The organism is Algivirga pacifica, assembly GCF_039543525.1.
Taxonomy (GTDB): Bacteria; Bacteroidota; Bacteroidia; order Cytophagales; family Flammeovirgaceae; genus Algivirga; species Algivirga pacifica.
Genome location: NZ_BAABJX010000010.1, coordinates 57,672 through 99,607, shown reverse-complemented (window position 1 = coordinate 99,607; position 41,936 = coordinate 57,672). Strand labels below are relative to the sequence as shown.

At 40.9% G+C, this 41,936-nt stretch carries 31 protein-coding genes and 1 riboswitch; of the genes, 18 read left to right on the top strand and 13 right to left on the bottom strand.

The window, feature by feature from the left end:
- Nucleotides 1-81 precede the first annotated feature (81 nt).
- The 3 genes from ABD985_RS02835 (at nucleotide 82) to ABD985_RS02825 (ending at nucleotide 6,094) form a co-directional block, all read left to right on the top strand.
- Nucleotides 82-960 carry a DUF4249 domain-containing protein gene (locus tag ABD985_RS02835; protein WP_345369025.1) on the top strand — a complete coding sequence of 293 codons (879 nt, stop codon included), beginning with the start codon at nucleotides 82-84 and terminating at the stop codon, nucleotides 958-960.
- A gap of 339 nt (nucleotides 961-1,299) precedes the next feature.
- Nucleotides 1,300-4,290, top strand: coding sequence for a glycosyl hydrolase family 18 protein (locus ABD985_RS02830; protein ID WP_345369024.1), 2,991 nt, complete (start codon nucleotides 1,300-1,302; stop codon nucleotides 4,288-4,290).
- A gap of 247 nt (nucleotides 4,291-4,537) precedes the next feature.
- Nucleotides 4,538-6,094 (top strand): arylsulfatase, encoded by a 1,557-nt coding sequence (locus tag ABD985_RS02825; RefSeq protein ID WP_345369022.1) that lies wholly within the window; start codon nucleotides 4,538-4,540, stop codon nucleotides 6,092-6,094.
- 155 nt (nucleotides 6,095-6,249) lie between these two features.
- Here the strand turns inward: ABD985_RS02825 and ABD985_RS02820 are convergent, their stop codons facing one another.
- Entirely contained in the window at nucleotides 6,250-7,218 is a 969-nt protein-coding gene (locus ABD985_RS02820) for a Gfo/Idh/MocA family protein (RefSeq protein WP_345369020.1), read from the bottom strand.
- Nucleotides 7,219-7,841: 623 nt separating this feature from the next.
- Here ABD985_RS02820 and ABD985_RS02815 point away from each other — a divergent pair.
- Nucleotides 7,842-11,300 carry a starch-binding protein gene (locus tag ABD985_RS02815; RefSeq protein WP_345369019.1) on the top strand — a complete coding sequence of 1,153 codons (3,459 nt, stop codon included), beginning with the start codon at nucleotides 7,842-7,844 and terminating at the stop codon, nucleotides 11,298-11,300.
- A gap of 145 nt (nucleotides 11,301-11,445) precedes the next feature.
- A complete protein-coding gene (locus tag ABD985_RS02810) occupies nucleotides 11,446-13,089 on the top strand; it encodes a caspase family protein (RefSeq protein WP_345369018.1) in 1,644 nt (547 codons plus the stop codon).
- Between the two features lie 302 nt (nucleotides 13,090-13,391).
- On the opposite strand, the gene ABD985_RS02805 is transcribed toward ABD985_RS02810, so the two are convergent.
- On the bottom strand, nucleotides 13,392-13,694 hold the full coding sequence (locus ABD985_RS02805; RefSeq protein WP_345369016.1) for a hypothetical protein: 303 nt from the start codon (nucleotides 13,692-13,694) through the stop codon (nucleotides 13,392-13,394).
- A gap of 232 nt (nucleotides 13,695-13,926) precedes the next feature.
- On the opposite strand from ABD985_RS02805, the gene ABD985_RS02800 reads away from it, so the two are divergent.
- Nucleotides 13,927-14,307, top strand: coding sequence for a hypothetical protein (locus ABD985_RS02800; RefSeq protein ID WP_345369014.1), 381 nt, complete (start codon nucleotides 13,927-13,929; stop codon nucleotides 14,305-14,307).
- 248 nt (nucleotides 14,308-14,555) lie between these two features.
- Entirely contained in the window at nucleotides 14,556-17,462 is a 2,907-nt protein-coding gene (gene secDF / locus ABD985_RS02795; RefSeq protein WP_345369012.1) for a protein translocase subunit SecDF, read from the top strand.
- A gap of 178 nt (nucleotides 17,463-17,640) precedes the next feature.
- On the opposite strand, the gene ABD985_RS02790 is transcribed toward secDF, so the two are convergent.
- On the bottom strand, nucleotides 17,641-18,528 hold the full coding sequence (locus tag ABD985_RS02790; RefSeq protein ID WP_345369010.1) for a diacylglycerol/lipid kinase family protein: 888 nt from the start codon (nucleotides 18,526-18,528) through the stop codon (nucleotides 17,641-17,643).
- Between the two features lie 211 nt (nucleotides 18,529-18,739).
- Between ABD985_RS02790 and ABD985_RS02785 the strand changes: the two genes are divergently transcribed.
- A complete protein-coding gene (locus ABD985_RS02785; RefSeq protein ID WP_345369009.1) occupies nucleotides 18,740-19,732 on the top strand; it encodes a phosphatase domain-containing protein in 993 nt (330 codons plus the stop codon).
- A 258-nt stretch (nucleotides 19,733-19,990) separates the two neighbouring features.
- On the opposite strand, the gene gcvT is transcribed toward ABD985_RS02785, so the two are convergent.
- On the bottom strand, nucleotides 19,991-21,073 hold the full coding sequence (gene gcvT / locus ABD985_RS02780) for a glycine cleavage system aminomethyltransferase GcvT (protein ID WP_345369007.1): 1,083 nt from the start codon (nucleotides 21,071-21,073) through the stop codon (nucleotides 19,991-19,993).
- 249 nt (nucleotides 21,074-21,322) lie between these two features.
- Between gcvT and ABD985_RS02775 the strand changes: the two genes are divergently transcribed.
- Nucleotides 21,323-21,673, top strand: coding sequence for a response regulator (locus ABD985_RS02775; protein ID WP_345369006.1), 351 nt, complete (start codon nucleotides 21,323-21,325; stop codon nucleotides 21,671-21,673).
- A 1-nt stretch (nucleotide 21,674) separates the two neighbouring features.
- Here the strand turns inward: ABD985_RS02775 and ABD985_RS02770 are convergent, their stop codons facing one another.
- Nucleotides 21,675-22,214 carry a hypothetical protein gene (locus tag ABD985_RS02770; protein WP_345369005.1) on the bottom strand — a complete coding sequence of 180 codons (540 nt, stop codon included), beginning with the start codon at nucleotides 22,212-22,214 and terminating at the stop codon, nucleotides 21,675-21,677.
- Nucleotides 22,215-22,292: 78 nt separating this feature from the next.
- On the opposite strand from ABD985_RS02770, the gene pafA reads away from it, so the two are divergent.
- Nucleotides 22,293-23,930 (top strand): alkaline phosphatase PafA, encoded by a 1,638-nt coding sequence (gene pafA, locus ABD985_RS02765; RefSeq protein ID WP_345369003.1) that lies wholly within the window; start codon nucleotides 22,293-22,295, stop codon nucleotides 23,928-23,930.
- 101 nt (nucleotides 23,931-24,031) lie between these two features.
- Here the strand turns inward: pafA and ABD985_RS02760 are convergent, their stop codons facing one another.
- The 3 genes from ABD985_RS02760 to ABD985_RS02750 form a co-directional block, all read right to left on the bottom strand.
- A complete protein-coding gene (locus ABD985_RS02760) occupies nucleotides 24,032-24,913 on the bottom strand; it encodes an RluA family pseudouridine synthase (protein ID WP_345369001.1) in 882 nt (293 codons plus the stop codon).
- A gap of 157 nt (nucleotides 24,914-25,070) precedes the next feature.
- The gene (locus tag ABD985_RS02755; protein WP_345368999.1) at nucleotides 25,071-26,015 is read right to left on the bottom strand and encodes a phosphodiester glycosidase family protein; all 945 of its coding nucleotides are present in this window, start codon (nucleotides 26,013-26,015) and stop codon (nucleotides 25,071-25,073) included.
- Between the two features lie 129 nt (nucleotides 26,016-26,144).
- A complete protein-coding gene (locus ABD985_RS02750) occupies nucleotides 26,145-27,734 on the bottom strand; it encodes a DUF748 domain-containing protein (protein ID WP_345368998.1) in 1,590 nt (529 codons plus the stop codon).
- A 154-nt stretch (nucleotides 27,735-27,888) separates the two neighbouring features.
- On the opposite strand from ABD985_RS02750, the gene ABD985_RS02745 reads away from it, so the two are divergent.
- Entirely contained in the window at nucleotides 27,889-28,464 is a 576-nt protein-coding gene (locus ABD985_RS02745) for a 3'-5' exonuclease (protein WP_345368996.1), read from the top strand.
- A gap of 290 nt (nucleotides 28,465-28,754) precedes the next feature.
- Here ABD985_RS02745 and ABD985_RS02740 read toward each other — a convergent pair whose 3' ends face one another.
- On the bottom strand, nucleotides 28,755-29,087 hold the full coding sequence (locus ABD985_RS02740) for a putative quinol monooxygenase (protein WP_425550430.1): 333 nt from the start codon (nucleotides 29,085-29,087) through the stop codon (nucleotides 28,755-28,757).
- A 111-nt stretch (nucleotides 29,088-29,198) separates the two neighbouring features.
- Here ABD985_RS02740 and gldC point away from each other — a divergent pair, with 111 nt between their 5' ends.
- The 3 genes from gldC to ABD985_RS02725 all read left to right on the top strand — a co-directional run bounded on the left by gldC (nucleotide 29,199) and on the right by ABD985_RS02725 (nucleotide 33,350).
- On the top strand, nucleotides 29,199-29,552 hold the full coding sequence (gene gldC / locus ABD985_RS02735; RefSeq protein ID WP_345368995.1) for a gliding motility protein GldC: 354 nt from the start codon (nucleotides 29,199-29,201) through the stop codon (nucleotides 29,550-29,552).
- A 557-nt stretch (nucleotides 29,553-30,109) separates the two neighbouring features.
- A riboswitch (cobalamin riboswitch) is annotated at nucleotides 30,110-30,308 on the top strand.
- 70 nt (nucleotides 30,309-30,378) lie between these two features.
- Complete coding sequence (locus ABD985_RS02730; RefSeq protein WP_345368994.1) at nucleotides 30,379-31,356, top strand: ribonucleotide-diphosphate reductase subunit beta; 978 nt, start codon at nucleotides 30,379-30,381, stop codon at nucleotides 31,354-31,356.
- 308 nt (nucleotides 31,357-31,664) lie between these two features.
- Nucleotides 31,665-33,350 (top strand): ribonucleoside-diphosphate reductase subunit alpha, encoded by a 1,686-nt coding sequence (locus tag ABD985_RS02725; protein WP_345368993.1) that lies wholly within the window; start codon nucleotides 31,665-31,667, stop codon nucleotides 33,348-33,350.
- 42 nt (nucleotides 33,351-33,392) lie between these two features.
- Here the strand turns inward: ABD985_RS02725 and ABD985_RS02720 are convergent, their stop codons facing one another.
- On the bottom strand, nucleotides 33,393-34,574 hold the full coding sequence (locus ABD985_RS02720; protein ID WP_345368991.1) for a serine hydrolase domain-containing protein: 1,182 nt from the start codon (nucleotides 34,572-34,574) through the stop codon (nucleotides 33,393-33,395).
- A 228-nt stretch (nucleotides 34,575-34,802) separates the two neighbouring features.
- Here ABD985_RS02720 and ABD985_RS02715 point away from each other — a divergent pair, with 228 nt between their 5' ends.
- The 3 genes from ABD985_RS02715 (at nucleotide 34,803) to ABD985_RS02705 (ending at nucleotide 36,879) form a co-directional block, all read left to right on the top strand.
- On the top strand, nucleotides 34,803-35,345 hold the full coding sequence (locus ABD985_RS02715) for a TlpA family protein disulfide reductase (RefSeq protein ID WP_345368989.1): 543 nt from the start codon (nucleotides 34,803-34,805) through the stop codon (nucleotides 35,343-35,345).
- 72 nt (nucleotides 35,346-35,417) lie between these two features.
- On the top strand, nucleotides 35,418-36,092 hold the full coding sequence (locus ABD985_RS02710) for a thioredoxin family protein (RefSeq protein ID WP_345368987.1): 675 nt from the start codon (nucleotides 35,418-35,420) through the stop codon (nucleotides 36,090-36,092).
- A gap of 208 nt (nucleotides 36,093-36,300) precedes the next feature.
- Entirely contained in the window at nucleotides 36,301-36,879 is a 579-nt protein-coding gene (locus ABD985_RS02705; protein WP_345368985.1) for an SLATT domain-containing protein, read from the top strand.
- Nucleotides 36,880-37,017: 138 nt separating this feature from the next.
- Here the strand turns inward: ABD985_RS02705 and ABD985_RS02700 are convergent, their stop codons facing one another.
- On the bottom strand, nucleotides 37,018-37,506 hold the full coding sequence (locus ABD985_RS02700; RefSeq protein WP_345368983.1) for an Mpo1 family 2-hydroxy fatty acid dioxygenase: 489 nt from the start codon (nucleotides 37,504-37,506) through the stop codon (nucleotides 37,018-37,020).
- 471 nt (nucleotides 37,507-37,977) lie between these two features.
- Between ABD985_RS02700 and ABD985_RS02695 the strand changes: the two genes are divergently transcribed.
- Nucleotides 37,978-39,357: a serine hydrolase domain-containing protein gene (locus ABD985_RS02695; protein ID WP_345368981.1), complete on the top strand. Its 1,380-nt coding sequence runs from the start codon at nucleotides 37,978-37,980 to the stop codon at nucleotides 39,355-39,357.
- Between the two features lie 61 nt (nucleotides 39,358-39,418).
- On the opposite strand, the gene ABD985_RS02690 is transcribed toward ABD985_RS02695, so the two are convergent.
- Entirely contained in the window at nucleotides 39,419-39,853 is a 435-nt protein-coding gene (locus ABD985_RS02690; protein WP_345368979.1) for a (4Fe-4S)-binding protein, read from the bottom strand.
- A 484-nt stretch (nucleotides 39,854-40,337) separates the two neighbouring features.
- Entirely contained in the window at nucleotides 40,338-41,765 is a 1,428-nt protein-coding gene (locus ABD985_RS02685; RefSeq protein ID WP_345368977.1) for an alpha-amylase, read from the bottom strand.
- Nucleotides 41,766-41,936: the final 171 nt, after the last annotated feature.

The following is a 41,936-nucleotide window of genomic DNA, read 5'->3' as shown; positions in this document are numbered from 1 at the left end:
ATAACCGATAACCGATAACCGATAACCGATAACCGATAACCGATAACCGATAACCGATAATTAAAAATTAAACACGTCAGCATGAGGAGAAAGCAGTTCCAAAATAGCGTAATAAAAAAATACCGTAAGTCTCTATCCTTCATAGGAGGGATACTTTTGCTATGCTGGAATAGTAGCTGTGAAGAGTTAATTAGTCCAGAGCTACTAACAGCACCCCCCACGATTGTGGTAGAAGGAACGTTGCGTCCTGATTCTTCCTTTGTACAATTGACACAGACGACGTCTTTTCAGGAAAATATGCCTGTTCCAAAGTTGACTGGAGCACAGATTCAGGTATTTGATTTTGAGGATTTTCCTAAGCAGTTTGAAGAGGTGGACTCTGGAGTATACTTTCCAATAAGGGATATGGAGTTGATTCCTGGAAGGCGCTATCGATTAGAGGTAATATATGACAGTGTGGCCGTAACGGCTGAGAATATTTATCCAAGCAAGCCTATACTGGATTCCATTGCGGTAGATTTTCTAAATGATCGAGAGCTTACGACAGCTCAGGAGTCGGGGTATTATCTGACCTTATACATTAATGATCGTGCTTTTGTTAGAAACTACTACCGCATAGATGTTTTTCGGAACGGAAAATCAATTAGTGATGACCCCGAAGTAGGTTTATTAATACAGACGGATGAAGGACGGGATGGCAAGGTATTGCAATATCAAGTGCCTTTTGCCTTTCGTGAGCAAGACAGCTTAAAGGTAGAGCTAAATGGACTATCTTCTATGACTTACGATTACTATAGAGGTGTGAAGCTGTTAACAGATGCCGGAAGTCCCTCTCAATCAGTTCCCGAAAATCCACCTTCCAATCTTGTACCTTCCTCAGAGGTAGCTGTTTTTGGCTTTTTTGCTTTGGAGCACCCTGTAAGTGACTCTGTTTGGGTGACGCCCTCAGTCATAGATTAATCAGTATAATACTTATTAAGTAAGCTCTTATGATGTCAGAAATAAAGAGATAATATAATCTCCTTGTTTCTGACTTTCTGTATCCCCTCTTTTCTATAAAAATAAGCGAATACCCCTTCTTTTATACGACTTCTGTATCCCTTTTGAATTATCTGTACCCCTAAATGTACCCCATTGATTTTTTTAAATGACTGTTAATATCCTTTATATTGAACTCAATTCGATACAAAAGTATCTCCCTTTGATCCAACTATTTCCATTCAGGTAATGACATGTTTTGATCGACTTTTACTGGAGAAGAGGAGGGGTACTATAACTCCAAAACAACAACAGATAAATATGAAAATGATTACTAGACATTTCTTTATGCTATTGTGCCTTATTGGTTTGACTGCTACAAGCGCAATGGCACAGATTGATTCAGGAAACCCTTATTCTACAGCGAACCACGACAAGGTGGTCATTGGGTACGTTCCCAACTGGGATGCCTGGAAAGGATTAGACTTTAATATTCCAAAAGGCTCATTGAACCACTACAACATTGATTATTCTCAGTATACCTTATTGAACTTTTCTTTCTTTGGTGTAGCGGTAGATGGTTCTTTACACAGTGGAGATTTAAGGGCTAACAATATCTATCAAGAAGGAGTGATACAGCAGCCCGATGACTTATTACATCCTGATGCTTATAGTAGCCACGATCAAGCAATGGTGCTGGGAGTACCTCAGGAGTTTTGGGGTTGGGATGAAGCCCTACGTCCGTTGGGCTATGAGCCAAATCCTGATGGAGCTTATCTGGGTTGGGTGAAGACAGAGACAGGAGAAACAGGAGAGTGGCCTTTGATAGAATACCCAACACCAGGAATGATCTCTATCGCTCATGATAATGGCGTGAAAGTAATGGCTTCCATTGGAGGTTGGTCAATGTGTAAGCATTTCCCTGAGGTTGCCGCAGACCCGGTAAAAAGAGCACGTTTTATTCAGGATTGTGTGACGTTGATTGAGGATTATAATTTTGATGGGATTGATATTGATTGGGAGTTCCCAGGTCCGTTTGCAGGAATGAACTTTACAGGTTCTGAGGCTGACTACCATAACTTTACTGTCCTGATGGAAGATATCCGTGAGGCAATTGGTCCAGATAAATTGGTGACAGCAGCATTTAACATGAGCCCTACAAAACTAAGAGGATTGGAATGGCAAGCCTTGGATCAAGTGATGGACTATTACAATATTATGAGCTATGACTTAAATGGTGGTTGGTCTGCCAAGGCAGGGCATAACTCTCCGTTATATGCTTATCCTGATCAGGAGTGGGGTGCGTTTTCATGGCATGATACGTTTATCTTCTTGAGAGACTCTATGAATGTGAGCCCATCCAAAATCAATATGGGAGTGGCTTTTTATGGAAGAGGAGTGACGACAGAAACGACAGCAGCACTGCATGCACCAACATTAAAGAAATCACAAACATTTTCTGTAGATGGCCCGGTAGTTTCTGCTGCTGATACAGAAAATTGGACGGTGACGGAAGGTTCTCCTTACTTTTTCCAGATTCAAGAGGCAATAGCTTCAGGTACATGGACGAAGCATTGGGATGATGATGCAAAGGTACCTTACTTGACGAAGGATGTAAATGGAAAGCATTATTTCCTGAGCTATGATGATGAGGAGTCTATTGCACTAAAATCTCAGTATGTGGTTGACAATGATATCGCAGGGGTGATTATCTGGCAGATCTTCTCGGACTGGAAAGTAGGTGCGGAGACCAGTAGTATTGCAAGTCGTTACCCTATTTGTCCAGACACTAAACCAGAGTTGGCTCATGTAGTGAATAAAGTATTTGCAGAAGGATCGGGTCCAGTAAATCCTGCGCCACAAGTGACACTTAATATCCCGGCTTCTGTGTCTCAAGAAACTTTTGCTCCAGTAGCATTACAAGCAACAGTGACAGACGATAAGGCAGGGGTATCTGTTACAGTCTCTGTGGATGGTACTGCATTGTCAGTAAGCAATACAGGAGATGTTTATGAAGCAAGCTGGACACCTTCCGCTTATGGAAGTGTAGTGGTTCGTGTAGAAGCTACAGATGCAGAAGGGAAACAAACCGTACGTTCGTCGACAGTGGAAGTACTAGACCCTTCACAGCCGAATGTTGCTCCAACGGTAGGATTTGTTTCTCCTCAGGATAATGCTGTGATTCAGCAGGAAACACTTTCAGCAGTTGCGGTAGAGGTGTTAGGTGAAGATACGGATGGAACCGTAGAAAGTGTTGAGATCAGCGTTGACGGACAAGTATTTACTACTTCATCGGCAAGCTGGACACCATCAGCCTTTGGCGTATATACATTGACTGCCAAGGTAACGGACAATGAAGGAGCAGAAGGACAGAGCAGCATCACGGTAACAATTGAGGAAATTGTAGAAGATACGACAACAACAGGAACGTGTGAGTTGCCAGAATATGCACCTTACCCAACCATTTACCAGTCAGGGGATCAGGTAGTATATGAAGGCATTAAATATGAGGCTAAGGTGGATAACCTGTACAATGTAGTACCGGGTACTGCAGCACATTACTGGGAAGACCTTGGAGCGTGTGGTGATGTAGTTGTTGTGCCTCCATGCCCCAATGGTTGTGACCCTGTGGTTACTTTGACAACCACAACAGGTACAGTGAAGTCGGAGTTGCCTTATACAATTAACTTGTCAGCGACTTCAAGTGATGAGGATGGAACGGTAAGCAGTACAGTATATACGGTAAATGGAACAACAGTAAGTGGTTCATCTTATGCGGTGACGGCTTATGGAACTTACACGGTAGTAGTGACGGTAACCGATAATGACGGAAGAACAGCTTCTGATCAAGGAGTCGTTACGGTAGAAGAGCCTGCAGATACCTCTGACTGTACTGCAGCGGCGTGGGATGCAAACGCTACTTATACAGGAGGTGAGATTGTTGTGTATGAAGGAATCTTATACAAGGCGAAGTGGTGGTCAGAAGATGATGTGCCATCAGAAAATAATGGTTCAGGAAAAGAGTGGGAAGTGTTAGGCCCATGTGGTAGTGCAAGATTTGCGACTAAAGCAATTGATGCTACATCCCTAACGGCTTATCCTAATCCATTTACACAAGCCTTGAAGGTGACATTGGGAGGAAAGACAATTAATAGCCTTAAAGTAATGAATGCGACAGGGCAGTTGATCGAAAGTGCTACTCCTGCCAATGGTACATATACCCTCAATACGGGACAATGGAATACAGGAATCTATATTCTATTGGTAGAAGCAGAAGGTACGCTATTCACTACGAGAGTGCTGAAAAAATAAAGAATCGTTTCTCGGTTAATGTGTTCATACTGTAATCTAAAAGCAGTCCGGAATTAATTTTCTGGATTGCTTTTTTTGTGTAAGAACTTACTTGGAATCTGTACTAAATAGGCAGGAAAGGTACAAGGAGGAGCTCTTTGTTTAAAGATATTTAAAGTTGGGTTATTTTAGATAGGTAGTAGACTATTAGGATAATCAATAGTCTGAGCTTTAAAAAAATGAGTAATAACCTAACCCTTTTATTTACATGAGAGTACTATCCACGCTAGTCTTATTATTGCTAGGACTGCAAGTTTTTGCACAAGACAAACCCAATATTTTGGTGATTATGGTCGATGATGTCGCCCCCAATGCCTTAAGCTGTTATACGATGGGAATGCAGTACCCGACTCCTAATATCGATCGAATAGCGAAAGAGGGAGCGCTTTTTACCGACCATTATTCTCAACCAAGCTGTACGGCTGGAAGAGCAGCTTTTATTACAGGTCAAAAGCCTGTAAGAACAGGGCTTACGACGGTAGGACAACCCGGAAATCCGTTAGGGTTGAAAAAGGAAGATCCGACATTGGCAGACCTTTTAAAGCCTTTAGGATATATGACAGCTCAATACGGTAAGAACCATTTGGGAGATCGTAATGAGCATCTGCCAACAGTGCATGGATTTGACGAGTTTTATGGCAACTTATATCACTTGAACGTATCGGAGGAGCCAGAGCAGGCAGATTACCCTAAGTCCAAGGAGTTTGACAACAAATATGGTCCGAGGGGAGTGATTGAGTCTTATGCTAGTGATAGTTTTGATAAAACGGAGGATCCTCGATTTGGAGTGATAGGAAAACAGAGAGTGAAGGATACAGGGCCTTTGACCGTAGAGCGTATGAAAACTTTTGATGAGGAGTTGGTTAAAAGATCCAAGGATTTTATGAAGCGGGCCAAAAATGACAAAAAGCCGTTCTTTATTTGGCATGCCACTAGTAGAATGCACGTTTATACACACCTTAAAGAAGAGTCAAAAAACCTAGCGACAAAGATCAGTACAGATGGGGATTTATTTGGACATGGGTTAATAGAACATGACCAGCATGTGGGAGAACTACTAGACTACCTTAAAGAACTAGGCGTTGATGATAACACTATTGTGATTTATACCACTGACAACGGCCCCGAGCAAAGTACATGGCCACATGCAGGGGTAACCATGTTTAGAGGAGAGAAAATGACTACGTATGAGGGAGGTTTGAGAGCACCATTTATGGTGAGATGGCCTAAGAAGATCCCTGCAGGGTTGGTGAGGAATGGTATCTCAGCACACGAAGATGTCGTTCCTACCTTGATGGCCGCTGTTGGAAATGAGAATATTAAAGAAGAGTTGAAGAAAGGGAAAAAAGCGGGGGAAATGAACTACAAAGTCTATATCGATGGGTTTAATAACCTGGATTATTGGACAGGGAAAGCAGAGGAGTCAGCCAGAAACTACTTTTTCTATTACTATGAAACCAGTATGACGGCTATGCGTGTAGGCCCGTGGAAAATGCACTTTGCCACAAAAGAAAGGTATTTTGACGATATGGTATTTCATACCATGCCACAGCTCTTCAACCTAAGAAAAGATCCTTTTGAAAAGTATGATGATATTACAGGCTTTCATCAAATCATGCAGAAGTCATGGGTGATGCAGCCAGCGATAGGCTTGCTAACAGAGCACCTGAAAACGTTTAAGGAGTTTCCTCCAAGACAAGAAGCCGCTTCCTTGGATATCAATAAAGCAATTGACCAAATCCTGAAGTCAGATACCAGACAATAAAGGTTGTTCATGTTGTTTAATTGTCATTGCTTTGCAATGACGTTCATGATGTTTAGTTGTTGAATTATTGGTTCAATCTAACAACTAAACATCATGAACGAGCGAAGCTCAATTAACATACACCGTGTAGCGGTATCAACAAAGGCTTTAGATGTCTAATAATTTTTTGCCACTCTTCTCACCTCATCCATATAAGTCTGTAGTTTGAGACTAAAGGCTTGAGGCATCACAGAAGACTCTTTTCTCCCCTCCAGCAACTCTTGAGATACCGCTTCAATTTCATAGTTATATCCAAAGGTGGTGCGCTGATCTTGGAAGTGCTCCACAAGTGATTCCCCTTGATATAGAAATGCCTCTCTTACATTCCAGACATCCGGCAGGGCGATATACCCTTTCTCACCTATGATATACGTATAGTTGGGTAATTTGCAGAGAAAGGAAGTGTGCAGTGAGGCTGTGGCTTTTCCATAATGAAAGGTCATAAGTAAATCCTGATCGACACCTGAAGGTGCAAGGAGTTGCTTGGCTTCAATAAGATCTGGGTCACGACGAAAAAACCACCAAGCCATGGCTATATTGTATACTCCTAGATCCAGAAGGGCTCCCCCTCCCAATTCCGGATTATACATCCTTCCATTAGGCTCAAAAGGAACATGAAAACCAAACTCGGATTTGAGGTGAATAACTTCTCCGATATGTCCTTCATCTACCCACTGTTGCGCTTTTTGAAAAGCCGGCAAAAGGTAAGTCCACATTCCTTCCATAAGGTATTGTCCTGTTTCTTGGGCTACTTTGGTAACCTCTTGGCAGTCTCCTAAATTGGTGGTGATGGGCTTTTCACATAGTACGGCTTTTCCCGATTGCAATGCTTTGATCGATTGCTCTTTGTGAAACACATGAGGGGTGGCAATATAGATGATGTCTACATCCTCTGCCTGGTACAGTGCTTCATAGGAATTATAGACTTTGGGAATGTCATACTCCTGAGCAAATGCATGTGCTCTTTGTGGGTCCGAAGAAGCAACAGCATGTAGTACAGCATTGTCGACTGCTTTGAAATCCGCAGCAAAATCACGGGCAATTTTTCCGGGTCCCAAGATGCCCCAGCGTATTTTCTTTTTCATCGTTTAGTGGAATGTTTGGTCAGCATTGGTTTGTAAAGCTATGACTAGCATAGTTTGTTTGTGCCTTAAAAGCTAGAAAATTCTGATGGTATTTTTTTGTGAATGTTTCCATATTACAAGATGCTACTAATGGACTGAACACCAAGTAAACTTATAGTTAAGTGCTACTGTTAAGGGGTTTAAGGAAGAAGGATAAAGGAATAGGAACCTATGGATAGTAATCCTTTATCCTTCCTCCTTTATCCATTTGGAAGTAGCACCTTTATTTCTATCAGAAGACTTAGTGTTTAGACCACTAGTATAAATAATTATAGATTTTTTCTATTGAAACCGGTTGTGATTTGTTTGCTCATAACATGCTATTGTATGCTGTTTTAAATCTTCCTTTATTACGTGTAAGATGAACAAATAAAACAAATGATGCGCACATTTTTTCTATTATGAAATCCATAATAATATGGTTAATAGTTATTTATTGCTAGTGTGATAGGTGGTGTTGTAAGGTGATATTTGACACTTATTGTTTTGGCTTTCAAAAGACATCTTGATGAACACCTGCAAGAGGGTGCCTTGTTGAAGGGCTCCATGAGCAGGAATGTCTTATAAAATAACCACTACACTTCATGAGAAAACTACTGTTACTGATGCTTTTGTCAACGCTACTGGGACTTAAGCCAGTATTTGCGCAAGTTGACTTTAGAGAAGAATCGATTTATTTCTTGTTGACGACTAGATTCTTTGACGGTGACCCTTCCAATAACGTTCCTAATGAATGGAGCTCCTATCACCCTGATCCTGATGTCAATCCGGAAATTACAGATCCTCAGGATGTGACCTGGAGAGGTGACTTTAAAGGGTTGATAGAAAAACTAGATTATATACAAGACTTGGGTTTTACAGCTATTTGGATTACGCCAATTGTACAAAACTGGTCGCCATTGGATTACCATGGGTATCATGCTTATGATTTTACCAAGGTAGATCCTCGTTTAGAATCTCCGGGCGCTACATTTCAAGATTTGATTGATGAGGTACATGCTAGAGATATGAAAATTGTGTTGGATATTGTAACCAACCATGCTGGTCGCTTTGGAATTAAGGGATTGGCAGAGATCAAGTATAATACAGACCCTACACAACCTTGGGGGCAGGATAGTGAGGGGAATCCTTTGCAGCCAAACCCAAACTGGGAGTATGATGGGATGACTCCTAACCCTGCGGATGGGAAAATATGGAGCCGTGCCAACCTGCCAACCATGCCTGCACCATATAATGAGGATTTGGCGGCTTATAACTGGCCGAGTACAGAATCTTATGTGTATACTTCTGATCCGGACTGGTATCATCATTCGGGGAATGGTTTTGCTCAGGGATGGGATGATACGGAAAACCTTTATAACCGTGCTCTAGCAGGAGATACCCCTGACCTGAATACGAGTAGTCAAGTGGTTAGGGATTATCTGGTAAATGCTTACAAAACCTTTATTGATATGGGAGTGGACGCCTTTCGCTGGGATACCATTAAGCATATGAGTAAAGAGGATGTCTTATATTTCCTGGATGCCTTTAAAGCGATTAACCCAGATCTGTTTGTATTTGGTGAAGTAGCACAAAAGCGTCATGAGCTGCATCAGGTAGAGGAGATTAACCCTCATTGGTATACTTGGAGAGGAGCGGTAAATGCTTCGGAACCTTCAGGGATGGCCGTATTGGATTTTTATGCAGAGGCATCTTTTCATAATCCTTTCGAATATGGAGGAGGATTCTCAGAGGTGAAGGCATCCGATCGCTATGATCATTTGTATGCTGATCCTTCTACAAACTTACTATGGTTGGATAATCATGATTTTGGTCCGAATAATGACTGGAATAAAAGATACGGAGGAACGGATGAGAACCTGGCGGCTTGTTTGAACTTTATGTTTACGTGGAGGGGGATACCAGTTGTATATTATGGTACGGAGATGCGTTTTAAATCTGGAGCATATGCGGATATCCATGATGCAACAGGAATCGAGAAATCCATTGACGAGACAGGGCGTGCTTATTATGGGGATGTGATGGATCAGGCGCCAAGCCATGTAATTTATAAACATCTGAAAAAGCTGAATGCGATTCGAAAAGCCGTACCTGCCTTGCAGAAAGGAACATGGCGATGGGATGGAAATGCTCCGGGTAACGGGGTTGGCTTTGTTCGTCAACACGGAAGCAGTGAAGTGGCCGTAGGTTTAGCCAAAGATGGATCAGCTTCCTTCAACTTCTCAGGATTGACGAATGGCGTATACAGAGATGCCGTTACAGGAAAAGAAGTAATGGTCAATAATGGCTCATTGAGTATGAATGTAGCTTCTGGTAGTGCAGGGATCTATGTGTTGAATGGGCCGGGTATGATTGGTGCCAATGGCGTAGGCTTCTTTGAAGCAGGTGTAGGCGGGCCGTCTAAGCCTATGGTTTCTGCAGATAAGGAAGCAGGACAGTATATTGAGGCAATAGATGTGACCTTGACAGCTGCTTTGGGTGATGGTGGGCCTTATACGATTTATTATACAATGGATGGTAGTACACCGACTACTGCATCTACCGTATATACTGGAAGCATCAATGTAGCTGAGAGCATGACGATCAAGGCAATGGCCTATGATAACAGTGGACAAGCATCAGATGTGTTGACACTGAGCTATATTATAGATCCAAACTTGCCACAGACCAAAGTTTATTGGAAAGCCCCTTGCGGGAACCCAAGAGTCTATTTCTGGGCCGTAGAAAATCCTGGCGCCAATGCTTCAACTACTTGGCCAGGAGAAGTGATGACAGATACCGATGGAGACGGTTGGGTGGAGTTTACCATTGATGGGACTTGTACCAATGTGATTTTCTCTTGTGATGGTAATAATCAAACGGCAGACTTATCTGTTTGTGGCGAGGGCTGGTATGACAATGGTTGGGTAAGTGCGCCTACGCCAGATACAGAAGCTCCAACACTTTCTATCTCTCCAGCTGGAGGTGATTTCTCAACGAGTGTAGCTGTAACGATCACAGCAACAGATAATAGAACATCTTCTCCAACGATTTATTATACGACAGATGGGAGTACGCCAACGACAGCTTCCACTTCTGGAAGTGGTACAGTTTCTTTCTCATTGACAGATACAACTACGCTTAAAGCGATTGCTGTAGATGAGGCGGCGAATGTTTCAGATGTAGTGACCACATTGTTTAATGTGGAGGAACCAGAGGTGTCCAATGGATTTACGGTATACTTTAAGGGATACAATAATCCTAGGGTTTACCATTGGGCTGCTCAGCCAGCAGGAAGTTTAGCAGATGCTTCTTGGCCTGGAGTAAATATGGTGACACAACAGGACGGTTGGTATAGCTATACTTTCCCTGAGGGAGTGATGTCGACTAATTTGATATTTAATGATGGCGGTGGGCAACAGACTGCTGATTTGACTCGAGATAAAACGGGTTGGTATACTGATGGCGTATGGACGGATACTAAACCAGGTGGTACGGTAGTGACCGGAGGGTTTACAGTGCATTTCAAGAAGCCGACAGCTTGGAATTCGACGATCAAGGTGTATCATTGGGCTGCTCAGCCAGCAGGAAGTTTAGCAGATGCTTCTTGGCCTGGAGTAAATATGACGGATGACGGCAATGGTTGGTATAGTTATACTTTCCCTGAGGAAGTTACGTCTACAAACCTGATCTTTAATGATGGTAGCGGAAACCAAACTACAGACCTTTCTCGTGGTACGGATGGCTGGTATGATAATGGATGGAGTGATACGGCTTCCTCTAGTCGTTTGATGGTAGATGAAGTGTTGAAGCCAGTATTGTATATTGCTCCTAACCCGATAGCAACTCACTTTAGAATGAGTCTGACAACATTGCAGACGCAATCCATCCAATGGCAACTAGTGGACGTTAGTGGAAAGGTTGTGAAAGAGGCTACTCCTGAATTATTAGAAAAGGGAAGACACCTTTGGACAGTGGATATGACGAAAGAGTCCGCAGGGTTATACCTATTGCGTATGACCACTGAGAAAGGGACTTATCATAAGCGACTCATCAAGCAGTAATTAGCAGATGATATAATCAAAGGCTTTCAGGAGTACTCCTGAAAGCCTTTGATGTTTTAAGAGAAATTTCTCCTCTTACTTTTATACCTCTTCTTGAAAGCCTTATATTGATCGCGCATCAATATTTTACTAAAATCATAAGAGAATGAGACTATTTTTTATTGCAATGGCGTTATGGGGCTTCATCATCCCTGTATCGGCACAGCAGTCTTACCGTGACTATGTGTCGGCTGCTGAAGATATTCTATTTGTGGAAGATTTCTCTACAAACCAATATGGATGGTATGAGGGAGAGCAGGAAAACTGTAGGGGGTACGATGTGACGAATGGTTACTATGAAATTCGTTCCATGTGTACGGGGTCATTTTCTTCAGCTTTTTACAACCTGAATAATGGTTTTTTCATTGATCAATCCAAGGATTTTCAAATAGAAGCGGAGTTGATGTATGTGTCGGGTGAAGACAATAACTCCATCACGATGACTTGGGGACAATCCGACAATAAGAGTGACCGTATGCGTTTTGGAATTTCAGGTAATGCACAATATAAGATTGATAAGTACTATAAAAAGGTTTGGTATGACTTTAAGAACTGGACGAAATCTAGTCTGATTAATCCTAATGGATATAATAAGTTGACCGTAAGAAAAGTTGGGAGTTCTTATTTTTTCTTTATCAACGAATCTTTTGTTCATAGCTGTCCTTTTGAGTATTTCTTTGGACAAGAGCTAGCCTTCCAGACCAATCAGAATACAACGATTCGAATTGATAACATCAAGATAGGCTATATACAACGTTTTAGAGCATTAAATGCTCCTCCTGTAGTACAGATTACATCTCCAGCGACTGAGAGTAGAGGATTTGTCGTGGTGGATGAAAAGCTGGTAACCGTAGAAGGCGTGGCTAAAGATAATGATGGAATCTTTGAGGTTTTGGTCAATGGAGTAGAAGCTAAGCTAGGGCAGGGAGGACAATTTCAGGCGGAAGTGCCTTTGGCAGTAGGAAGTAACAAAGTGACAGTGAAGGCTACGGATACTAAGATGCTCTCTACGACACAGACATTTACCATTAATAGAAATGATGAGCTTGCAGTTGCCGAAAAGAAGAAAAGAGTTGCGCTGATTATTGGAAATGCTAATTATACAGGAGTAGCTCACCTTGGAGAGAACCCAATCAATGATGCTAACGATATGGCCGCAGCATTACGTTCCATTGATTTTGAGGTGATTTTGGAAACAAATGCAGACCTGAATGGAATGAATGAAGCAGTTCGCACTTTTGCCCGTAAAAGCAGGGAAGCGGATGTCGCTCTCTTTTATTTTGCGGGACATGGAATGCAAATAGATCAGGTTAATTATCTACTTCCAATAGGAGTGAATATTAAGGATAAGCACGATGTCGCTTTTGAATGTATCAGCGTCGAAAAAGTGCAAAAGGTGATTGAGAACACAAAACCAGATCGTATGAACTTAATCGTTTTGGATGCATGCCGTAACAATCCATTCCGTTCTTGGCAAAGGGGAGGAGAAACAGGGCTGGCAGGAATGACACCACCTAGTGGTACCTTGATTGCTTTTTCTACTTCTCCAGGTTCTACGGCAGCCAATGGTGTGGGAAGAAACGGATTGTACACTGGTGAGTTGATCAAGCAGCTGAGGGTTCCGCAGCGTATCGAAGATGTTTTTATCAATACACGTATTAAGGTAGAAGAAAAGTCAGGAGGCAAACAAAGTCCTTGGGAGTTAGCCAGGTTGAGAGGTAAGTTTTTCTTGGTGACACAAGAGAATTAATGATTTCCTCGTAGAGATGCCCTAAATAGAAAGCCTATAACGTTACATTAAGCTTGAATAAATAACCGACAGTTGAGGCGGCTTACGCCGCTGGTTGAGTGGGACTACGTGCCGTTGAGTGGAGCTTCGCTCCGTTGAGTAGAGTCCTACGGACTGTTCAGATTTTAAAGTACTGCTTTTTCTCAACAGCCCAGAGGGCTACTCAACGGAGCGAAGCTCCACTCAACCAGCGGCGTAAGCCGCCTCAACTGTCGGTTAATTATTCAACCTTAAATTTAACGATGTAGGTCTTCTTTTATGTATTAAATCTTAATCTTCTTATCATTTCCTACTACCTCAATATCAATACTAGAATGAATTTTTAGCGTATTGTCGCTGCCTTCCATTTCTTCAAAGAACTTTTTAAGGGCCTCCTTTGTCTTTTTCAGTTGCTTCAACCTTTCGATGGAACGCTCGTCAGCTTTTCCAAAACGTAGTTCATCGTTGAAGTTTTTAACGTTATGGAAGCGAATTTTATAATCTACCAGATGAAGAACAATCTCTTTGGCTTCTTCGAAATTAAAATCCCCTTCTATGAGTGAAAAGCTGTGTGTATTGGTCGGCATGGGAAATGGCGTTTTTAATGGAAGTTTTATTAAACTCTAACACAAAGGTCTATAATTCAATTATTGTTATCTGTAATGATAATATAGTCAATAAATAATAATAATATCACCCCAGGCACCGCAAGAGTAAAGTTCCCTAGCCCCGGGCACCGCCCGGGGTGTAAATGATTGTAAATAAAAAACTATAAAAAAAACATGGAGATTTAGGATTATATCCTATATTTGTGCCCCAATGAGAACCACCAGAATATACATATCGACTTTTTACAAGCAGATGATGCTTGCGATGCTGATGCTGTTTGCAGCGTCATCTGATGTGGTGCTCTATGCATGGACTTCTACTCCAGTGGTAGAGGTTGAGGAAACTCAGCAATCTACGCAAGGAGAAGAAGAGAGTCCGGAAGATGAGGCAGTTTATAAGACACTGCAAACACAGGCTTGTACGCATCAGGCGTTGGAGTTGGATTTTGTGAAAATCAATGCTGTGGTTGCTGTCAATGAGTTTGCTGACGTACCGGTATTGGGAGTAATCAAGAAAACCTTGATTCACCCTACAACATTGAACTATTATCAGTGTCTCTTCCGATACTATATTGCAACCAACGCCCCATAATTACCCCCTTTCTGTAAAGTATGGAATCCTTCCATTACTTTCATATCCCTATTGATTTCAATTCATATACTTGTGTTGACTATACTTATAGTCTTTTAACACAATACTTATGCTGAAATAAATCGTACCGTTTTGGTATGAGACAACAGCGGAAAGAGCCAAAGATACTTTAGATAGGTATGTTTTGTTTTTCCACTTCAATTTATCGTAAAAATCAAATTTTTTAATACAAATAAACCTTACAAATCATGAAGAACAGAGGTGAGATTGTCTTGTTGGCAGTCGTATTGGCTGTGATTTGTTTGTTTGACCTTTCTTTCTCTTGGAAATCACAAGAGATCGAGGCAGCAGCAGATCAGTATGCAATGGACGATAAAGGCAACGTAAACTACTTTAAGAAGCAGGATTACAAAGATTCTCTTTGGAATGAGGAAGTATACTTCAACTATACTCTTAAAGAAGTAAAAGAGAAGGAGCTAGCGTTAGGTCTTGACCTTCAAGGAGGTATGCACGTGATCTTGGAGGTTTCTCCAGCGGAGATCGTGAAGTCTTTGGCAGGATCTTCAGTAGATGCGACTTTCGAGGAAGCATTGAAAGCAGCTGAGTTGGCGCAGAGAGAAAGCCAAGAGACATTTGCAGCACTTTTCTTTGACGCTTTGGTAGAAGCAAAAGATGGCGCTAATGTAGCATACTACTTTGCAAAATCATCTAACAAAGATCGTTTGAGCTACAACACGGCTAACGGTGAGGTAGAGAAATATATCGAAGAAGAAGTTGCTGATGCAGTAGACAGAGCTTATGAGATTGTAAGAACTCGTATTGACCAGTTCGGTGTTACTCAACCAAACGTTCAGAAGATCCAGGGTACTAGCCGTATCCAAATCGAACTTCCAGGGGTTGATAACCCTGAGCGTGTGAGAGGCCTTCTACAAGGTGTTGCGAAGTTGGAGTTCTACGAAGTATGGGACGAGAACGAAGCGGCTCCAGTATTGGCGCAGTTGAACAGCATCTGGGTAGAGAAAAATAAAACAGCAGAAGAAGAAGTTGCTACTCCAGCAGAGGAGGAGTCATTGTTCGAAGGTGATTCAGCAGCAACAGATTCAGCGAAAGTAGAGGAGACAGTAGTTTCTCCACTATACAAAATGCAAGCGAGAGGTTTCTTCTATGCATTGGAAGATACTGCAGCGATCAACGATATGTTGAGAGATGCTGACGTAAAAGCAGCAACTCCAGCGAAATTGATGTTTGCTTGGGATAACCAACCAACTAACTTCTCTCAAGGTACTGATGCGATGTACCTAATCAAGTTGAACTTGTTGAGAAAAGAAAGAGAGCCTAAGCTTTCAGGTGAAGTAATCTCTGACGCTCGTCAGTCATATGACCAAAATGGTCGTCCTTCTATCTCTATGTCAATGGACGTAACAGGAGCTAGAAAGTGGAAGAAACTTACAGCAGACAACATCGGTAGACCAATCGCTATCGTATTGGACAACAGAGTTTACTCTGCACCAACAGTACAAGTAGAGATCGCTAACGGTAACTCTGAGATCTCAGGTAACTTCTCAGTAGACGAGGCAAAAGACCTTGCAAACATCTTGAAAGCAGGTAAACTTCCTGCACCTACAAGAATCGTAGAGGAAGTAGTAGTAGGTCCTTCTTTGGGTAAAGTAGCTCAGGGACAAGGGGTGACTTCAGTAGTAGTAGGTATCGTATTGGTAATCCTATTCATGATCGTTTACTACGGTAAAGGTGGTGGAACAGCGGTAGCTGCATTGGTAGCGAACGTATTCTTCATCTTCGGTGTATTGGCAAACTTGGGTGCTGCATTGACATTGCCTGGTATTGCGGGTATCGTATTGACAATCGGTATGTCCATTGACGCCAACGTATTGATCTTCGAAAGAATCAGAGAGGAGCGCAGAAATGGTTTGCTTCTATTGGATGCGATCAAGACAGGTTACCAGAAAGCATTCTGGACCATCTTCGATGCCAACTTGACAACTTTGTTGACTGCATTGATGCTATTCGTATTCGGTACAGGACCAATCAAAGGTTTCGCCATCACATTGATCTGGGGTATTATCTTCTCATTCTTCACTGCAGTATTCTTGACAAGAGAAATCATCGTTGCGATCGTGAAGAAGAAAGGAAACGACTCAAGCTTCTCGTTCGAGACTGCGTTGTCTTCGAAAATGACAGGTGGTTCTACATTTGACTTCATCGGAAAGAGAAAGATCGCTTACGGTATCTCTGCAGTGATGATCATCGTAGGTTTGGGTGCATTGTTCACAAACAACCTGAAATTCGGTGTAGACTTCAAGGGTGGACGTTCTTACGTAGTAGAGTTCGCTAAAGACGTAGTGCCATCTAAATTGGAGGCTGACTTGGTGAAAACACTAGAGACTGCTGACGTTAAGACTTACGGTTCTGACAATGTATTGAAAATTACTACAGCTTACTTGGTAGACGAGGAGTCTGCAGAGGCGGATGCGGAAGTATTGGCGAAAGTAAAAGAAGTAGTAGCTTCTCATACAGGAACTAGCTTCGCTACAGATGATGCAGCTTCTGAAGGTACATTTATCATTGCTTCTAGCTCGAAGGTAGGTGCGACAATTGCTGATGATATCAAGAAGAACGCTTGGGAAGCAGTAGGTTTCTCAATCCTTGTAATCTTCGCTTATATCTGGTTACGATTCAGAAAGGCACAGTTCGGTTTGGGTGCGATCATCGCTTTGATCCACGATACATTGATCGTATTGTCTGCTTTCGCTATCGCAACTATGCTAGGGGTATCTCTAGAGGTTGACCAGGTATTCGTAGCGGCAATCCTGACAATTGTAGGTTACTCGATTAACGATACGGTGGTAGTATTTGACCACGTTCGTGAGCGTTTCAGAGAGAACGCTGGAATCTCTGCAAAAGAGACATTCAACCAAGCGATCAATAACACATTGAATCGTACGGTAATCACTTCCATCACGACGTTGTTGGTAATCATTATTCTATTGGTATTCGGTGGTGAGGTATTGAGAGGATTCTCATTCTCAATGTTGGTAGGTATCTTGATCGGTACATACTCTTCGATCTTCATCGCTTCTCCAATCGTTTACGATACAACTCCTAAGACAGAGAAGGAAACAGCAGAGATCGTTTAAGCATAAACGTTTTGCTATAAATAAAAAGCGACATCTTCTTCGGAAGGTGTCGCTTTTTTAATTTTCAATGAACAGTAGTGAAGAGGGGTGGTGGATAATTAAAAATTGATCATTGAAAATTACAATACCATTACGCTAGCAATTCACCCACAAAACCTTCCATCCTCACTGTCTACCTTCAGCTCCTAAGGTGTGGCACAAAGACCTCAATAGCATTATGAACTGGTTCAGCCGTAATATGATCCACTTCCCCAATAACTTCCCCATCAATCTGAAACATATACTTCTCTTTTAGCTTGATGCTGGCTTTTTCACAGCTGATGACCTCCATGGATTCATTTCTAAAGAGTTCCGGACTGAAGATCGTTAGACCGGCAGACATAATAGTATTGATGGACTTGTCTTTTAAAATACAAAGTTCGAATTTTCCATCAGAGAACTTCCCCTTAGGGTTGATAATAACTCCTGTACCATATTTCTGGGCGTTTGCAATCGCGAGCATATAGCCTTGTCGATGGTATTCTATCCCATCTGCCAATATCTCAAAGTGGAGTAAAGGAGCGTTTTCCAGTACGGGCAATAAGTACTTTGCATAAGTCATTAGTCCTCTGCCGGGGTCTTTGTCGTAAGCTTCTACAAGCTTAGCATTCATGCCCACATCAGCAATATGCATTCCATAAAGATGGCTATTGAATAAGATCAGGTCCAAAGGGACTTTTTTGAGAGAGTCGAGGGCAACTGACAGCGCCTCAATAGGATTTTTCGGAATACCCAGTTCCTCAGCCATACCGTTGGCAGAGCCTAAAGGGACAATACCTATTGGAATTGCTTTATGTAGTAGCGTTTGACAAACAAGCAATAAAGTACCATCACCTCCTACACTGATAATTCGGTGAGGTTTTACTTCCTGAACTTTTCTGAGTAGTCTTTGTTCATCATCTTCTCCTGTAGTGTAAAGGGTATACAAGGGAAGTTCTCGTTCAATCATTTCACTTTTGATAAAACGGATAAATTCATCTTTTGGAATGTCGCCAGCAATAGGATTGATGATAAATAAAACTCTCATAGTTGATGAACAATTAAAAGTACCTTAAGATTGTGGTTATACTTAAGGTTAGATGTTAGTTTTTCATAAAATACCAAAATACTAATTTTATGGGTATTGTAGGATGATATGACTGACTCTATTTCAAAAAAAGAAGAATACAGTCGCCACTCTTTGCTTAGGTAATGATGAATGTCGATATTTTTATAGGGAAAAGTAAAACGGAATAGCTGTGAAGTATACAATCGCACCACAAATAGGAATATATTCAGACCATAGTTTTTGGTTAGAAGGACAATTGTTGCCTTTAAGAGAAAAGCACTTACATGTAAAATCCAAAGAATCTGTGTGGAAGCATATGCGGAGAATGTATAGGGTATATACTGCACACAAAACAGGTAAGCAGCAACTTCGTATTCGTTGTGGAGAGAATGAGTGGCAGGTGACAACGAATAATTATGGCTTTTTTCAATTAAATGGAAAGCAGATTAAAGAAGGAGAGCGAATTACATACTATATGAATGGAGGAGAACAGCCTGTTTCTATTTTCTCGTTTGAAGATGAATTTTACTATGCAGATCCCAAAAAATTGGGTGTTATCTCAGATATTGATGATACGATCTTGCACACCAACGCCACAAACGTGGTGAAGAAACTAAGACAAACTGTAGGGAAAACAGTCCATAAGCGGAAGAACGTCATTCATATGAATGACCTGTACCAACAGCTACAGTATTTAGGAGCTGAGTTTTATTATGTATCCAATAGTGAGATGAATCTTTACTACCTCATTCATCACTTTTTGGAAAATAAGAACTTCCCCTTAGGGCCTATTTATCTCAAACCATTAAGGCGTTTGAATCACTTGCTGTACAAACGGAGCAAAAAAGTAGCAAAGTACCTTCACAAGATTGAGAAAATTAGAAAGCTATTGGACCTTTACCCTGACAAACCTTACTTGTTTATAGGCGATAGTGGACAACAGGATGCTTATGTGTATACGCACTTGGCACGGGAATATCCTGAGCAGGTGAAAGGAGTATATATAAGAGATATTGGTAAGCGTATCGATTTTAAGGAATATGAGCGCTATAGAAAACAACTAGAACAGCTAGGAATACCTTTTGAAGTATTTGATAGTGCTCGTGATATTATTGGAACCTTGACCAAATGTGCCTCGGTTTGGCAGCAGGATTTATTGGATGAGGGGAAGGGAAATGACTAGATTTTGTTCATAATGTTTAGTTGAATAATGGAAGCCAGTAATTAAGTTTGAATAAATAACTGTCATACTATCAACCCGCTTTGTTGAACCGTTGAATCGTTGAATTGAGCTTCGCTCGTTGATGCGAGTTGAACGGTTGATTGATAGTATATGTACTCATACAACATATCAACTCGAATCAACGAGCGAAGCTCAATTCAACTCAATGCAAAGTATTGAAATTCAACGATTCAACAACTAAACATTATGAACATAGCCTTAGCCTTTATAGAAAGGGAACTTCACTACCTTAGCTTTCAGTCTTCTCTTACGAACGGCAATGATGACTTCTGTATCTACTTTAGCAAAAGCTTTTTGAATATACCCCATGGCAATTCCTTTCTCTAGCATAGGAGATTGTGTTCCGGAAGTAATTCGACCAATTACATTTTCATCAGCATCCATGATCTCATATCCTGCTCTAGGAATACCTTTGTCGATCATTTCCAAGCCAATTAATTTTTGTGTTACGCCCTCTTCTTTTTGCTTTTTAAGTGCTTCAGAATTGGTGAACTCTTTGGTGAACTTAGTGATCCATCCAAGGCCAGCTTCCAAAGGAGAAGTTGTGTCATCGATGTCATTACCGTATAGGCAGTAGCCCATTTCCAGACGAAGGGTATCTCTTGCTGCAAGTCCAATCGGTTTGATATCCCAATCTTTTCCTGCTTCAAAGATCTTGTCCCATACCTCTTTAGCGACGTTGTTTGGAACATATAGCTCAAAACCTCCCGCTCCTGTATAGCCTGTAGCAGAAATTACTACGTTGTCTACACCAGCAAATTGACCGATTTCAAAGGTATAAAAGCCCATCTCTGCCAAGTTAACATCTGTCAGTGACTGTAGTGCTTCAAATGCTTTAGGCCCCTGTACGGCAAAAAGGGATAGCTCGTCAGAAATGTTTTCCATTTCTACTCCCTCTGTATTGAACTGGCTGATCCAGTTCCAGTCTTTCTCGATGTTAGAAGCGTTCACTACTAGCATATATTCCTCTTCCTTGATACGGTAAACGATCAGGTCGTCTACAATACCACCTTCCTGATTGGGTAGGCAAGAGTATTGTGCTTTACCGTCTACTAGCTTGGACGCATCATTGGAAGTGACACGCTGAATCAGGTCAAGGGCTTTAGGGCCTCTCAACATAAATTCTCCCATGTGGGATACATCAAAGACACCAACACCAGTTCTGACTGTTTTGTGCTCTTCGATATCAGAAGTGTAACGTACAGGCATGTTGTATCCTGCAAATTCCACCATCTTAGCGCCTAGTGCTTCATGGGTGTCGTTTAAGGCAATTGTCTTCATCTCTAATTTATAATTTGTTGCGATATATATGGTTTGGGCGGTTAAGTTAGTGGGTTCTTTAAAGGTGAACAAACATTGCTAGAAATAAATCAGCAGGAGAGTTTTCTGTATTATTTTATCTTAAAATTTAAGTGTTTGATTAGAAGGTACATATGTTGTTTTTTCCTTTTAGGAGTACTGAATTACTGTATCAAAATGACGGAGGTTTACGTTTATTAACCGTATAACATCAACCACGACTAACCACCTATGAATTATGTTTATGTAATCGACGATGATTTACAGTTTTGTAAACATTTATCCAGTGTATTATCCCATGAAGGGTTGGAAGTGAAAATTAGTGACAATGTGATTGAGATGGCCTCCAAGGTAAATCAGGATAAGCCGTTGGTCATTTTGTGTAATGTGAATGTGGGAGAACAATCAGGGAGTAAGCTATTGCGGTCTATTCAGGCCAATCCACAAACGAACCATATTCCGTTTATATTTATGTTGAATGACGAAAAACACTCCAGGGAAGGGTTATTGGCATTGGGAGCTGATAATGTATTGGTAAAGCCATTTGGGTTCGAAGAATTATTGCATGGGATTCTCACCTAACCTAAAGGATTTGCTGGTATTCTGCTCTTTTGATAAGAGGAACCCACCGTGTTTTACTGATGCGACGGTTGGGTTTAGTAGGAAAGCACCATTTAATCAGGAGATTAGTGGCAAGGCTGAGCCCCACTCCTGTCAAAATGGCTTGTGTAGTGTTTAATTGGTATTGTTTTTCGATGTGTGTGGTGAATACCCAATTGCCCGCTGCTGCCCCTAGGTGTAGCGCGGGCAATACCCATTTTCGGGCAGGAGAATATTTACGTACCGCTGTCAGGTCTGTAATTTGTACTTGACGAATGCTTTCTTGATTATTTTTTTTTGATTGAATCCAAATGTCTTGTGTCGTGATTGCACTGACCTTTCCTTCTATAAAGTCCGTTTGCCCCAAATATCCTCTATACATAAAATGTACGTCGGTACCTTTCTGAATACTGATGGTATCCTTGGTAGTACTGTGTACAAGGATTAATTCATCAGGAATTTGAGCGGTAACACTGTATAAGAGAATGAACTGAAAAAAAAGGGTGCTCAAAAAAAACTTCATGTTTGGAAATCAATTATCTTATAGCCGGTAAAAGTTGGATTTTGTAAAGATACATTGATTATTAAGACATTTCAATTCATGAAGAAATTAACACTATTACTAATTACACTGCTTTCATTTTTTTCATTGACAACAATTGCTCAGCAACGTCCCAAATTGGTGGTAGGCATTGTTGTAGACCAGATGCGCTATGATTATCTACAACGCTACTGGTACAATTTTGAAGAGGGAGGCTTTAAGCGATTGGTAGATGAAGGATATATCTGCCGTAACGCAAGCTTTGATTATGCAGCAACACAAACGGGCCCCGGACATGCTTCAATCTATACAGGGACTTATCCAGCCCATCACGGTATTGTAGGGAATCATTTTTATGATCGCGCCCTAGGTAAAACGATCTATTGTGTGGAAGATACTACTGAGCGTACTGTAGGGATAGCAGGAAAAGCGGGAGCCCGCTCTCCTCGTCGTTTGCAAGTATCGACTTTAGCAGATGAAATAAAGCTAGCTTCCAATATGCGCTCTAAGGTAGTGGCAGTTTCCTTGAAGGATCGTTCCTCTATTTTACCAGCAGGACATGCTGCGAATGGAGCTTATTGGATGGATGATGCGACAGGAAGTTGGGTAAGTAGCACTTTTTATATGGAGGAGTTGCCAAAGTGGGTTAAAAAACTAAATAAAGAGAGAGATATTGAAAAGTATGCAAAGTCCGTTTGGAAGCCTTTGTTATCCATGAAGTCTTATACAGCTTCTCATGAAGATGACACTCCTTATGAAGGACCTTTTAAAGGAAGAGAAAAGGCGACCTTCCCTTATCCTATGAAGGAGATTATTAGCCAGGAATCGGATAGCTATCGTTATGGCCCGATTAAGGCCACTCCTTTTGGAAATACCTTGGTCAAGGATTTCGCAAAAGAAGCATTACAAGCAGAGGAGTTGGGACAAGATGACTTTACGGATTTGTTGGCGATCAGTTTTTCTTCAACGGATTATGTAGGACATCAGTTTGGTCCAATGGCTATAGAAACAGAAGATACTTACCTGCGTTTGGATAGAGATCTAAAAGATCTGATTGAATATATCGACGAGAAGGTAGGCTTAGAAAATACCTTATTCTTTTTGACCGCAGATCATGGGGGAGCACACGTGCCTTCATTCACCACTTCTATTAAAATGCCGGGAGGGTATTATAAGAGTAAGGAAATCACTGAGCGTCTGGAAGCACACTTAGATGAGCTGTATGGAGAAGGAGATTGGATTGACAGCCATTCGAGTGGACAGGTATACCTGAATAGATCATTGATCAAAGAGAAGAAGTTGGCACTTTCAGAAGTACAGGAAAAAGTTGCAGAACGATTGGTGGAAGAGGAAGTGATGAAAGATGCCTTGACGGCCTCCCAATTGAATACCTATAATTATACCGAAGGGTATAAAGAGTTGGTACAGCATAGCTACAACCGTCAAAACTCTCCGGATGTTTACGGGGTGCCTCATGCCCATTATTTATCGTATCGCAAGCATGGTACATCCCATGGAATGCCTCACGCCTATGATACGCAAGTACCTATGCTTTTCTTTGGCTGGAAAGTTACGGCAGGGGAAACATTTGACCGACACTATATTACAGAGATCACTCCAACGGTGACGTCTCTTCTTAACCTCTCAAATCCTAGTGGGGTATATAGTGATCCTGTTACGTTACCTTTGAAGAAGTAAAAGGTAAAAGGTAAAAGGTAAAAGGTAAAAGGTAGGGGCGACCCTTGTGGTCGCCCAGACCAAATAAAAAGGTAGGAGCGCCCCCTTGTGGTCGTCCCCCTTTACAATATTCTACGCTGCTCCCTTTCCAGTAAACTATTAAATTTTGCTGGCGCTTCCACACTAATATTCATAAGTTCTCCCGTAATAGGGTGGGGTAATTCCAAAGCTACCGCCGAAAGGAACAGCCCTTTATGGGTAAGCATATTGGGAGATGCGCCATATTGCTTATCTCCTACGATAGGATGTCCTATACTAGCCATATGAATTCTTAGTTGGTGCGTCCTTCCTGTATAAGGCCAAAGCTTCACTAAAGACAAGGAGCCATTTCTAATCGAGGGAACAGTCCTTAAGGTTTCAAAACGGGAGTGGGCATTTTTTTCCTCCATAGGAGTATGTAATTCTCCTTCCGCAGGAGGAGTTCCAATGACTACTGCTTGATAGATTTTCTGAATCTTTTTTTCTTCCAATTGCTGTCCCAGGGCAATCATGGCACGACTGTTTTTAGCGACCATCAACAACCCTGTGGTAGGGGCATCCAATCGATGGACAGGACGAAATGTTCTTAGAGCATCCGTTTCCTTGGAAGGAGTAAGGGAATAGGGTAAGGCATTGACAATAGTCTTGAATTGATTGCCGCTTACCGGAATGCCTGCAGGCTTGTAAACAATCGCCATATGCTCATCTTCATATATGATCTCTAAAGAGAGTTGAAAGACTTTAGGAGTTGCCGAAGCGTCTTCCAGCAATGTAATGATTTGCCCTTCTTGTAGTGGGGTGTCCCATTGAGCAATTTCTCCATCCAGTAAGATGCGTTTTTGAGCAATGACTTTCTTAATTCCCTGATTGGAAGAAGGGAGCATAGGAAAGGCTGTTGAAAGATATTTTTTTAGAATAACTCCAGTGTAGGCCTTGGGCACAGTATGTTGTGCAATACTTTTCATAGCGGTAAAGATAATGGTCAGTTTGTTGAATCGTTGAGAGGAGCTTCGCTCCGTTGAGTAGTCCTTCGGGCTGTTGAGTATTGCAAAATCTCAACGTGCGAAGCACATCTCAACGGAGCGAAGCTCCTCTCAACCAGCAGCGTAAGCTGCCTCAACATTATTTAACACCTATGTAGACAGAAGGACATTCAGCAAAACCGTCGGGAAGCCAATTTTTATTGAGTGGACTATAGCCAAAAGTAGTACCATTCACTTCTCCGTAAGCAGTGAGTGCTTTGCCTCCATCTAGCATAGTGGCATGATACATCGATAATTTGACCGCTAATATAGCAACTTCCTTAAAGTTCAGAATACCTCCACGACCAGAAAAGAGGAAAACAATATTACCATTCTTTTTAACTCCAACACAATTGCGATAGGTGATTCGAACGCCATTGAACACAGGTGTTTTAGTTTGGTAGAAGTAGCTAAATACTTTCCCGTATTTCATCAGGGAAGGGTAAGCTTGTATAGCCGTTTTTACTTTATGTGCTTGGTAAATAGAAGTGGGACCTGCCAATACTTCATTATCTTCAGTAATAAAGAAGAAGCCCGTCCACTTGGGAATAGGTGCATTGATTCTTTTCCCATCCTTGAGTATCAATCCCATAGGTTTCGATTGCTTGTCTGTAAAGTTGGAATTGATAAAGAATTTTAATTGCTCTTCCTGTTCTTTTAGGGTGGAAGGGTCAAAAGGAGCAATCCCTCCTTTTTTCGTATAGATATCAAAATTGTGGAGTAGAGGGTCAACTTCTACCACAAAGATAAAAGGCTGGGTAAAGGTGTGAACCATATGGTGAAAAAAGCCATTGCCCCCCCTTCTCATATGTAGTTTGCTAACGGTTATTCCCTCTTCGGAAACAAGTGTATCTAGCTGTAATGTTTTGACGCTGTCCAGTGATTGCCATTGGTATGTTGAATCAAAAAATTGCACACGAGTGGTGTCTTTTTGATGAAAAATCCAGTATAAATTACTTCTGATCTGAAAGATAGATTCACTAAAAGAAATGAATAGTACTAAAAAAAAGAGTAAGAGGTATGATACTTTTTGTCTAAGTGTCATTATTGCTGTTTGTCCATGTCTGATGATAAGGTGATAGAATCTTTGGTTACATCTATTTTAACGATTTTATCCCGAAAGTCATAAAGGGAAGGGAACAAGAATAGTGCAGGAGGTGCCTTGCAGTTAGAATTATTTTTTCTTTTTTAAACGTTCCCCTTTAGTGACTTTACTTTTCACACCACTTAAAACAGCGATGGTTGTAAAGTGTAACAACCCTTTAGTTTTATCTCTTTGACATGCAATCATTCGTTTTTCCCCTTCATGTCGCCTTTTTTTCAGGATCAGGTTGATTATTTTTTCTTTTGCTTCCGTGTAAAGATTGTCTTGCCCATGTCGAGTGACGGCATCAATGACCAAGTTTTGATAACTCATACGTAGACTTCCGTTAGCTACATTTTCATTTCCGGTGAGTTGATATTTGAGGTCACTAATATAACCGGACTTAAAGCCAATACCCATGAGGGGTTCTGTAAAAGGAGTAAAGTTTTTAGCATGGAAGTTCTGCATATGTCCTTGAGAATAAAATATATTATTATCAGAAAAAACGGGTATTTGATAGCGTAAAGTGACTGGCGAAAGCTTCATGAGTTTTCCCGTAAGTGTCATCTCGATAGTAGGTTGCTTACTGGAGTCATTGGAAATATTAGCTACGGTAGCCGCTAGGTCATCAACAAAAATGACTCCTTCTTTGGCTCGTTTTTCTCCTAATAAATAATAGGCCACTCGTCCTTTCTCTAAAACAGCCGTATCAATATTGATACTTAGAGGGGCTTCTCGCAGTTCTTGCTGCATGAGCGCATTATATTCTGTAGGGTCAGGATAGCGATCGTTTTTATAGAGGTCGGCGTAGATGGAGTCAATCGTGAGTTTTTGTGCGTTAAGCTTCTGATCGAAGGCATCCAAGACAGAACAGCTATCCATTCTCAAGGTATGGAAATAGAGCTCTAGTCGAGGGCGAGAGTTGCCACGAAAATTAGCAAAAGTGCTTTTGGGAAAGTTGGGTAATAGTTCAAAGCCATGTGCCCGCACAACGGATTTACTACTTTTGATAATCAAGCTATCCATATGCCCGCTGTAAAACTTATTGATATTTTTGACATATACATTATAGGCTTGTAAATGTACATTGTCTGCATCTATAGGGCTTATTTCCCCCTTTCGTACTCCCTTTACCTTTAAGTTGAGGTTACAGTGAATTTCGGTCGTATCTTCAGTATTCTCCAAATCCAGAATAGTAAAAGAGATAAAGATATTATCCAGATTAATATCTTCAATGCCTATTTCAGGCATACTTTCTCTCCAGTTTTCTTCTGGTTCCTCTTTACTACGTTGGTGTTCCTTGATGAGGTACATATTAAGGCGAGCACCTTCCATTTTGATAGACTCCAGAACATTCCCTTTTTGTAATATCAAGCCCAGATAGGACAGGTTGTCGACAGTCACTTTACGAGTCGTAAGATAAAAGGTGTTGGGGGATGACGTAGTCGTTTTTTTAGAGCCTATGGCTAAATTATAAAACGTAAGGTCATCACTGAAAAGACTAAAATCCAGGTGATCGTATTCGATTTCCACCCGCCCGTCGGTAGCTTTTATCGTGAGTTCCTTGATTAGATCTTTGATAAGGCCTCTTCCGGAATAGCGTATAGTAAGCTCTATTATTAGAAGTAATCCAATAATCCCTAAAATACTATACCCGCTAATTTTTAGAAATCTCTTCATGGTGAAAAGGCTGTTGATCCTATTAGTAGAAAAATATTTTACGCAGAAGGGTTTCCTTTATAACAATAAAAAAGGGTAGGTTTGTGCTAATTAGGAGTAAGAGTCTATCTTTATGGACTTTCCCAACACACCATTATTCAACAATTCAATAATCATGTACCTTTTTTTCGATACAGAAACAACGGGTCTTCCTAAAAACTGGAAAGCCCCAATGACAGATCTTGATAACTGGCCAAGGGTCATTCAATTGGCTTGGGCCATGTATGACGAAAGTGGACAAAAATTGGGGAGTACTGTAGACCTTATCAAACCCGATGGGTGGGTTATGCCTACCGGAGATTTTTGGATAGAGAATGGCTTTTCCCAAGAGCAAAATGAGTTGGAAGGAATTCCTATTCAGGAGGCAGTGGAAAAGTTTATTCATCAAATCAATGAAAGTAACTATTTGGTAGCACACAATATGAGCTATGACCAAAATGTCATTGGTGCAGAAATGCTACGTCTTAAATTACGTGCACAGAAAAGGCCTATAAAGATCTGTACCAAGGACGAAAGTACAGATTACTGTAAGTTGCCGGGGCCTTATGGATATAAATGGCCCAAGCTGGAAGAGCTACATACGCATCTTTTTGGAGAGTCCTTTGAAGGCGCACACGATGCCCTTGTAGATGTAGAAGCCTGTGCCCGATGCTTTTTTGAGCTAGTCAACCGACAAGTCATCAAACTGTAAATAATGAACAGTGAGCAATGAACAATGAACAGTTATCAATTAGTACTAGCTACTGGGCATGAGGTTTCGGTTTTCTTCTAACTTGCTTATTTGAAAACGTGGTAGGGACATGCCAATGGCGTGTCCGGGACGTTTGAGAATGCATAAAAATTAGTTTATGTCCAAAGTAGTTATCAAGTAGTGAAAGTTAGGAGAGTATAATAAGTTGGAATAATTTTGCTCACTGCTCACTGCTCACTGCTCACTGCTCACTGCTCACTGCTCACTGCTCACTGCTCACTGCTCACTGCTCACTGCTCACTGCTCACTGCTTTCGCAGAAAACGCCACAGGTTTGTCGTTAAACAACACTTTCGTCTTGGCCCAAGTAGTCTTGAACAATTCAGAGTGTCGGTAATGTTCCAAGGCGTCTTCGTTGGTCCAGTGGCTATAGGTCATGTAGATATGGGGGTCTTGCGGGTCTTGCATGAGCTCCAGGTGATGACATCCCTCAAAATTGCGAATCTTGGACTTCGCTTGCTGAAATATTTGTAGAAAGTCGGCGGCTTTGTCGGGGTGAAAACTCATGCGTACAATGCGTACTAGGACATCCTTTCTGTTGATAGTCGGTTGATCGTTGTTCATTCTAAAAAAAGTTTATCATCTTTGTGCTCATTTTGTACCCGATGCTGTTTCTAAGGGAAACAATGTGAGGTAAAATCGGGTTAGCTAAGATAGTTAAACAAAATTGGATTTATGGATACTAAGGAAAGAGAAATACGTATTAAGGTAGAGCTTGACGAGCAAAATATTCCAGAGAAGATTTTTTGGGCAGCACAGGATTCAGAGCAAGCGGGTTTTTCAGAGACCAGAGCATTCAACTTGTCACTTTGGGATCATATCAACAAAGAAACGTTGAGAATTGGCCTTTGGGGTAAAGAGATGGATGTGGATGAAATGAAATTCTTTGCCATTGATACGATCGGTGATCTTTCTCAGATGATTGCTACCGCAACAGGCGATGAGAAAATGGCCAAGGAGATGGTGATGTTGTGCAGAAAGTTGACAGAGCATGTGAAGGAAGAGCAGCTGAAGCGTAACAATAAGTAATATAAGAAGGGAGGGTGATTCTAGTAGTCGCTCTTCCTTTTTTCTTTCTTTATACTCCGTCTCTACTCAAAGAATTCAGGTTTTATCGGCTCCTATGGTTTGAGAAATGAGATAAACTCTCATCGATAAAATCGCTCTTCATCCCGCCACTTTACGAAACAGGGCAATTTTTTATTTGATCTATCAATCCATCACCAACCTCCATTTCCTATTCCTACCATCCGAGCGTGGACGCTCGGCGAAAGCGCTTTTAGGTCTTAGGCAGGAGCCTAAGACCAGTACAATGGTTAAAAATATTACACCCCCACCAATCTTTTACCTATTCCTTTTTACCTATTACCTCTAAAAGATGATTATGGACCTTGAACTCACCTGTCCCTCTTTTCGTTAGTCGCTAACGCCTTATACGGAAGCTCCCAGAGAAATCCAGATGGATAAAAAAATAATATGATTTTTTAAGGCGCAAAAGAGACTATTTTTCAATCGTTTAGGGAGGATATTAACAGCCGTGGAACAGTGGAACAATCCCTGTTGAGATTGAAACTAATTCTAATTATTTATATTTGCCGAAGATGGGTGTTGAGAAGGAGTAACCACTCTGCTCAATGAAAAGGGAAACAGGTGTGATTCCTGTACTGTACCCGCAGCTGTGAGCGCTGTTTTTAGAGCCAATCATTCTTTGCCACTGTTTGAAGAAACGGGAAGGCAGATAGGCTTTGCGCAAGTCAGAATACCTGCCTGTCAGTTCCAATAGTAGGAGAGTGTCCGGGAGATGATACAGCCTAACCATAGTACCTTTTTTATACATTGATAATCAAACAGACCGATGAGCTTACTTGAGCCACGTATTGCCTATAAGCCTTTTGAGTATCCTGAGGCACAGACGTATATTGATGCGATCCATCAGACATTTTGGATTCACTCTGAGGTGAATTTTGATGCGGATGTACAGCAGTTTAAAACGCAATTGACTGAGGGGGAGCGCACGATTATAGGAAACATTCTAAAGACTTTTGCGCAAACAGAGACGAATGTGCAGGATGATTTTTGGGGTATTTTGGGACAATTCATTCCTAAACCAGAGATCAAGGCAATGTGTATCACGTTTGCAGAGAACGAAGCACGTCACGCCTCGGCTTATGCGCGTTTGAATGAGCTGTTAGGTTTGGATAACTTTGAGGCTTTCCTGGAAGATAAGATTGCCATGGAGCGCTTGGAGTTATTACAAAAAATTGATGTAGATGCAGACGGAAAGGTGTCTACGGAGGACTTGCTAAGAAGTATTGCGATCTTCTCTTGCTTTACAGAAAATGTAAACCTGTTCTCTCAGTTTGCGATTATGCTATCCTTTAAGAAGTTCAAAAATGAACTGAAGGGAATCGGAAATATTATCAAGTGGAGTGCCAAGGATGAAAATGCACACGCACGCGCTGGAATCTGGTTGTATAATACCTTATTGAAAGAAAATCCAGAGATGAATACGCCAGAATTGAAAGAGCGTATTTATGAGGCAGCACACATCCTACATGATGTAGAGGTGAAGTTGCTGTCGGACATCTTCAAGGATGGAGAGTTGGAGTTTATGCCTTTGTCCCAATTGTTAAACTTCATGCGTGACCGTTTGAATCAGAGCTTGAAATTAATTGGTTTGAGCCCTGTATTTGAGGTAGACGAAGCGGAACGAAGCAAGATGGACTGGTTTGACGAAGAAGTGTTTGGGTTAGCGCATGATGATTTCTTTGCCGTAAGACCGGCAGAATATACGAAGAAGACGCAATCAGTTACAGCTGATGATTTATTCTAACAGAAAGTAATGTTCATGCTGTTTAATTGCAGTGGCGTTGCCATTGCGTTCATACCGCTACACGGCGTATGTTAGTTGAATCGTTGAACTTCAACTAAACATTATGAACGAGCGAAGCTCAATTAAACAATATGAACAAAAGCTATAAATACGAGTGATTCGAAAGAAAATAAAGCCAAATAGTATTGGAGGAAAGTAGGTTAAAACGCCCCTTTGCATATAACAGGGGTGTTTTGAGCTTCTTTCCTCTTCTTCCGTACTATACTTTTCTGATACAAATACCTTTATAAATTACGCTACAATAATATATGACAGTTTCAGTTCAGCAATCTATGGTGAAAGGAGTGGACTATCCGGAATGGATGACAGAGGAAGGATTACAAACCTTGAGCCGTGGGTATCTTTTACAAGGCGAAACCGTTCGTGACGCCATGTCAAGGATTGCTAGATCCGCAGCCCTAAGACTAGAGAAACCCGAATTCGAAAAACGTATTTTTGAGGCCATCTGGAATAACTTCCTATGTCCTGCATCTCCTATTTGGTCCAATATGGGGACTGAAAGAGGTCTTCCAATTAGTTGTTTTGGAAGTTACGTGCCAGATAGTATCGCTGGTATTGCTTCTTCTTTGGGAGAAGTGATGATGATGTCCAAGATGGGAGGAGGAACTTCCGTTAATATCTCAGATGTACGCCCTAGAGGGTCGGAGATTTTCAATAATGGTAAATCCAGCGGAGTTTACCCGTTCTTGGAGATGTTTGACAGTGTGATCAACGGTACCAACCAAGGAAGTACCAGACGTGGTATGATGGCTGCTTACCTTGATATAGAACATGGAGATATCGATGAGTTTCTTTCCATTAAAGATGTCGGAAAGTCCATTCAGAATATCTATATGGGTGTAACCGTGACGGACAGCTTTATCCAGAAGGTTAAAGATGGAGACCAACGATCTAGAGAAGTATGGGCTAAGGTGATCAAGTCCCGTATCGAGAAAGGCATTCCATATGTCATGTATATTGACAATGCGAATGAGCAACGACCACAGTGGTATAAGGATCAGGATATGAAGATTGGAGCTTCTAATCTATGTTCTGAGATCATGTTGCCATCCAATGAGGAGGAGTCTTTCGTATGTTGTCTTTCATCCCTGAACCTGGCACGTTATGAGGAGTGGAAAGATACAGATTTGGTAGAAACAGCTACTTTCTTCCTGGATGCTGTGATGGAGGAGTTTATCGAAAAGTCAGCGGATATTCCTCATATGGAGCGCCCACACAACTTTGCGAAAAACCACAGAGCACTTGGCTTGGGCGTATTGGGTTGGCATAGTTTCTTGCAGCAAAAAGGCATTCCTTTCTTGGGCTTGCAAGCAGATTCGTGGACACGTATCATTTTCAAGCAAATCAAGGAGCAGGCGGAAGCGGCATCGGAAAAGTTGGCGACGATTTATGGAGAGCCAAAAGTATTGAAAGGTACAGGAAGAAGAAATGCGACTTTATCCGCAGTAGCACCCACAACGAGTAATGCGATTATTGCAGGAGGATATAGTACAGGTATTGAGCCAATCGCCAGTAACTATTATATCATGGATTCTGCTAAAGGAACGTTTGTTCGTAAAAACAAACATCTGGAAGCCTTATTGGAAGAGAAAGGAGAGAATAAGCCAGAGGTATGGAAGCAGATTCTTTCTCAGGGAGGATCAGTTCAGGGACTACCTTTCTTAAGTGAAGAAGAGAAAGAGTTATTCCTTACTTTTAAGGAGATCAATCAAATGGGGTTGGTAAAGCAGGCGGGAATTCGTCAGCAGTTTATAGATCAAGGACAATCCTTGAATGTGAACTTCCCTCCATTTACACCTGTAAAAGAAATCAATGCCGTAATGCTGAAGGCACATGAGCTAGGAGTAAAGGCACTATACTATCAAAGAAGTGAGAGCGTTTTGAGAAACAATATGAATCTCACTGACGATGAGTGTATTTCTTGTGAAGGATAGAAAAAAAGAGCAGTGATCGACGATCGCTGCTCTTTTTTTATCTTAGACTCTTTTAAACTCCGGAATTTCCAACAAATCCAAAACACTATTTAGATTGACATAACTCTTATTGAGGTAATTACTAAGAACGATAAGAGTTGTTTGGTTTTTAGGATAATGGACGAATAAGGTCGCATACCCTCTCCACCATCCTCCGTGGAATACAACAGTAGATCCATCACTAATATGGTGTAGGCGGTAGCCAAATCCATAGTTACGATCTCTTTTTGTTTCAAGAATACTATCGTTAAAAGCCTCTTCTAATGTTTCCTTATTTAAGATTGTGTGGCTGTAGAGTGACATATCCCATTTGAACATGTCTTCCGTACAAGAGTATACACTCTTATCTCCTGTTACACTATCAATAAAATAAGGATTAAAGGTTTTTCTTCTTCCAGAATAGCCTGTTGTCATTTGATCGGCATGCTTTTGGATCTGTTCTTCATTCCAAACAAAAGTGTTTTGCATCTCTAATGGTTCAAAGAACTCTTTTTGCATAAAGTCACTAAAGGATATGCCGCTGATTTTTTCTACAATACAAGCCAACAAGAAGTAATTAGTATTGTTATAATAAAACTTCCCATCAGGTTGTCCATAAATGCTAGGTTTTTCCTCAAAGAAGAGTTTTAGCATTTCCTGATTGTTTACAGGGTTGTCCTTGTCTTTTATTTTTTCTTCTGCTAGGTATACATAGTTGGGTAGTCCAGAGCGGTGTGTCAACAAGTGCTTTACCGTAATCTCCTCACTATAAGGAAAACCAGGTAGCAGAGAGGTTACTTTGTCGGAGTATTTTAGCATGCCACGTTGCTTCAAAAGCATAATGGCGGCAGCTGTAAATTGTTTGGATACAGAAGCTAATTGGAAAATAGCATCTTTATCCATTTTCTCTCTTGAGCGAAAGTTTTTATATCCAAAAGCTTCTTGATAAAGAATGTCTCCTTTTTGAGCAACCAATACGGTTCCATTAAACCCTCTATGGGAGTGCATTCTTTGAAAGATGGAGTCAAGCTGATGCTCCTTGACAAGGAGCAATGAGTCCTCTGCTGTTGTATGAGAAGCTGAAGAATCGTATGGACCGTGATTAAAAGAGGTAGCTACTGCATGTTGTACAGCGTCATAGTAGTTACATCCTGTAGGAATAAAAGTTCCGGCGAATACCAGTAGCGTCGTTAAGAGATGGCGCATAGTTTAATTTTGTTCGTCAGTTAGCTGATTGATTTCTTTCCTTTGGAACAAAAGTAGGGCTATCTGTTTATTATACAATGGGAGCATTTGGAGACTTAAAGCCTCTTAACATTTTTTCAGTTCTATTAAAGCTTTTGAATCCTTTTAAATGGAATAGAAACTCTGTTATTTATAATATTTTAATACAAGTAATATCCTTTATTTATCATAGATTATAACTATTTTATTATGAGATTTTTATACTATGGCATTATTTTTATCAGCCTTATACAAGCGTGCCAACCAAAAAATGTACAATCGGAGTGGCCTCAACCTTTAGAAGTATTAAAAACTTCTGCAGGGCCTATAGCTGTCTATGATTATGAACATATAGAACCATTATTTCAGAGGAATAATGATACCACTTATGTTATCAATTTTTGGGCGACATGGTGTAAGCCTTGTGTAGAGGAACTCCCAGCATTTCAGCAATTGGATAAAGAATATAAGGGACGTAAAGTAAAGGTCCTTTTAGTGAGTTTAGACATGAAGGACGATAAGGTAGCAGAACGATTGGGGAAGTTTATCCAAAAGAAAGACTTGAAGTCCACAGTGGTATTTTTAGATGACCCTGATGCGAATAGCTGGATAACCAAGGTAGATCCCAACTGGTCTGGAGCGATTCCTGCTACGTTGATCTATAATGTAGAAAAGAGAAGATTTTTTGAGAAAAGTTTTGACTATGAGACCTTGTCTAAGGAGTTGGAAGAGGTGATGGGATTGGAGCAATAATCATATTAAGACAAACACGATAACCAATCCTAAAATTATATTTAATATTTATATAGCATAAAAGTCAACACCATGAAAAGAAGCTTATTTATACTAATGACCATTGTTGGAGTTTTATTTTATTCTTGTGCATCCAAACCTTCTGACCGTGAGGAAGAAAAGAAAGAAGTGCTGACCGCTGAGGTTAAGCCACAACAATCCGAAGGATATAGAGAAGGAGATGCAGCGATGGACTTTACATTGCCTAATATTGATGGACAGGAGTATTCATTGGAGAGCTTAGAGGATAACAAAGGAGTGATCTTGATTTTTACTTGTAACCACTGCCCTTATGCGAAAGCATATGAGGAGCGTATCATCGCTTTGGACAAGATGTATAAGGAAAAAGGATATCCTGTTGTCGCAATCAATCCCAATGACCCAGAAGTACAACCAGAAGACTCTTTCGAGAAAATGAAAGAAAGAGCAGCTGAAAAAGGATTTACATTCCCATACCTTTTGGATGAGAAACAAGAGGTTTACCCGGTATATGGAGCAACAAAAACACCCCATGTATTTGTATTAGAGAAAGTAGAGGAGGAGTATGTAGTTCGTTATGTTGGTGCTATAGATAATAACTACAGTAGTGCTGAGCAGGCGGATAAGCATTACGTACAGGATGCTGTTGATGCATTGTTAGCTGGAGAGGAGGTGCCAATGACGTTTACGAAAGCGATTGGTTGCTCTATTAAGGTAAAAGGTAAGTAAGGGCGACCCTTGTGGTCGCCCCCCAGATACAGGTCGTAGCGTCCACGCTACGACCTGCAGCGGGTTTGCACTACTCTTTTTACATGCGCTATCTCCTTAAGCTGACAGCATTGCCCTTGTGGCCGCCCCTCTCACTACAAATTCCCTCCCAAAAATCCCGACAATCTATTACCTTTACCCATCATTGAACTAAATCAACAAAAACAAAATGTCTGCTAACCTAGAAATTCTCATCAAGGAGTTACAATGTGATGCCCGATTGAACAAGGATATGCACTTTCACGCTGCTGAGCGAAAGAATAGTGCGAACAAATATATGGGGATTACGGTAGTGCTTATCAATGTAATCATCGGTTCTAGTTTGATAGAATTGATGCGGGAAGATATTTTTCGAAAAGCTTTAGTCTCCGTTATTTCTTTTGTAGCTGCAGCTATGGCAGCTATTCAAACCTTCTTTAACTATTCCAAGGATATAGAAAACCATAGAAAGATTGGCAATATGTATCTTGAACTCGCTAGAGAAGCAGATAACTTACTGGGAAAATTATTTGATGATTTTATCTCAGAAAAAGAAGCCCGTAATGGATACGATGCACTCCTAAAAAAATATCATTCGATCAATAAGGAAGGAGAAATGGCATTGCCGTCCAAAAAAGACTTTGAGCAAGCATTCGCTAAAAATAAAGATGCCAAGGATGCTGTTCGAAAAATGAAGGAAGGGTTACACCAACAGTTGGGAGGAAAGCCAGCTACATCAGTAGAGACATCTTCTTACCAAGACGTCTAATACTTACTAATGGTTGACAAATAAAAAAGGAACCGTTAAGAGCGGTAGCAGTAACTTGGATAGTTGTAGCCCTTAAGATTCCTTTGGTAATTTTATTATGTAAAGTCTGTTTGGAACTAGAAGCCCATACAGACTTTTTTAGTATTTAATCCCTATTTTTTGATATAGAAAACTCATCACCCATGCTGGGCCAATAAGCAAGAATTGTAGATCCTTGAAGAACGAAGGTTTTTTCCCTTCTACCTTATGACCATAAAACTGAACAATCCATGAGATCACAAAAACACCAAGTCCCACGATCCAAAGAGGTGCAAGATGCTGATCAATATAATGTCCACTCCAAAGTGCTACACTAACCATTATGATCATAGATATCGCAATCACAATGGATAAACGTAAGTAGAACAACACACCAATAATGACGAGAATACTGGAGTAGTTAATATATGGTTTGAAGGCAGATAAACTTTCTGGAAGAAAGCTATGAATAAAACCAGCTGGTATAGATTGCAATAGCCAGATAATACTGAAAAAGATCGCAGGGACAGCACCAAAATGAATTTTTTTGTTCGTGCTGTTCTGATGGCTTTCTCCGTATTCGGCAAACCATTCTTGTAATGTCTTCATGGTTAGTGAAATGTAGTGTAAAAAAATGCCGGTCGGGTTTCAGCGAGCCGGCATATACTCCGATTAGTTAATTAAATTCCATTCTAGAGAGCAATGTAGTAATATTTACATTTATTTACAATGCTTTGAAGAAATGTTTATTGCTTACCGCTTATCGTTTAAATAATTTGCTCACTGCTCACTGCTCACTGCTCACTGCTCACTGCTCACTGCTCACTGCTCACTGCTCACTGCTCACTGCTCACTGCTCACTGCTCACTGCTCACTGCTCACTGCTCACAACTATAGTATTATAAATAGAAACTTTTTCATCTATAAAGGTTTGTCCTTTTGGTAGTTATAACATTATTCAAAGATGTTTATATTATATAATAATATATAATGGAATGAAAGTCTATGTCTAATGTCCTATGATATTGGAGTGGCAGATGATGACATTTAATAATCAATTAACCCTACCACATACTATCCATGAAAAAACTTCTTCAACAATTATCAGACAAACGGGTACAACAACCACTGTTAATTTCTGCAGGAATCGTTTTAGGGTATTGGGGACTTCGCAAGCTATTGCGCCCCCGTATTCCTATCATTAGTGGCTTTGCTGCCAAATACCTTTGCTCACAGTTGTTTATCAGTAAAATACCTATAGAAAAAATCCTTAAGGAAGATTTGGGATTCTTTCCTGTGAACTTGGCCGACTTTACCATTGATATGGAAAACAAAACGGTCAGTAGCTCAGTCTTGGGACATAGCCGGAAAACAGCAGTTTATAGAGAAGGGTTAGGGGCCATGTTACATCATGCTATTCCCCGCAAACATTTACCGGAGTATGATAAGTTGAAGGATGCTAAGATTGTACCTTTGGAGAAGCAGTTCAATGGAACTAGCCATTCTGCGATGCCAGTAGAAGCTGAAAACATTAAAATGAAGGATGCAATTGCTGCTGCTTTTAAGGAAGGAAATATGTTTTCTCCTAAAAATACCAGGGCGGTGGTTGTGATGCACAAAGGAAAAATTATCGGAGAACAATACGCTGAAGGGATTAATGTAGACACACCATTGCTAGGGTGGAGTATGACCAAAAGTATATTGTCGGCTTTAGTGGGAATTTTACATCGTCAAGGTAAGTTGGACTTGAGGGATCCTGTACCGATGAAGGCCTGGAAACATTCTGATAAAAAAGACATCACCTGGCGCCACTTGTTACAAATGAATAGTGGCTTGGATTGGAAAGAGGATTATGGAGGGGTAGAAACAGTAAATACGATGCTGTTTGATTCCGAGCATATGGCTCGTTACGCCTTAAGAAGGAAAAGAAAATATCCTGCAGGAGGCTACTTTTGCTATTCCTCTGGAGATAGTAATATTCTCTCTTACCTGATGGCCCAACAGTTTGATAGCCTGGAGGAGTATTGGGAGTTTCCATATAAAGAACTATTTGGAAAACTAGGGATGGATAGCATGTTTATGGAAACGGATGCTGGGGGGCATTTTGTGACTTCCTCCTATACTTACGGTACTGCAAGAGATTGGGCCAAATTTGGACAGTTGTACTTGAACGATGGAACATGGGATGGAAATGAGATCTTGTCACATGACTGGCTGGAATTTACCAAGCGAGAGGCTCCTAATTCTGAAGGACATTATGGAGGGCATTTTTGGTTGAATAAAGGAGGGGAGATGCCTGATGTACCTAGAGATGCCTTTTTTGCGAATGGATTTCATGGACAACGTCTTACGGTTATTCCATCTTTAGAGTTAGTCATCTTGCGTATGGGGGTGACCTATCGAAGAAATGGATTCGATTTTAATAAGTGGACCAAAGGAATTATAGAAGCTCTAAGATAGTGATGAGTGATGAGTTATGAGTATATTAAACTCATAACTCATCACTCATCACTATATAAACTTATCCTTGAAAGTTTACTCTCGCATGTGAGCCGTCACAATAAGGCTTATTGCCGGATGCTCCACAACGGCATAGAGCGGTTGTTTTGGAAGCCGATTTGATTTCTTCTCCATTTTTTATGATTGAACAAGGTCCATGAACGATTATAGGACCATTTTTCATGATTTCGACTTTCTTTTCTTTTTCGAGTTGTTCCATAGTGTTTTCAGAAGATGATTGGTTTGACATATAATAACTTAAGGCTCCAGAAGGGCATTGATCTATTTGATTCTTTAGTTCACTAATACTTGCATGTTCAGGAGTTATCCAAGGGCGTCCTTTAGGGTTGTAAACTTTTGGAAGCATCTTTACACAAACTCCAGAATGGATACATTTTTCAGGCTTCCAGACGATTACAAGACCATCTTTTTTGTATTCTTTTGTTTTGTTACTCATAGAAAGCAGGCTCTATTATTGTTAATATTTGGATGATGCCTATGCTATTCAATAGTCCTTTGGATAGTAATTATCAATTACATTATGATGATAAAAGCTTGTAGTCTTCAATCCAAGGATTCCTCGATCAATTGGTTTAAATGGTATCACCAAATGATAATTACGTCTTATCGAACCGTAAAATAGATAGATTAATACTTATCAATGCTTTTATACTATTTTTGTTTGATGTAAGCAAGGTATTAATCATTTTATGAAGAAATAACTGCATTAATCTTTGAGTTAAGTGATAATTATCAGTTTTTTATTTGGATTATTTATAGAAAACAAGCTATTAATGGTAAAAAATGAATCACCGTAGAATGAAATATCCTAGGTGATTTATATGTAGAGCTTGTTTGAAACCCAGATTTTGAGAATAAGATTAGAGGAATTTTATTCCAAAAGATGTAGTCCCAAACAAGCTCTCAGTAGGAAGAAAGATTTAGAAGTTTGGAGACCAAATGGTATACCCTCTAGGTGGTGCTTGTATTTTTACCCATCCACCACTCTGTGTTGTAGGGTACCAGCCTGAAGTTCCAGTGAAGTCTTTGATTTGTGTGCTATACCAGTTGGTTGGAACCCAACGTTCCTGCCAGTTGTCAGAGTTATTCAGGTATACAATTAGCCCAGGGTTTCCGTTATAGCCATTTCTGCGGGCAACATATTCGTCATTATCTGCATGTAGGATAGAGGTGTTACCTGTAGCCTTATTGTTGTGAATCCAAATAAGATTGTTCAATTTATCCTTGTCAAGCCATTCTTCATAATCCTGATAGAAGATCGTTGGATACCCTTCGTGCGTAAGGATATAAGCATAGGCTAGTGTTTTATTCCAAATCTCGTCGGTATCGTGGTTGGTTACAAATGTCACGGCTTTGTATGGATTTCTTTTCCACATCATGTCATCATTGAGTACCGCTAGATTGTTGCCATCAAAAGCGTCATTCATTTTGTAATAACAAGCAAAGTCAAATACGGTACTATTTGCCTCATTGGCCCACCAGTTCAAGTAGTCTACATTGGCATCCCAAAGCTCTCCCACAGAGAAGCCTCCAGTGGTATTCACCCATTCTTTTACGACCCAAGGCTCAAACCCTTTGACATAATCGAAGCGCCAGCCATCGAACCCCATTGTATTTTTATAATACTGAGCGACCGATTGAGGCGTTTTCCACAACCAATCCTGTACATAGGACTGATGATGGCAAAGGTCTGGAAAGCCTCCAAAGATTCCTGTATCGTTTCCATGTATGTTATTGGGATGGAAGTCGTGTTGTGTACGATTGAACATCCCGGAGGCAGGGTTGAAATCAGTCCAGGTATCTGTTCCCGTATAGATATTCGCTTCCAGGTTTCCACCACTATTATGATTGAGAACAATATCAGCATACACCTGCATGTTTTCACTGTGTGCTGCAGCGATAAGCGCTTCCAGTTCTGCTCTTGAGCCAAAACGTGTTTCTAAAGAGCCATTTTGATTGTATTCTCCGAAGTCAAAGTAGTCGGCAGGATCGTATCCCATAGAGAAAGGACCATTTTGCGCTTTGCTGACAGGAGGTAGCCAAATGGATTCGATGCCGGCATTGCTCCATGCCGTTACTTTACTTTTTACAGTATTCCACCATGTACCACCTGCGGGAACATCCCAGTAAAAGCCTTGCATCATTACTCCTCCGCCGGGTCCGGCAGTAAAGCGGGCAGCACTGTTATCAGTAGAAGTGCGAAAAGGAGCGCCGTCATGTAGCGTAACCTCAACGATTTTACTGTTGGCTTGTGCTATCTCGAGGTCTGTTTGTGGTTCTTCCGTTTGACAAGCAAATAAGCTGCCTAGCAGCAGTAGGGATAAGCCTTTGATTGTATAGTTTTTCATGTGTGTAAGTTATCTTTTGAGAAATAATTTACCGTTTCCAAGACCTTAGATTAAGGGTGTAGAATACCACCCCCAAAAATGGTCTTTTTTGGATTCAGTATACTTTTTTGAAAGTGTTCGAACGATGGTGTTTTACGGCCGGAGGAGAGCGTTATCTAAGCATAGGTAGAT

Coding starts and splice junctions, on each gene's coding strand:
- ABD985_RS02835 (WP_345369025.1), top strand. CDS start 82: ATGAGGAGAAAGCAGTTCCAAAATAGCGTAATAAAAAAATACCGTAAG.
- ABD985_RS02830 (WP_345369024.1), top strand. CDS start 1,300: ATGAAAATGATTACTAGACATTTCTTTATGCTATTGTGCCTTATTGGT.
- ABD985_RS02825 (WP_345369022.1), top strand. CDS start 4,538: ATGAGAGTACTATCCACGCTAGTCTTATTATTGCTAGGACTGCAAGTT.
- ABD985_RS02820 (WP_345369020.1), bottom strand. CDS start 7,218: ATGAAAAAGAAAATACGCTGGGGCATCTTGGGACCCGGAAAAATTGCC.
- ABD985_RS02815 (WP_345369019.1), top strand. CDS start 7,842: ATGAGAAAACTACTGTTACTGATGCTTTTGTCAACGCTACTGGGACTT.
- ABD985_RS02810 (WP_345369018.1), top strand. CDS start 11,446: ATGAGACTATTTTTTATTGCAATGGCGTTATGGGGCTTCATCATCCCT.
- ABD985_RS02805 (WP_345369016.1), bottom strand. CDS start 13,694: ATGCCGACCAATACACACAGCTTTTCACTCATAGAAGGGGATTTTAAT.
- ABD985_RS02800 (WP_345369014.1), top strand. CDS start 13,927: ATGAGAACCACCAGAATATACATATCGACTTTTTACAAGCAGATGATG.
- secDF (WP_345369012.1), top strand. CDS start 14,556: ATGAAGAACAGAGGTGAGATTGTCTTGTTGGCAGTCGTATTGGCTGTG.
- ABD985_RS02790 (WP_345369010.1), bottom strand. CDS start 18,528: ATGAGAGTTTTATTTATCATCAATCCTATTGCTGGCGACATTCCAAAA.
- gcvT (WP_345369007.1), bottom strand. CDS start 21,073: ATGAAGACAATTGCCTTAAACGACACCCATGAAGCACTAGGCGCTAAG.
- ABD985_RS02775 (WP_345369006.1), top strand. CDS start 21,323: ATGAATTATGTTTATGTAATCGACGATGATTTACAGTTTTGTAAACAT.
- ABD985_RS02770 (WP_345369005.1), bottom strand. CDS start 22,214: ATGAAGTTTTTTTTGAGCACCCTTTTTTTTCAGTTCATTCTCTTATAC.
- pafA (WP_345369003.1), top strand. CDS start 22,293: ATGAAGAAATTAACACTATTACTAATTACACTGCTTTCATTTTTTTCA.
- ABD985_RS02760 (WP_345369001.1), bottom strand. CDS start 24,913: ATGAAAAGTATTGCACAACATACTGTGCCCAAGGCCTACACTGGAGTT.
- ABD985_RS02755 (WP_345368999.1), bottom strand. CDS start 26,015: ATGACACTTAGACAAAAAGTATCATACCTCTTACTCTTTTTTTTAGTA.
- ABD985_RS02750 (WP_345368998.1), bottom strand. CDS start 27,734: ATGAAGAGATTTCTAAAAATTAGCGGGTATAGTATTTTAGGGATTATT.
- ABD985_RS02745 (WP_345368996.1), top strand. CDS start 27,889: ATGTACCTTTTTTTCGATACAGAAACAACGGGTCTTCCTAAAAACTGG.
- ABD985_RS02740 (WP_425550430.1), bottom strand. CDS start 29,087: ATGAACAACGATCAACCGACTATCAACAGAAAGGATGTCCTAGTACGC.
- gldC (WP_345368995.1), top strand. CDS start 29,199: ATGGATACTAAGGAAAGAGAAATACGTATTAAGGTAGAGCTTGACGAG.
- ABD985_RS02730 (WP_345368994.1), top strand. CDS start 30,379: ATGAGCTTACTTGAGCCACGTATTGCCTATAAGCCTTTTGAGTATCCT.
- ABD985_RS02725 (WP_345368993.1), top strand. CDS start 31,665: ATGACAGTTTCAGTTCAGCAATCTATGGTGAAAGGAGTGGACTATCCG.
- ABD985_RS02720 (WP_345368991.1), bottom strand. CDS start 34,574: ATGCGCCATCTCTTAACGACGCTACTGGTATTCGCCGGAACTTTTATT.
- ABD985_RS02715 (WP_345368989.1), top strand. CDS start 34,803: ATGAGATTTTTATACTATGGCATTATTTTTATCAGCCTTATACAAGCG.
- ABD985_RS02710 (WP_345368987.1), top strand. CDS start 35,418: ATGAAAAGAAGCTTATTTATACTAATGACCATTGTTGGAGTTTTATTT.
- ABD985_RS02705 (WP_345368985.1), top strand. CDS start 36,301: ATGTCTGCTAACCTAGAAATTCTCATCAAGGAGTTACAATGTGATGCC.
- ABD985_RS02700 (WP_345368983.1), bottom strand. CDS start 37,506: ATGAAGACATTACAAGAATGGTTTGCCGAATACGGAGAAAGCCATCAG.
- ABD985_RS02695 (WP_345368981.1), top strand. CDS start 37,978: ATGAAAAAACTTCTTCAACAATTATCAGACAAACGGGTACAACAACCA.
- ABD985_RS02690 (WP_345368979.1), bottom strand. CDS start 39,853: ATGAGTAACAAAACAAAAGAATACAAAAAAGATGGTCTTGTAATCGTC.
- ABD985_RS02685 (WP_345368977.1), bottom strand. CDS start 41,765: ATGAAAAACTATACAATCAAAGGCTTATCCCTACTGCTGCTAGGCAGC.